55 protein-coding genes, 1 tRNA gene and 1 pseudogene (1 of these 57 only partly in view) are annotated in these 56040 nt (G+C 72.8%); 29 read left to right on the top strand and 28 right to left on the bottom strand.

Annotated elements, in window-relative coordinates:
• Positions 1–79 carry the 3' end of a beta-glucosidase gene (locus IF37_RS0118025; protein WP_030743366.1) on the top strand. It extends 2363 nt beyond the left edge of the window, so 79 of the gene's 2442 nt are visible here — the last part of the coding sequence; the start codon falls outside the window, past its left edge; the stop codon is at positions 77–79.
• Between the two features lie 88 nt (positions 80–167).
• Here IF37_RS0118025 and IF37_RS0118020 read toward each other — a convergent pair whose 3' ends face one another.
• The gene (locus tag IF37_RS0118020; RefSeq protein WP_030743364.1) at positions 168–1154 is read right to left on the bottom strand and encodes an aldose epimerase family protein; all 987 of its coding nucleotides are present in this window, start codon (positions 1152–1154) and stop codon (positions 168–170) included.
• Positions 1155–1169: 15 nt separating this feature from the next.
• A complete protein-coding gene (locus IF37_RS0118015; RefSeq protein WP_030743361.1) occupies positions 1170–2054 on the bottom strand; it encodes an SGNH/GDSL hydrolase family protein in 885 nt (294 codons plus the stop codon).
• A gap of 255 nt (positions 2055–2309) precedes the next feature.
• Between IF37_RS0118015 and IF37_RS0118010 the strand changes: the two genes are divergently transcribed.
• Entirely contained in the window at positions 2310–2804 is a 495-nt protein-coding gene (locus tag IF37_RS0118010; RefSeq protein ID WP_030743359.1) for a DUF3145 domain-containing protein, read from the top strand.
• Between the two features lie 55 nt (positions 2805–2859).
• Here IF37_RS0118010 and fabF read toward each other — a convergent pair whose 3' ends face one another.
• The 5 genes from fabF to IF37_RS0117985 form a co-directional block, all read right to left on the bottom strand.
• Positions 2860–4122: a beta-ketoacyl-ACP synthase II gene (fabF, locus tag IF37_RS0118005; RefSeq protein WP_030743357.1), complete on the bottom strand. Its 1263-nt coding sequence runs from the start codon at positions 4120–4122 to the stop codon at positions 2860–2862.
• A gap of 86 nt (positions 4123–4208) precedes the next feature.
• Positions 4209–4457, bottom strand: coding sequence for an acyl carrier protein (locus tag IF37_RS0118000; RefSeq protein WP_030743355.1), 249 nt, complete (start codon positions 4455–4457; stop codon positions 4209–4211).
• An 80-nt stretch (positions 4458–4537) separates the two neighbouring features.
• The gene (locus tag IF37_RS0117995) at positions 4538–5569 is read right to left on the bottom strand and encodes a ketoacyl-ACP synthase III (protein ID WP_030743353.1); all 1032 of its coding nucleotides are present in this window, start codon (positions 5567–5569) and stop codon (positions 4538–4540) included.
• A 10-nt stretch (positions 5570–5579) separates the two neighbouring features.
• Positions 5580–6506 (bottom strand): ACP S-malonyltransferase, encoded by a 927-nt coding sequence (locus IF37_RS0117990; RefSeq protein WP_030743351.1) that lies wholly within the window; start codon positions 6504–6506, stop codon positions 5580–5582.
• A gap of 89 nt (positions 6507–6595) precedes the next feature.
• On the bottom strand, positions 6596–7801 hold the full coding sequence (locus tag IF37_RS0117985) for a CdaR family transcriptional regulator (protein WP_030743349.1): 1206 nt from the start codon (positions 7799–7801) through the stop codon (positions 6596–6598).
• A 116-nt stretch (positions 7802–7917) separates the two neighbouring features.
• Between IF37_RS0117985 and IF37_RS0117980 the strand changes: the two genes are divergently transcribed.
• Positions 7918–8571, top strand: a complete 654-nt coding sequence (locus IF37_RS0117980) for a pirin family protein (protein ID WP_030743347.1) — start codon at positions 7918–7920, stop codon at positions 8569–8571.
• 39 nt (positions 8572–8610) lie between these two features.
• On the opposite strand, the gene IF37_RS0117975 is transcribed toward IF37_RS0117980, so the two are convergent.
• Complete coding sequence (locus IF37_RS0117975; protein ID WP_030743345.1) at positions 8611–9432, bottom strand: serine hydrolase; 822 nt, start codon at positions 9430–9432, stop codon at positions 8611–8613.
• Positions 9433–9531: 99 nt separating this feature from the next.
• Between IF37_RS0117975 and IF37_RS0117970 the strand changes: the two genes are divergently transcribed.
• Positions 9532–9996: a MerR family transcriptional regulator gene (locus IF37_RS0117970; RefSeq protein ID WP_030743343.1), complete on the top strand. Its 465-nt coding sequence runs from the start codon at positions 9532–9534 to the stop codon at positions 9994–9996.
• Positions 9993–11009, top strand: coding sequence for an aldo/keto reductase (locus tag IF37_RS0117965; RefSeq protein WP_030743341.1), 1017 nt, complete (start codon positions 9993–9995; stop codon positions 11007–11009). The genes IF37_RS0117970 and IF37_RS0117965 overlap by 4 nt, the downstream gene beginning before the upstream one ends.
• Position 11010: 1 nt before the next feature.
• Here the strand turns inward: IF37_RS0117965 and IF37_RS0117960 are convergent, their stop codons facing one another.
• The 3 genes from IF37_RS0117960 to IF37_RS0117950 all read right to left on the bottom strand — a co-directional run bounded on the left by IF37_RS0117960 (position 11011) and on the right by IF37_RS0117950 (position 13931).
• Positions 11011–11859, bottom strand: a complete 849-nt coding sequence (locus tag IF37_RS0117960) for a DUF4429 domain-containing protein (RefSeq protein WP_030743339.1) — start codon at positions 11857–11859, stop codon at positions 11011–11013.
• Between the two features lie 66 nt (positions 11860–11925).
• Complete coding sequence (locus tag IF37_RS0117955; protein ID WP_030743337.1) at positions 11926–13143, bottom strand: alpha/beta hydrolase; 1218 nt, start codon at positions 13141–13143, stop codon at positions 11926–11928.
• Positions 13144–13295: 152 nt separating this feature from the next.
• Positions 13296–13931: a TetR family transcriptional regulator gene (locus IF37_RS0117950; protein ID WP_030743335.1), complete on the bottom strand. Its 636-nt coding sequence runs from the start codon at positions 13929–13931 to the stop codon at positions 13296–13298.
• Between the two features lie 113 nt (positions 13932–14044).
• Between IF37_RS0117950 and IF37_RS0117945 the strand changes: the two genes are divergently transcribed.
• Together IF37_RS0117945 and IF37_RS0117940 are read left to right on the top strand one after the other, a co-directional pair.
• Entirely contained in the window at positions 14045–15664 is a 1620-nt protein-coding gene (locus IF37_RS0117945) for an MFS transporter (RefSeq protein ID WP_030743332.1), read from the top strand.
• A 265-nt stretch (positions 15665–15929) separates the two neighbouring features.
• Complete coding sequence (locus IF37_RS0117940) at positions 15930–16259, top strand: small hydrophobic protein (protein WP_173456889.1); 330 nt, start codon at positions 15930–15932, stop codon at positions 16257–16259.
• 10 nt (positions 16260–16269) lie between these two features.
• On the opposite strand, the gene IF37_RS0117935 is transcribed toward IF37_RS0117940, so the two are convergent.
• Positions 16270–17142 carry a potassium channel family protein gene (locus IF37_RS0117935; protein ID WP_079165787.1) on the bottom strand — a complete coding sequence of 291 codons (873 nt, stop codon included), beginning with the start codon at positions 17140–17142 and terminating at the stop codon, positions 16270–16272.
• A gap of 78 nt (positions 17143–17220) precedes the next feature.
• Entirely contained in the window at positions 17221–19968 is a 2748-nt protein-coding gene (gene aceE, locus IF37_RS0117930; RefSeq protein ID WP_030743325.1) for a pyruvate dehydrogenase (acetyl-transferring), homodimeric type, read from the bottom strand.
• Between the two features lie 404 nt (positions 19969–20372).
• Between aceE and IF37_RS0117925 the strand changes: the two genes are divergently transcribed.
• The 6 genes from IF37_RS0117925 (at position 20373) to IF37_RS0117900 (ending at position 24860) form a co-directional block, all read left to right on the top strand.
• Entirely contained in the window at positions 20373–20810 is a 438-nt protein-coding gene (locus tag IF37_RS0117925; RefSeq protein WP_030743323.1) for a DUF3052 domain-containing protein, read from the top strand.
• A gap of 128 nt (positions 20811–20938) precedes the next feature.
• Positions 20939–21397, top strand: coding sequence for a peroxiredoxin (locus IF37_RS0117920; protein WP_030743320.1), 459 nt, complete (start codon positions 20939–20941; stop codon positions 21395–21397).
• Between the two features lie 141 nt (positions 21398–21538).
• Entirely contained in the window at positions 21539–22114 is a 576-nt protein-coding gene (locus IF37_RS0117915) for a TerD family protein (protein WP_030743318.1), read from the top strand.
• 126 nt (positions 22115–22240) lie between these two features.
• Positions 22241–22819 (top strand): TerD family protein, encoded by a 579-nt coding sequence (locus IF37_RS0117910; protein WP_030743317.1) that lies wholly within the window; start codon positions 22241–22243, stop codon positions 22817–22819.
• 78 nt (positions 22820–22897) lie between these two features.
• Positions 22898–24037 (top strand): DUF475 domain-containing protein, encoded by a 1140-nt coding sequence (locus IF37_RS0117905; RefSeq protein WP_030743315.1) that lies wholly within the window; start codon positions 22898–22900, stop codon positions 24035–24037.
• An 88-nt stretch (positions 24038–24125) separates the two neighbouring features.
• Positions 24126–24860 carry a Tellurium resistance gene (locus tag IF37_RS0117900; protein ID WP_030743313.1) on the top strand — a complete coding sequence of 245 codons (735 nt, stop codon included), beginning with the start codon at positions 24126–24128 and terminating at the stop codon, positions 24858–24860.
• Positions 24861–24870: 10 nt separating this feature from the next.
• On the opposite strand, the gene IF37_RS0117895 is transcribed toward IF37_RS0117900, so the two are convergent.
• Positions 24871–25650, bottom strand: a complete 780-nt coding sequence (locus IF37_RS0117895; protein ID WP_030743311.1) for a TerD family protein — start codon at positions 25648–25650, stop codon at positions 24871–24873.
• A gap of 174 nt (positions 25651–25824) precedes the next feature.
• Between IF37_RS0117895 and IF37_RS0117890 the strand changes: the two genes are divergently transcribed.
• The 3 genes from IF37_RS0117890 to IF37_RS0117880 are packed head-to-tail and all read left to right on the top strand — an operon-like array spanning position 25825 to position 30369.
• Positions 25825–26991 (top strand): HpcH/HpaI aldolase/citrate lyase family protein, encoded by a 1167-nt coding sequence (locus tag IF37_RS0117890; protein ID WP_030743309.1) that lies wholly within the window; start codon positions 25825–25827, stop codon positions 26989–26991.
• Between the two features lie 25 nt (positions 26992–27016).
• Positions 27017–29551 carry a phosphoribosyltransferase gene (locus IF37_RS0117885; RefSeq protein ID WP_030743307.1) on the top strand — a complete coding sequence of 845 codons (2535 nt, stop codon included), beginning with the start codon at positions 27017–27019 and terminating at the stop codon, positions 29549–29551.
• Positions 29551–30369: a hypothetical protein gene (locus tag IF37_RS0117880; protein ID WP_030743305.1), complete on the top strand. Its 819-nt coding sequence runs from the start codon at positions 29551–29553 to the stop codon at positions 30367–30369. Before IF37_RS0117885 ends, IF37_RS0117880 begins: the two co-directional genes overlap by 1 nt.
• Here the strand turns inward: IF37_RS0117880 and IF37_RS0117875 are convergent.
• Complete coding sequence (locus IF37_RS0117875) at positions 30366–30590, bottom strand: zinc ribbon domain-containing protein (protein ID WP_030743303.1); 225 nt, start codon at positions 30588–30590, stop codon at positions 30366–30368. The two genes, IF37_RS0117880 and IF37_RS0117875, sit on opposite strands and share 4 nt — an antisense overlap.
• A gap of 177 nt (positions 30591–30767) precedes the next feature.
• On the opposite strand from IF37_RS0117875, the gene IF37_RS0117870 reads away from it, so the two are divergent.
• From IF37_RS0117870 to IF37_RS0117860, 3 genes are all read left to right on the top strand, one after another.
• Positions 30768–32996: a transglycosylase domain-containing protein gene (locus IF37_RS0117870; RefSeq protein ID WP_367647083.1), complete on the top strand. Its 2229-nt coding sequence runs from the start codon at positions 30768–30770 to the stop codon at positions 32994–32996.
• A 43-nt stretch (positions 32997–33039) separates the two neighbouring features.
• Entirely contained in the window at positions 33040–34338 is a 1299-nt protein-coding gene (locus IF37_RS0117865) for a hypothetical protein (protein ID WP_030743300.1), read from the top strand.
• A gap of 154 nt (positions 34339–34492) precedes the next feature.
• Positions 34493–35632: an amidase domain-containing protein gene (locus IF37_RS0117860; RefSeq protein ID WP_253915797.1), complete on the top strand. Its 1140-nt coding sequence runs from the start codon at positions 34493–34495 to the stop codon at positions 35630–35632.
• Here the strand turns inward: IF37_RS0117860 and IF37_RS0117855 are convergent.
• Together IF37_RS0117855 and IF37_RS0117850 are read right to left on the bottom strand one after the other, a co-directional pair.
• On the bottom strand, positions 35620–36222 hold the full coding sequence (locus IF37_RS0117855; RefSeq protein WP_030743295.1) for a DUF4383 domain-containing protein: 603 nt from the start codon (positions 36220–36222) through the stop codon (positions 35620–35622). The genes IF37_RS0117860 and IF37_RS0117855 overlap by 13 nt on opposite strands.
• 104 nt (positions 36223–36326) lie before the next feature.
• A complete protein-coding gene (locus tag IF37_RS0117850; RefSeq protein WP_030743293.1) occupies positions 36327–37724 on the bottom strand; it encodes a hypothetical protein in 1398 nt (465 codons plus the stop codon).
• Positions 37725–37932: 208 nt separating this feature from the next.
• Between IF37_RS0117850 and IF37_RS0117845 the strand changes: the two genes are divergently transcribed.
• Positions 37933–38004 (top strand) — tRNA-Val (locus IF37_RS0117845).
• 52 nt (positions 38005–38056) lie between these two features.
• Here the strand turns inward: IF37_RS0117845 and IF37_RS0117840 are convergent.
• Positions 38057–38404, bottom strand: coding sequence for a hypothetical protein (locus IF37_RS0117840; protein ID WP_030743291.1), 348 nt, complete (start codon positions 38402–38404; stop codon positions 38057–38059).
• 85 nt (positions 38405–38489) lie between these two features.
• On the bottom strand, positions 38490–39389 hold the full coding sequence (locus IF37_RS0117835; protein ID WP_030743289.1) for a ketopantoate reductase family protein: 900 nt from the start codon (positions 39387–39389) through the stop codon (positions 38490–38492).
• Between the two features lie 93 nt (positions 39390–39482).
• Here IF37_RS0117835 and IF37_RS0117830 point away from each other — a divergent pair, with 93 nt between their 5' ends.
• From IF37_RS0117830 to IF37_RS0117820, 3 genes are all read left to right on the top strand, one after another.
• The gene (locus IF37_RS0117830) at positions 39483–39719 is read left to right on the top strand and encodes a DUF2277 domain-containing protein (protein WP_030743287.1); all 237 of its coding nucleotides are present in this window, start codon (positions 39483–39485) and stop codon (positions 39717–39719) included.
• Positions 39720–40009: 290 nt separating this feature from the next.
• A complete protein-coding gene (locus IF37_RS0117825) occupies positions 40010–40462 on the top strand; it encodes a DoxX family protein (protein WP_030743285.1) in 453 nt (150 codons plus the stop codon).
• A 125-nt stretch (positions 40463–40587) separates the two neighbouring features.
• On the top strand, positions 40588–41214 hold the full coding sequence (locus IF37_RS0117820; RefSeq protein WP_030743283.1) for a DedA family protein: 627 nt from the start codon (positions 40588–40590) through the stop codon (positions 41212–41214).
• Here IF37_RS0117820 and IF37_RS0117815 read toward each other — a convergent pair.
• Complete coding sequence (locus tag IF37_RS0117815; RefSeq protein WP_030743281.1) at positions 41196–41840, bottom strand: HNH endonuclease family protein; 645 nt, start codon at positions 41838–41840, stop codon at positions 41196–41198. The two genes, IF37_RS0117820 and IF37_RS0117815, sit on opposite strands and share 19 nt — an antisense overlap.
• 388 nt (positions 41841–42228) lie before the next feature.
• Between IF37_RS0117815 and IF37_RS0117810 the strand changes: the two genes are divergently transcribed.
• The gene (locus IF37_RS0117810; protein ID WP_030743278.1) at positions 42229–42810 is read left to right on the top strand and encodes a TMEM165/GDT1 family protein; all 582 of its coding nucleotides are present in this window, start codon (positions 42229–42231) and stop codon (positions 42808–42810) included.
• A gap of 203 nt (positions 42811–43013) precedes the next feature.
• Positions 43014–43682, top strand: a complete 669-nt coding sequence (locus IF37_RS0117805; RefSeq protein ID WP_030743276.1) for an HAD-IA family hydrolase — start codon at positions 43014–43016, stop codon at positions 43680–43682.
• Positions 43683–43725: 43 nt separating this feature from the next.
• Here IF37_RS0117805 and IF37_RS45845 read toward each other — a convergent pair whose 3' ends face one another.
• Entirely contained in the window at positions 43726–44283 is a 558-nt protein-coding gene (locus IF37_RS45845) for a peptidoglycan-binding protein (RefSeq protein ID WP_253915796.1), read from the bottom strand.
• Positions 44284–45398: 1115 nt separating this feature from the next.
• On the opposite strand from IF37_RS45845, the gene IF37_RS0117795 reads away from it, so the two are divergent.
• Positions 45399–47441 carry an MDR family MFS transporter gene (locus IF37_RS0117795; RefSeq protein WP_030743272.1) on the top strand — a complete coding sequence of 681 codons (2043 nt, stop codon included), beginning with the start codon at positions 45399–45401 and terminating at the stop codon, positions 47439–47441.
• Here IF37_RS0117795 and IF37_RS0117790 read toward each other — a convergent pair.
• The gene (locus IF37_RS0117790) at positions 47428–47952 is read right to left on the bottom strand and encodes a GNAT family N-acetyltransferase (protein ID WP_030743270.1); all 525 of its coding nucleotides are present in this window, start codon (positions 47950–47952) and stop codon (positions 47428–47430) included. The genes IF37_RS0117795 and IF37_RS0117790 overlap by 14 nt on opposite strands.
• Before the next feature lie 117 nt (positions 47953–48069).
• On the opposite strand from IF37_RS0117790, the gene IF37_RS0117785 reads away from it, so the two are divergent.
• The 3 genes from IF37_RS0117785 to IF37_RS0117775 all read left to right on the top strand — a co-directional run bounded on the left by IF37_RS0117785 (position 48070) and on the right by IF37_RS0117775 (position 50347).
• A complete protein-coding gene (locus IF37_RS0117785; RefSeq protein WP_030743268.1) occupies positions 48070–48750 on the top strand; it encodes a hypothetical protein in 681 nt (226 codons plus the stop codon).
• A gap of 5 nt (positions 48751–48755) precedes the next feature.
• Positions 48756–49763: a hypothetical protein gene (locus tag IF37_RS45840; protein ID WP_253915795.1), complete on the top strand. Its 1008-nt coding sequence runs from the start codon at positions 48756–48758 to the stop codon at positions 49761–49763.
• A gap of 191 nt (positions 49764–49954) precedes the next feature.
• Positions 49955–50347, top strand: a complete 393-nt coding sequence (locus IF37_RS0117775) for an FHA domain-containing protein (RefSeq protein WP_030743264.1) — start codon at positions 49955–49957, stop codon at positions 50345–50347.
• A 26-nt stretch (positions 50348–50373) separates the two neighbouring features.
• On the opposite strand, the gene IF37_RS0117770 is transcribed toward IF37_RS0117775, so the two are convergent.
• From IF37_RS0117770 to IF37_RS0117745, 6 genes and pseudogenes are all read right to left on the bottom strand, one after another.
• Complete coding sequence (locus IF37_RS0117770) at positions 50374–51045, bottom strand: O-methyltransferase (RefSeq protein ID WP_030743262.1); 672 nt, start codon at positions 51043–51045, stop codon at positions 50374–50376.
• A 267-nt stretch (positions 51046–51312) separates the two neighbouring features.
• A complete protein-coding gene (gene proP / locus IF37_RS0117765; protein ID WP_253915798.1) occupies positions 51313–52665 on the bottom strand; it encodes a glycine betaine/L-proline transporter ProP in 1353 nt (450 codons plus the stop codon).
• Between the two features lie 505 nt (positions 52666–53170).
• Positions 53171–53415: pseudogene (locus IF37_RS45835) on the bottom strand (DUF1275 domain-containing protein); the annotation flags it as partial.
• Positions 53416–53619: 204 nt separating this feature from the next.
• On the bottom strand, positions 53620–54033 hold the full coding sequence (locus IF37_RS0117755; protein ID WP_030743259.1) for a transglycosylase SLT domain-containing protein: 414 nt from the start codon (positions 54031–54033) through the stop codon (positions 53620–53622).
• Positions 54034–54367: 334 nt separating this feature from the next.
• On the bottom strand, positions 54368–55192 hold the full coding sequence (locus tag IF37_RS0117750) for an ECF transporter S component (protein ID WP_030743257.1): 825 nt from the start codon (positions 55190–55192) through the stop codon (positions 54368–54370).
• Positions 55189–56040, bottom strand: an 852-nt coding sequence (locus IF37_RS0117745) for an energy-coupling factor ABC transporter ATP-binding protein (RefSeq protein ID WP_030743255.1), incomplete at its 5' end; no start/stop codon positions are given. The genes IF37_RS0117745 and IF37_RS0117750, both read right to left, overlap by 4 nt.

Raw genomic sequence — 56040 nt, 5'->3', positions numbered from 1 at the left:
GTGTGTGAAGGGTTCGTACGAGATCACCGCCGCACGCTCGATCGCCGACCACAGGCTCACCGCGCCGATTAACGTCTGATCCGGGACAGTCCCCGCGCACCAGGGACAAAGTCCCCCGCCAGCAGCCCCGGTCCGGGACCTGACACCCGGACCGGGGCTCGCCCCGCTCAACCCGCGGCCCGGTCCCGCACCCCGAGGCCGTACACCGTCTCGGACCGGAACACCCCGCCGGGCCGCAGCACCGTGCTCGGGAAGTCCGGCCGGTTGGGGGAGTCCGGGAAGTGCTGCGTCTCCAGGGCCACCCCGGCGCCGGGGGCGAACGGCCCGGACAGGTGGTCGCCGGTGTAGAGCTGGAGGCCCGGCTCGGTCGTCGCCACCGTCAGGCTCCGCCCGGAGCCGGGGTCGTACAGCACGGCCACCTCCTCGGCCGCCCCCGTGACCCCCTTGTCCAGCACGAAGTTGTGGTCGTAGCCGGAGCCGGCCGGGCGGGCCGTGCGGAAGTCGAAACGCGTACCCGACACGTCCGCCGGCGCCCCCGCCGGAATGAGGTGCTCGTCCACCGGGGTGTACCGGGAGGCCGCCAGCCGCAGCTCGTGCCCGCCCGCGTCGCCGGAGCCGCGCAGGTTCCAGTACGTGTGACTGGTCAGGTTCACGACCGTCGGCGCGTCGGTGACCGCCTCGTAGACGATCCCCAGCGCCCCCGACGCCGTCAGCGTATACGTCACCGTCACCGCCAGCCGCCCCGGGAACCCCTCCTCGCCGTGCGGGCTCACCCGGCTCAGGCGCAGCCCGTGCGTCACCGGCGTGACCTCCCACACGCGCTTGTCGAAGCCGCGCTCGCCGCCGTGCAGCGAGCCCGGGCCGTCGTTCGGCGCCAGCGCGTACGTCCGGCCGTCCAGCGGGAAGCGGGCGCCCCCGATCCGGTTCGCGTACCGGCCGATCACGGCGCCCAGGTACGGCTCCGGATGCTCCAGATAGCCGTCGAGGTCCCCGAACCCCAGCACCACGTCCGCCGTCCGCCCGTCCCGGTCCGGAACCTCCACCGACTGCACGATCCCGCCGTACGACAGCACCCGCACCCGCACCCCGCCGCGCTCCAGCGTCCAGCGGTGCACCGGGGTGCCGTCGGAAAGTGTGCCGAAAAGTTCGCTCATGTGGGAAACACTAGGTCACGGGTTCCGCGCGGTGATCCTCCGGAACGCGATCTCCGCCAGCCGCGCCTGCCCGTCCGTGCTCGGGTGGAACCAGTCCCAGTGGCTGAGCTGGTCCGTGCCGAAGCGGTAGTCGTACACCGCGTTGCCGTCGAAACGGCAGCGGCGGTCCTCGGCGCAGACCTCCGCCAGCACCTTGTTGTACGCCACCACCCGGGCCTGCACGGCGTCCCGGCGCGCCGTCGCGGTGACGGTCAGATCGTCCGCGTCGGCCAGCATCGACGGGCAGATGCCCAGCTTCCACACCTGCTTGCCCAGCGCGTTCGCGCGGCCCTCGGACCACAGCCGCTTCAGGTTCGGCACGCTCGCCACGTACACCTGGGTCTTCGGCAGCGCCGAGCGCAGCGTGCCCATCGCCGCCTCGAAGTCCGCGCGGAACCGGGCCACCGGGGTCATCGCCGACACCGACGCCCGGCACGCGTCGTTCGCCCCCACCATCACCGTCACCAGCTCCGGGCGATCCGCCACCGCCCGGGTCATCTGCCCCGGCAGATCGGCCATGCGGGCACCGGTCACCGCGTGGTTCCAGCTCCTGCGCGCCGCCCCCGCCGCGCCCAGCAGCCGCACCGCCAGGCTGTCCACCCGGGCGTCGTCCCCCGTCGCCCACGACACCTCTGGGCAGTCCGACAGGACCGTGCACGCGTCGAAGCCCCGGGTGATCGAGTCGCCCACCGCGGCGACCGAGTCCGGGCTGCGGTCCCACACCGGGAGCCGGGCCGCGTGCGCCCGGCCGCCCTCCGGCCGTGGCGCGCTCCCGTCCCCGCCGTCGCACCCCGCGGCCCCCAGCACCACGGCCGCCGCGAAGGCGAGGGCGACCCGCGCACGGTGGCTTCGCTTCCGCATCCCTGCTGTTCCCCTCGCTCGACGGTCGGCCCTTCCCCCCATGACAACGCGCGGGGGTTCCCGGCCCGGCACCCGGGAACGGCACACCCCCGTACAAGCGTCCCCCCGGGTGAATGGCGGTGGTTTCCTGGCACCGGGACCGACGGTACGTCACACTCCTCGCCCCGCCGCACGGTAGCCTCGCCATCAACGCGGCCGTTCCGCCACTGCCGCCCAGCCAGTCCGCAAGATGTCCCGCTCTGCCCGGAGGTTCCGGTGACGACACGTGGAGTTCTGTACGTGCACTCCGCGCCGCGCGCGCTGTGCCCGCACGTCGAGTGGGCCATCGCCGGGGTGCTCGGCACGCGCGTCAGCCTCGACTGGATCCGGCAGCCCGCGGCCCCCGGCACCTGGCGTTCGGAGTTCTCCTGGCAGGGCGAGGCCGGCACCGCCTCGAAACTCGCCTCCGCGCTGCGCGGCTGGCACCTGCTGCGCTTCGAGGTCACCGCCGAGCCCTGCCCCACCGCGGAGGGCGAGCGCTACAGCTGCACCCCCGACCTCGGCATCTTCCACGCCGTCACCGGCATCCACGGCGACATCCTGATCCCCGAGGACCGGCTCCGCGCGGCCCTGCACCGCAGCCAGAAGGGCGAGACCGAGCTGGCGGCGGAACTCTCCCGTCTGCTGGGCAAGCCCTGGGACGACGAACTGGAGCCGTTCCGGTACGCGGGCGAGGGCGCGCCGGTGCGCTGGCTGCACCAGGTGGTCTGAGCCCCGGACACGACGAAGGGCCCCCACCGTCCGGTGAGGGCCCTTCTCCGCGTTCTCAGAGGGTGCGGAACGCCAGGACGACGTTGTGCCCGCCGAAGCCGAACGAGTTGTTCAGCGCGGCGATCCGGCCCTCGGGCAGCGCCCGGGCCTCGCCCCGCACGATGTCCGCGTTGACCTCGGGGTCCAGGTTCTCGATGTTGATCGTGGGCGGAGCCGTGCGGTTCACCAGGGCCAGGATCGACGCGACGCTCTCCACACCGCCGGCGCCACCGAGCAGGTGACCGGTCATCGACTTCGTCGCGGAGATCGCCATGTGGTCGACGTCGTCGCCGAAGACCTTCCGCAGTGCCTTGATCTCGGCCACGTCGCCCTGCGGCGTGGAGGTGGCGTGCGCGTTCACGTGCACGACCTCGGCCGGCTTCAGGTCCGTGTTGTCCAGCAGGTTCTGGAGCGCGTGCGCGATCCCGTTGCCGGACGGCTCCGGCTGCGTGATGTGGTGGGCGTCGGCGGAGATGCCCTGCCCGAGCGCCTCGGCGTAGATCCGGGCACCGCGGGCCTTCGCGTGCTCCTCGGACTCCAGGACGATCACACCGGCGCCCTCACCGAGCACGAAGCCGTCGCGGCCGGCGTCGTAGGGACGCGAGGCGCCCCGCGGGTCGTCGTTGTTCTTGGACATCGCCATCATGTTGCCGAACGCGGCGATGGGCAGCGGGTGGATGGCGGCCTCGGTACCACCGGCCACGACCACGTCCGCACGCCCGGTGCGGATCATCTCGATCGCGTACCCGATGGCCTCCGCGCCCGAGGCGCAGGCCGAGACGGGGGTGTGCACGCCCGCGCGGGCGCCCAGCTCGATCCCGACGTTGGCCGCCGGGGAGTTGGGCATCAGCATCGGCACGGTGTGCGGGGAGACGCGGCGTACGCCCTTCTCCTTGAGAACGTCGTACTGGTCCAGCAGGGTCGTCACGCCGCCGATGCCGGAGGCGATGACCGCACCGAGACGGTCGGGGTTCACGGACGCGTCCTCACCGGCCCTGGCGGTGAAACCGGCGTCCTTCCATGCCTCGGAAGCGGCGATCAGCGCGAACTGCGCGGACCGGTCCAGCTTGCGGGCCTGCGGCCGGGGGATGATCTCGCCCGGCTCCACGGCGATCTGCGCCGCGATCCGGACGGGCAGCTCGGCCGCCCACTCCTGCTCCAGCGGGCTGACACCGGACGTGCCGGCGAGGAGGGCCTCCCAGGTCGAGGCTGCGTCGCCACCCAGCGGTGTGGTTGCGCCGATACCGGTGACGACCACGGTGCGATTGGTCGGGCTCACGGGAATTCTTTCTCCAACGGATGCGGGATTCTACGGCGCCACCGCCGGGTGGCGGGGCCTTGCGGCCTGCGGCCTAGCTGATGGCTTTAGGCCTGGTGCTTGAGGATGTAGTCGGTCGCGTCGCCGACGGTCTTGAGGTTCTTGACGTCCTCGTCCGGGATCTTCACGTCGAAGCGCTCCTCGGCGGCGACGACGACCTCGACCATGGACAGCGAGTCGACGTCCAGGTCGTCGGTGAAGGACTTGTCCGGCTGGACGTCCTCGGTGGGGATCCCGGCGATCTCGTTCACGATCTCGGCGAGACCCGCGACGATCTCTTCCTGAGTGGCGGCCATGTCAGGCGCTCCTTCTTCGATATCCAGACGGTTTGTGGCATTTGTATCCGACCCGGACCGCAAGATCCGGCACGGAGTGCCTAGGGGAGGGTAACGACCGTGGCGGCGTAGGCGAGACCCGCCCCGAATCCGATGACGAGCGCGGTGTCGCCGCTCTTCGCCTCCCCGGTCGCCAGGAGCCGCTCCATCGCGAGCGGGATCGAGGCGGCCGAGGTGTTGCCGGTGGTGCGGATGTCACGGGCGACCATGACGTGCTCCGGCAGCTTCAGTGTCTTCACCATCGAGTCGATGATCCGCACATTGGCCTGGTGCGGGATGAAGACGTCCAGGTCGTCCGGGGTGATCCCGGCCGCGTCCAGCGCCTGCTGGGCGACCTTCGCCATCTCGAACACGGCCCAGCGGAACACCGCCTGGCCCTCCTGCGTGATCGCAGGGAACTTGATGTTGCCCTCGCTGTCGAGGGGCAGGGTGGTGACGTCGCCGACGTGGTACTTGTCCCAGGGGACGGTCTGCTTGATCGTCCCGGACTTGTCGCCCTCGGAACCCCACACGGTCGGGCCGATCGCCGGCTCCTGCGAGGGGCCGACCACGACCGCGCCGGCGCCGTCGCCGAACAGGAACGCGGTCGCGCGGTCCTCCAGGTCGGTCAGGTCGCTCAGCCGCTCCACGCCGATGACGAGCACGTGGTCGGCGGAACCTTCCACCACCATGCCCTTGGCGAGCGTCAGGCCGTAGCCGAAGCCCGCGCAGCCGGCCGAGATGTCGAAGGCCGCGGCCTTGTCGGTGCCGAGCTTGTCGGCGATCTCGGTGGCGACCGCCGGGGTCTGGCTGAAGTGCGAGACGGTGGAGACGACCACCGCGCCGATCTGCTCCGCGTCGATGCCCGCGTCCGCGATGGCCTTGCCGGAGGCCTCGATGGCCATGGCGGCCACGGTCTCGTCGGGGCCCGCCCAGTGCCGGGTCTCGATGCCGGAGCGCGAGCGGATCCACTCGTCGGACGAGTCGATCTTCTCCAGGATCACCTCGTTCGGCACCACCCGGGTCGGCCGGTAGCCGCCGACCCCCAGGATGCGGGCATACGGGGCACCCTTGCTGGGCTTGATCTTCGCCATGTACGGCTCCTTAGGCACCGGCGTGCTCTGCGATGAGAGCGCGGGCCGCGTCGAGGTCGTCGGGGGTCTTCAGGGCCAGCGTCGCGACGCCCGGCAGGGCCCGCTTGGCCAGACCGGTCAGGGTGCCGCCCGGGCACACCTCGAGGAGCGCGGTGACGCCCAGCTCGCGGAAGGTCTCCATGCACAGGTCCCAGCGGACCGGGTTGGCGACCTGGCCGACCAGCCGCTGAAGCACCTCGGCGCCGGACGCGACGGTCCGTCCGTCCTTGTTGGAGACGTAGGTGACCTTCGGGTCGGCCGGCGACAGCTCGGCCGCCGCCTTCTCCAGGGTCTCCACGGCCGGGGCCATGTGGTGGGTGTGGAAGGCGCCGGCCACCTTCAGCGCGACGACCTTGCGGACGCCCTCGGGCTTGTCCTCGTTCAGCGCGGCCAGCTGCTCCAGCGTGCCCGCGGCGACGATCTGGCCGGCGCCGTTGATGTTCGCCGGGGTCAGGCCCAGCCTCTCCAGGTGCGCGACGGAGACCTCCGGGTCGCCGCCGAGCAGGGCGGCCATGCCGGTCCGGGTCACCGCGGCGGCGTCGGCCATCGCCAGACCCCGCTTGCGGACCAGACCGAGGGCGGCCGTGTCGTCCAGGACACCGGCGAAGGCGGCGGCGGTGATCTCACCGACGCTGTGCCCCGCGACCGCGCCCGGGCCGATCCCGGAGATGTCACCGAGTGCCGCGGCCGACAGGAGCCCGGCCGCGACCAGCAGCGGCTGGGCCACCGCGGTGTCACGGATGGCGTCGGCGTCGGCCTGGGTGCCGTAGTGCACCAGGTCCAGTCCGATGGCGTCCGACCACGCGGCGACGCGGTCGGCGGCACCGGGCAGATCGAGCCAGGGGGTCAGGAAGCCGGGCGTCTGGGCGCCCTGGCCGGGAGCGACGAGTACGAGCACTCTCACACTCTCTCTTGGGGACGGCCACGGCCGCCCGTGGGGACAGGGACGAAGAACACGAAGGGCTTTTGTGGGCCCCCGACAAAACCCTATGTCTGGGGTTCACCATCGGCCAGACGCCCCAGGATGAGCGCGATCCGTAGTGTGAACGCGGATCTTACATCCGAGGGCGACCATCCGGTGACGTCTGTCACACGTCGGAGCCGGTAGCGCACGGTGTTCGGGTGAACGAAGAGCATCCTCGCCGCGCCTTCCAGACTGCTGGCCTGCTCCAGGTACACACTCAGGGTTTCCAGCAGCGCGGAGCCCGCCTCCTCCAGCGGTCTGTAGATCTCCTCCACCAGTTGCTCGCGGGCGCCGGGATCGCCCGCCATGGCCCGCTCCGGCAGCAGATCGTCCGCCAGCACCGGCCGCGGCGCGTCCGGCCAGGCGGAACACGCCTTCAGCCCCGCGGCGGCGGCCTGCGCGGACCGGGTGCCGGCCAGCAGGTCGGGGACGACCGGACCGGCGACGACCGGACCGGCGGCGAACGGCCCGATCAGCGACCGGGCCACGGCGAGCGGGTTGTCGCTGCCGCCCGCGATGACCACGAGCCGGTCCCCGAGCACCCCGGTCAGCACCTGGAGCTTCGCGTGCCGGGCGGCCCGCCGGATGGCCTCCACGGTCAGCTCGCTGTCCCCGTCGGGCGCGGTCCCGAGCACGACGCACACGTGCTCGGGCGAGTTCCAGCCGAGCGCGGCGGCCCGGCTGACCGCCCCCTCGTCGGCCTCCCCGCTCAGCACGGCGTTCACCACCAGCGACTCCAGCCGCGCGTCCCAGGCACCCCGTGCCTCGGCGGCCTGGGCGTAGACCTGGGCGGTGGCGAAGGCGATCTCCCGGGCGTACACCAGCAGCGCCTCGCGCAGCACGCTCTCGTCACCCGGGGCCGCCACCTCGTCGATGGCGGACTCCATGACCTCGATCGTGGTGCGCACCATCTCCACGGTCTGCCGCAACGTGATGGCCCGGGTCAGCTCGCGCGGCGCGGTCCCGAAGACGTCCGTGGAGATCGCCTGGGGCGCGTCCGGGCGCCGGAACCACTCGGTGAAGGCGGCGATGCCCGCCTGGGCGACCAGCCCGATCCAGGAACGGTTCTCCGGCGGCATGGCCCGGTACCACGGCAGGGTCTCGTCCATGCGCGCGATGGCCTGCGCGGCGAGGGAGCCGGAGGACTTCTCCAGCCGCTTCAGGGTCGCGGAGTGCGGGTGGACGACGCGGGGCGGGGGACCGCCGTGGTGGGATTCGGGTTCGGGCACGGGGACAAGACTGCCTTATCGGGCCGGGCGGGTGTTCCGCCGGGGTTGCGTCCGCGGTCCGGGGCGGCGGGCGCGGCCGCACCGGGGTGCCCGGCGGGGCTACCGTGGGGTCCGTGATCGACGTACGGCGCGCCGGCGAGCGCTACCAGGGAGGGGACCCGGAGGCCGGGATCGACACCCGGCACGCCTTCTCCTTCGGGCCCCACTACGACCCGGAGAACCTGCGCTTCGGCGCGCTGATCGCCTGCAACGAGGAACGGCTCGCACCGGGCGCCGGGTTCGACGAGCACCCGCACAGCCATACCGAGATCGTCACCTGGGTGGTCCAGGGCGAGCTGACCCACCGCGACTCCACCGGCCATGAGACGCGGGTGCGGCCCGGGGACGTCCAGCACCTCAGCGCGGCGGCGGGCGTCCGGCACGTGGAACGCAACGCCGGCACCGGTCCGCTGACCTTCGTCCAGATGTGGCTGGCGCCCCGGACACCGGGCGGCACGCCCTCGTACGCCCTGGTCCCCGGCCTCGCCGACGCCACCGCCTACCCGGTCCCGCGGGCGGGCGCCGCGCTGCGCGTATGGCGCCCGGGACCCGGGGAGCGGACCGGGCTGCCGGCCGCCGCGTACGTGTACGCGCACGTGGTGCGGGGCGAGGTGCTGCTGGCCGGCCAGGCGCTGGGGCCGGGCGACGCGGCGCGGATCAGCCCCGGCCGGTCGCTGGAGGCGGTGGGGGTGACCGCCGCGGAACTGCTGCTGTGGGAGATGGCGCCGTAGCCGCGGCCGGACGGCGGGGCACCCCCGCGCCGCGCCCCCTCAGCCGCGCAGCTCCCCGAGGACCCCGTCGGTGAACGCCGGCCACGCCTCGATCGCCCACGGCCCGAACGCCCGGTCGGTCAGGGCGACTCCGGCCGCCCCGGCGTCCGGGTCGATCCACAGGAACGTGCCGGACTGGCCGAAGTGCCCGAACGTACGCGGCGAGGACGAGGAACCCGTCCAGTGCGGGGACTTCCCGTCCCGGATCTCGAAGCCCAGGCCCCAGTCGTTCGGGTTCTGGTGCCCGTACCCCGGCAGCACCCCCTTCGTCCCCGGGTACTGCACCGTCATCGCCGCCGCCACCGTGCGCGGGTCCAGCAGCCGGGGCGCCTGCACCTCCGCCGCGAACCGCAGCAGGTCCGTCACCGTGGAGACCCCGTCCTTGGCCGGGGAGCCCTCCAGCGACGTCGCCGTCATGCCCAGCGGCTCCAGCACGGCCTGCCGCAGGTACTCCGCGAACGGGATGTCCGCGGCCTTGGCGATGTGGTCCCCGAGCTGCTCGAAACCGGCGTTGGAGTACAGCCGCCGCTCCCCGGGCGCGGCCGTCACCCGGTGCTCGTCGAAGGCCAGCCCGGAGGTGTGGGCGAGGAGGTGACGGACCGTCGCACCGGGCGGCCCGGCGGGCTCGTCCAGCTCGATCGCGCCCTCCTCGTACGCCACGAGCGCCGCGTACGCCGCCAGCGGCTTGGTGACGGAGGCCAGCGGGAAGCGGTGCCCGACGGGACCGTGCGTCCCGAGGACGGTCCCGTCGGCTCGTACGACACCCGTCGCCGCGGTGGGCACGGGCCAGTTCTCGATCAGCGTCAGGCTCTGCAACGACATGCGACCGAGCCTATGCGGCTCACAGCGGCGACCGCATCGACGGGTCTCCTCACCGGAGCCGCTTGCCTGGAGTGCACTCCAAGGTCATAGCGTGGAGGCATGACGGTGATGCAGACCACGCCAACGGCCACCGAGGACGCCACCCCCGCCGACATCTGCTCCGCCCCTCCCCGGCGTCCCCCCCGCCCCGACGGCCAGGACCGCTACACGATCAGCGAGGTCGCCGCGTTCACCGGTCTCACCGCGCACACCCTGCGCTGGTACGAGCGGATCGGGCTGATGCCGCACGTCGACCGCTCGCACACCGGCCAGCGCCGCTACAGCAACCGCGATCTGGACTGGCTGGACTTCGTGACCAAGCTCCGGCTGACCGGCATGCCGGTGGCGGACATGGTCCGGTACGCGGAACTGGTCAGGGAGGGCGATACCACCTACGCGGAGCGGCGGGACCTGCTGGAGTCGACCCGCCGGGACGTCCTGGACCGGATCGCCGAACTGCGCGACACGCTCGCCGTACTCGACCGGAAGATCAGCTTTTACGCGATGGAGGGAACCACTCGATGACCGACGACAGGATCGCGACGGTACGGCTCGGCGAAGGCGGCCCCGAGGTCGGCGTACAGGGCCTCGGCTGCATGGGCATGAGCTTCGCGTACGGCCCCACGGACGCCGGCCAGGCACGCGCCGCGCTGGACCGCGCGCTGGAGCTGGGCGTGACCCTGTTCGACACGGCGGACGCCTACGGCGACGGGGAGAACGAGCGGTTCCTGGCCCCGTTCTTCGCGGCGCACCGGGACGAGGTGGTCGTCGCCACCAAGTTCGCCCTGTCGATCCCGCCGGACGACCCGACCAAGCGGATCATCCGCAACGACCCGCCGTACATCCGCGCGGCGGCCGAGGCCAGCCTGAAGCGGCTCGGCGTCGAGGCCATCGACCTCTACTACATGCACCGCCGCGATGTGAACGTGCCCATCGAGGAGACCGTCGGCGCGATGGCGGAGCTGGTCCGCGCGGGCAAGGTCAAGCACCTCGGGCTGAGCGAGGTCACCGCGGACGAGCTGCGCGCCGCGCACGCTGTGCACCCGATCGCGGCCGTGCAGTCGGAGTGGTCCCTGTTCAGCCGGGACATCGAGGCAAGGGTCGTACCGGCCGCCCGTGACCTGGGCGTGGCCCTGGTGCCGTACTCGCCGCTCGGCCGCGGCTTCCTCACCGGCGCCTTCACCGACGCCGAGCGGGAACTCACGGCCGACGACTTCCGGCGCGGGCACCCGCGCTTCACCGGCGCCAACGCGGCCGCCAACGCGGCGCTGCTGGAGCCGGTCCGCGCCATCGCCGAGGCGCACGGCGCGACCCCGGGCCAGATCGCCCTGGCCTGGGCGCAGCAGCGGGCGGTGGTCGACGGCCTGACGGTGGTCCCCATCCCGGGCACCCGCAAGCCGGGCCGGGTGGCGGAGAACGTCGCCGCGACACGCATCACCCTGACGGACGCGGAGCTGGCCCTCCTGGAGCCGATCGCGGCGCGGGTGGCGGGCGACCGCTACCCGGACATGCGCTTCGCCTCCGCCGGCCGGGAGTAGCTCACAGCTCCGCCAGCAGCTCGGCCTTCTTGCCGGCGAACTCCTCGTCGGTGACCAGCCCGGCCTGGTGCAGCTCCCCGAGGTGCCGGATCCGCTCGGCGATGTCGGCGGGGTCGCGCCGGGCCGGGGCCGGCACCGCGGGCACCGGCCCCCGGCTGCGCACGGCCGCCAGCACCGCCGCGGCGAACGGCAGCGACTCGTGCACCGGGCCGTACCCCAGCCCGAACACCACCGCCGCCGGGTCCTGGTCGGGCTGTAGGGCCGCCCCCGGGACGGCCGAGCGCGTGAGCAGCCGCAGGTGTCCCTCGAAGATCTCCGGCGAGCGCCACTCCACACCGCTCAGCCCGGTCACCGGGAAGCTCTGGTCGCCGGCCTTCCACTTCGCCGACGACGCCCCCGTCCAGGACCAGCGGAACTGCACCGACGTCCCGTCGAAGGACGCCTTCCCGTCGTACGCCTTGAACTGGAGCGGTGCCTCCGGCGGCGCCACCAGGTGCCGGTCGGCGGGCCCCGACTCGGTCAGCAGGCCCTTCAGTTCGTCCGCGTAGTACTCGGCGAGGGTCTCCCGCTCGGCCGGCAGCACCAGCCGGTACGGGTCGGAGCCCTCCTTCAGCTGCCCGTCGGCAGCCTCCATCAGCGGATCGGCGCCGGGACGCGGCCGCAGTCGCAGGACGACCGTGCCGCGCTTGCCCGGGGCGAGGGTCACGCCCTCCACCGCGGAGAGCGGGACCCGGCGTTCGCCGAGCGCCTGGAACAGCTTCGGTGTTCGAATCCCCCGTTCGTAGCGGATGAGCACGGAGTCGGACTCGAACTCCCAGACGGCATGAAAACCCGCCAGTACGTCACCCATGCGGCTCATCGTATGCGGCACGTGCTCCTCCGTCGCCACCCGCGCAGACCGCACTTCCTGCTGTCTCTACGCGCGTCCGGCCGTCGTCGTGCCGGACAGACCGGACCGGCACGCATCGTCCTCCCGGGCGCAGGTCACCTCGTCGTACGCGCCCACGCCGATGGCGGCGAGGTTGCGCAGGCTGTCCGTGCCCGGCTGGAAGTAACCGCTGTGGCCCTGGGCGTCCCGGGCCGACAGCACCCGCGCCCCGAACCCGGAGGAGACCGGGTCGGCGCCATGGCCGAGCCCGCCCAGCTCCAGGTAGGGCACGTCCTGCACCCAGTCGCTGGCGTCCCGCATCGCCCACACCCGGGCCGTCGTGCCCAGGCGGGCGGCCTTGGGCACGCGCATGCCGGGGCTCGCGGCCACCGCTATGTCGGTGACCCGGCGGGGCATGCCGCGCGCGGCGACCCCGCAGAGCACCGAGCCGTAGCTGTGACAGAACATCGACACCGGGGCCCGGCCGGGCAGCGCGCGCAGCAGCGCGTTCAGCCGCAGGGAGCCCTCGGCGGCGCGCAGCCCGGTGGCCGCGTCCACCCCGAGCCCGTCCGGCGAGGTGTAGTCGGCCCAGGCGATCACGGCCGTACGGGTCGCGGGGCTCGCCGCGCGCTCGGCCGCGTACAGCGCCTTTGCCATGCCGACCGGGGCGCTGTAGGGGCGGTTGGTCCGCTGGAAGGTGAGCAGGTCGGTGTCGACGCCGGGGACGACGACCGAGATCCGCCGCGCCGTGGTGAGGCTGCCGAACACCTCGGCGACCCGGCCCGAGCCCTCGGGGTCGAAGGCCAGGACGCGCCGGCCGGGGTTCAGCAGCGACTCGTAGCGGTGCATCCGGCGGCCCGCTTCCTGCTGGCCCGCCGTGCTCAGCCGGCTGTCGTGCATCCGTTTCCGCTCCGCCTCGCGGGCCTGTCCGAGCGCGATGTGGTTGGCCCGGTAGCGCAGCGCGGCGGGGGCGCCGTTCATGTTGCCGACGGCGAGCGGGTAGCGGTGGGCGAGGCGATCGCGGTCGTGCGGGGTGAGCGAGGTGAAGAAGCGGCCGAGGCGGGCCGGCGCCGCGTCGGGGTCGGGCAGGCGCAGGCCGTGCAGGTGACCGTTGCGCCATTCGGCCAGCGAGGACTGGAGCGCCGACGGCTCCCGGTGGGTGCGCAGGGCGGTCCAGCCGGTGGTGGCGAGCATCACGAACACCACGGCCAGTGCGAGCAGCGCGCGCCAGACGTTGAGTTGCGGGGAGGTGTCGAAGGAAGTCACTGGGAGGACACACTAGGAGAACGGGCGGGTCTCGGGGTAACCGAGTGGCAGGGATCACGTTTCGGGTGGACGGCGGTCTTCGGGCCGGTGATCTCCGGGTGCCGTGCGGGACTCCGTTCCCGCGCCGCGCCCGCGACGTGCCGGACGGGGTGTCAACGGGCTCGGGCGGTGCGCCAGTTCCCCGTGAGCGCCGAACCCACCTGATCGAGGTACGACGCGGTGAGCGTCCGGATCGCTTCCGGACCCGCGTCCTCGCGGGTGCACCAGTAGCGTTCGGTGACCCGCATCACCCCGCCGAACACGGCCACGGCCAGCCGGGGCCGCGGGTCGGCGTCCACGTCGACGCCCTCTCGCTCGGCCAGCACCCGCGCCAGGGCGTCCTCCGTCTGCGCCGACCGGCGCAGATGGGCGGCGAGCAGCGCGGGGGTGGTCTCGATCGTGCGGTACATGCGCAGGTGCGTCTCGACCGGGACCACCGACTCGACGGTCTCGCGTATCGCGTCCCAGCCCTCCAGGAACGCCTGCCGCAGGGCCCGCATCGGCGCCTCGTGCGGCGGGCGCGCGCGTACGGCCGCGACGAAGGCCGCCTCCGTCATCTCCTGCACCGCGAAGGCCGCGTCCTCCTTGCCCGCGAAGTAGCGGAAGAAGGTGCGCTGGGAAACGTCGACGGCCTCGGCGATCTCGTCGACGGTCGTCCGCTCGTACCCCTGAGTGGTGAACAGCTCGAGGGCGGCCCGCAGCAGCGATTCCCGTGTACGCCGCTTCTTGCGCTCGCGCAGCGTCTCCATGGTCCCTTTCCCGTGAACGTCCGACCGGCCCCCGACCAGGTCCCCAAGTCGTGTCAGTAACCGACTTGTGAATTGGTTTGTCAACTGTCAGCGGCTGTCATTAACCTGAGTTTATGACTAGTCAGACCGCCATCGACGCCTCGGGACCGGGGGACAAGGCCCCGGCGGCCCCGTCGGGGCCGCAGCCGGCCCCCGGCCTGCGCGGCCATCCGTGGCTCACCCTCATCACCGTCGCCGTAGGGGTCATGATGGTGGCCCTCGACGGCACCATCGTGGCCATCGCGAACCCGGCCATCGGCCGGGACCTGCACGCGAGCTGGGCCCAGCTCCAGTGGATCACCAACGCCTACTTCCTGGCGCTCGCGGTCTCCCTGATCACCGCCGGCAAGCTGGGCGACCGCTTCGGCCACCGGCAGACCTTCCTGATCGGCGTCACCGGCTTCGCCGCCGCCTCCGGCGCGATCGGCCTGTCCGACAGCATCGCCGCGGTCGTCACCTTCCGCGTCTTCCAGGGCCTGTTCGGCGCGCTGCTGATGCCGGCCGCGCTCGGCCTGCTGCGGGCCACCTTCCCGGCCGAGAAGCTCAACATGGCGATCGGCATCTGGGGCATGGTGATCGGCGCGTCCACCGCGGGCGGCCCGATCCTCGGCGGTGTCCTCGTCGAGCACGTCAACTGGCAGTCGGTGTTCTTCATCAACGTGCCGGTCGGTGTGCTCGCCCTGGTCCTGGGCTCGCTGATCCTGCTCGACCACCGGGCCGAGAACGCCCCGCGCTCCTTCGACCTGCTCGGCATCGCCTTGCTCTCGGGCGCGATGTTCTGCCTGGTCTGGGCGCTGATCAAGGCCCCGGCCTGGGGCTGGGGCGACGGCAAGACGTGGCTGTTCATCATCGCCTCGGTCGCCGGCTTCGCCCTGTTCTCCTTCTGGGAGACGAGGGTGAAGGAGCCGCTGATCCCGCTGACGCTGTTCCGCTCGGTCGCCCTGTCCGCGGGCGTCGTGCTCATGGTCCTGATGGCCATCGCGTTCATGGGCGGTCTGTTCTTCGTCACCTTCTACCTCCAGAACGTGCACGGCATGAGCCCGATCGACGCGGGCCTGCACCTGCTGCCGCTGACCGGCATGATGATCGTGGGCTCCCCGCTGGCCGGCGCGATGATCACCAAGCTCGGCCCGCGCATCCCGCTGGCGGGCGGCATGGCCGTCACCGCGATCGCCATGTACGGCATGTCCACGCTGAAGGAGAACACCGGCAGCGGGCTGATGTCCGTCTGGTTCGCCCTCCTCGGCCTCGGCCTCGCGCCGGTCATGGTCGGTGCCACCGAGGTCATCGTCGGCAACGCGCCGATGGAGCTGTCCGGTGTCGCGGGCGGTCTCCAGCAGGCGGCGATGCAGATCGGCGGCAGCCTCGGCACGGCCGTGCTGGGCGCGGTGATGGCCTCCCGGGTCGACCACACCCTCGCCGGCAACTGGGCGGACGCCGGACTGCCGAAGCTGCCCCCGCAGCAGCTGCACCTGGCGGCCGAGGCCGTCCAGCAGGGCGTGGCCCCGGTGGCCAAGGGCACCCCGGCGCCGGTCGTCGAGAAGATCACCGCGGTGGCCCACCACACGTTCATCAGCGGCATGAGCCTCGCGTCCCTGGTGGCGGCGGGCGTGGCGGCGGTCGCCGTCCTCGTCGCGCTGCTCACCAAGCGGGGCGCGAACGCCGAGGCGGGCGCGGGCGTGGGCCACATCTGACCCCGCGTCGGCCGCCGCTCCTCCCGGCCGGCCCGCGCCGTTACCCGGCCCCCTGGGCGGGGTTCCCCTATCCGGGTGACTGTGCTAAAGATCCCTGGCTCCGGACGCGCGCCGCAGGTAACAGTGGGTCAAGTCCTCCGCAGGACATGGGAGGAGCCCGGGACGCGGCGCGCTGTCGGAGGGGGACAGCGCGCGCGGGCCTGCCCCGACGGAACCGGGGTACCCGCACCCCGAAGCCGAACTGTCGATATGCCCCAGGGAGTTGATGATGGCGGGCTTCGGGCACGGAACACGCGGGTACCCCCGGTCGCACGGCCGGACGTGGCAACGAGGGGGATTCCCCCGCGCGGGCGCAGGGCCGGACCGCGCGACACTCGGGATCATCGGCGCGATCTGCGCGGTGGCGGGCTTCTTCGCCCTGGGCGTCGTCCTCGGTCCCGTCGCGATGTTCTGCGGCTGGCAGGCGATGGGCCGCAGCTGGTCGGGCGAACGCGAGGTACCGGCACTGGTGGCCCTGATCCTGGGTGCCATCGACACCCTGCTGGCCGTCATCGCCCTGGCGGGCGCCGCCACCTGGGGCCACGGGCTCCTCTAGAGAGCAGGACCTAGGACGGGACCGCGGACGGGTCCTGGTCGACGGCATCCCGACCCGGCGCCTCGCCGTCGGGGCGGGGCGGTCCGCCGGTGGCCGCGCCGCCGGGAGCCGGCCGCCCGGTCGCCTGAGCCCCTCCGCCGTCCGCCGCCGCCCCGGCGGCGCCCTCGGCCAGCCGCGCCACCTCCGTCCGCAGGCGCCGGACCTCCTCGGTCAGGGCGGCGATCGCCTCCGTCTGCCGCCGCTCCTCCACGTCGTCCCGCTCGAACCGCGAGATGAACCAGGCGGCGATGTTCGCGGTGACCACACCCAGCAACGCGATCCCGGACAGCATCAGCCCGACCGCGATCATCCGCCCGAGTCCGGTCGTCGGCGCGTGGTCCCCGTACCCCACGGTCGTCATCGTGGTGAACGACCACCACACCGCGTCACCCAGGGTCCGGATGTTCCCGTGCGGCGCCTCCCGCTCCACCGACAGCACCGCCAGCGAGCCGAACATCAGCAAGCCGATCACGGCCCCGACGACATAGGTGGTCAGCCGGATCTGCGGCGCCATCCGGGCGCGCCGGCCCACGAGCAGCAGCGTCGACACCAGCCGCAGCAGCCGCAGCGGTTGCAGGGCCGGCAGGACGACCGCGCACAGGTCCGGCCAGTGCCGCCGGACGAACTCCCCTCGCCGCGGGGCGAGGGCCAGCCGGACCAGGTAGTCGAGGGCGAACGCCCCCCACACCACCCACTCCACCGCCGTGCACGCGGCCGTCAGGGAGAGGCCGGCGGAGGCGTCCACGATCGGCACGGCGTAGGCGACGGCGAAGGCCACCGCGAGCGCCAGCAGCGGCCGTTGGGTGTGCCGTTCCCACCGCACCTGTGCCGACAGCGGTTCCATGCCCCCATCGTAAAGAGAACGTAAGGGTGGTGGAGGATCGGACTCCACCACCCTTGGGCCGCTCCGGCGCCGCGACCGCTACGCGTCGCCGCCCGCCGGGCCCGGGTCCGCCGCCGAGACGTCCAGCAGCTGGTAGCGGTCGATGGCCTGCTTCAGCGCGGACCGGTCGACCTTGCCCTCGCGCGCCAGCTCGGTCAGCACCGCGACCACGATCGACTGGGCGTCGATGTGGAAGAACCGGCGCGCGGCGCCCCGGGTGTCGGCGAAGCCGAAGCCGTCCGCGCCGAGGGACTGGTAGCTGCCCGGCACCCAGCGCGCGATCTGGTCCGGAACCGATCGCATCCAGTCGGACACGGCCACGAACGGACCTTCCGCGCCGCTGAGCTTCCGGGTCACGAACGGCACCCGCTGCTCCTCCTCCGGATGCAGCAGGTTGTGCCGCTCGCACTCCACGGCCTCGCGGCGCAGTTCGTTCCAGGAGGTCGCGGACCACACGTCCGCCCTGACGTTCCACTCCTCGGCGAGGATCCGCTGGGCCTCAAGCGCCCACGGCACCGCCACGCCGGACGCCATGATCTGCGCCGGGACACCCTCGCCGGTGCCCTCGCTCAGCCGGTGGACGCCCCGGACGATGCCCTCGACGTCCACGTTCGGCGGCTCGGCCGGGTGCCGGATGGGCTCGTTGTAGACGGTGAGGTAGTAGAAGACGTCCTCGCCGTGCGGGTGCTCCTCCGAACTGCCGTACATCCGGCGCAGACCGTCCTGCACGATGTGCGCGATCTCATAGGCGTACGCCGGGTCGTACGCGACGCACGCGGGGTTGGTGGAGGCCAGCAGCTGGGAGTGGCCGTCCGCGTGCTGCAACCCCTCGCCGGTCAGGGTCGTACGACCGGCGGTCGCACCCAGAACGAATCCGCGCGCCAGCTGGTCGGCCATCTGCCAGAACTGGTCACCCGTGCGCTGGAAACCGAACATCGAGTAGAAGACGTAGACCGGGATCAGCGGCTCGCCGTGCGTGGCGTACGCCGAGCCCGCCGCGATCAGCGAGGCCGTGCAGCCCGCCTCGGAGATGCCGTCGTGCAGCATCTGGCCGGTCGGCGACTCCTTGTAGGCGAGCAGCAGATCCCGGTCCACCGCCTCGTACTGCTGGCCGAGCGGGTTGTAGATCTTCGCGCTCGGGAAGAAGGAGTCCATGCCGAACGTGCGGTACTCGTCCGGCGCGATCAGCACGAACCGCTTGCCGATCTCCTTGTCCCGCATGAGGTCCTTCAGCAGGCGCACAAAGGCCATGGTCGTCGCGATGGACTGCTGGCCCGTGCCCTTCTTCACGGTCGCGTACACCTTGTCGTCCGGCAGGGCGAGCGGCTGCGAGCGGACCACGCGCGTCGGGACGTATCCGCCGAGCCCCTTGCGCCGGTCGTGCATGTACTGGATCTCCGCGGAGTCGCGGCCCGGGTGGTAGTACGGCGGCGCGCCGGACTCCAGCTCCTTGTCGGAGATCGGCAGGTGCAGGCGGTCCCGGAAGCGCTTGAGGTCGTCGACCGTCAGCTTCTTCATCTGGTGCGTGGCGTTGCGGCCCTCGAAGTTCGGGCCCAGCGTCCAGCCCTTGATCGTCTTGGCCAGGATGACCGTCGGCTGGCCCTTGTGCTCCGTGGCCGCCTTGAACGCCGCGTAGATCTTGCGGTGGTCGTGACCGCCGCGGCCCAGGTGCAGGATCTGGTCGTCGGTCATGTTCTCGACCATCGCGCGCAGCCGCTGGTCGTCGCCGAAGAAGTGCTCACGGATGTAGGCGCCGGACTCGGTGGCGTACGTCTGGAACTGGCCGTCCGGGGTCGTGTTCATCCGGTCGACCAGGATGCCGTCCCGGTCCTGCGCGAGCAGCGGGTCCCAGCTGCGGTCCCAGATGAGCTTGATCACGTTCCAGCCGGCGCCCCGGAAGACCGACTCCAGCTCCTGGATGACCTTGCCGTTGCCGCGTACCGGGCCGTCCAGCCGCTGGAGGTTGCAGTTGACCACGAAGGTCAGGTTGTCCAGGCCCTCGCGGGCGGCCAGGGTGAGCTGGCCGAGCGACTCCGGCTCGTCCATCTCGCCGTCGCCGAGGAACGCCCACACGTGCGACCGGGAGGTGTCGGCGATGCCGCGCGCCGCCATGTAGCGGTTCATCCGCGCCTGGTAGATCGCGCCGAGCGCGCCGAGGCCCATGGAGACCGTCGGGAACTCCCAGAAGTCCGGCATCGAGCGCGGGTGCGGGTAGCTGGACAGGCCGTCCGGGTACTTCGACTTCTCCTGGCGGAAGCCGTCCAGCTGCTCGGCGGTGAGCCGGTCGAGCAGGTACGCGCGCGCGTAGATGCCGGGGGAGGCGTGGCCCTGGAAGAAGACCTGGTCGCCGCCGTCGCCCTCGTCCTTGCCGCGGAAGAAGTGGTTGAAGCCGACGTCGTACAGCGAGGCGGAGGAGGCGAAGGTGGCGATGTGGCCGCCGACACCGATGCCCGGGCGCTGGGCGCGCGAGACCATCACGGCCGCGTTCCAGCGGGTCGCGTTGAGGATCCTGCGCTCGATCTCCTCGTTGCCCGGGAAGAACGGCTCGCTCTTGGTGGGGATCGTGTTGACGTAGTCCGTGCTGCGCATCTCGGGCACGGCCACGCGCCTCTCGCGGGCCCGCTCGATCAGGCGCAGCATGAGATAGCGGGCCCGTTCCCGGCCGCGCTCGTCCACGGCGGCGTCCAGGGAGTCGAGCCACTCCTGGGTCTCTTCGGGATCGAAGTCAGGAACCTGACTCGGAAGGCCGCCAATGATGATCGGATTGCGATCGGATCCGGAAGCCACGCTGTTCCTTACCTGTCAGAGGGCCAGTTCTTCTTGCACCTGCCTACACCGTTCCCCATCGTGTACCTGGGGAAGGCGTACGTCATCCCCACCGCGTCCCGCCGGTGCCCCCGGTCAAAACGCAACGATACGCCCGGGGTGTGACGTGCTTGGCAAAGTTGTTCGAGCAACGTAAGCCCGGATGATTCCGAACCGGGCAAACCGGGCACATCGGAGTGATGTGGGCCGGGCAAAAGCGAGATACGGTGCCAGGAGTTGCGGCGACACGGCCTGGATCGTCACCGTTTCGGCGGTCCCGACGGCCGGGTACTTGCGCGATCCGCCCCGCCCGTGTGGACTACGGCCAATGCTTCGCGCACGCGCGTGGCTGAGATATTCACCAAGACATGATCAGGAGGCAACCCGTGAGCGCGACCGCGGACCACGCGGAGGAGCGGACGAACCCTGCCGGCAGGCTGGGGTTCCAGCCCGGGCAGGTGGTCCAGGAGATCGGCTACGACGACGACGTCGATCAGGAGCTCCGCGAGGCCATCGAGGAAGTCGTCGAAGGCGACCTGATGGACGAGGACTACGACGACGTGGCCGACGCCGTTGTGCTGTGGTTCCGTGACGACGACGGCGACCTGACGGATGCGCTGGTGGATGCCACCACGTACATCGAGGAGGGCGGCGCGATCCTGCTCCTGACGCCGAAGACCGGCCGTTCGGGGTACGTGGAACCGAGCGACATCCAGGACGCCGCCACGACGGCCGGCCTGACGGCGTCGAAGAGCGTCAGCGTCGGCAAGGACTGGAGCGGAAGCCGGCTGGCGACGCCGAAGGCGGCCAAGTCCAAGAAGTGACCCCTTCGCCACCTGGGACGGGCCGGGAACACCCGGCCCGTCCGTGACCCCCGGTGACCGCTGCGTAGGCTGGGGGCCAGCGTTTGCTGTGCCCTCATCCGAACAGCCCACCGAAGGGATGCACGACGATGGCGATCCAGGTCGGCGACAAGGCGCCCGATTTCGAGCTCAAGGACAACCACGGCCGGACCGTGAGGCTCTCCGGCTTCCGCGGCGAGAAGAACGTGGTCCTGCTCTTCTACCCCTTCGCCTTCACCGGCGTGTGCACCGGCGAGCTGTGCGAGCTGCGCGACAACCTGCCGAAGTTCGCGGACCGCGACACCCAGCTGCTCGCCGTCTCCAACGACTCCATCCACACGCTGCGCGTCTTCGCCGAGCAGGAGGGCCTGGAGTACCCCCTGCTGAGCGACTTCTGGCCGCACGGCAACGTCTCGCGCGCCTACGGCGTCTTCGACGAGGACAAGGGCTGCGCCGTCCGGGGCACCTTCATCATCGACAAGGAGGGCGTCGTGCGCTGGACCGTGGTCAACGGCCTGCCGGACGCCCGTGACCTGAACGACTACGTGAAGGCGCTCGACACCCTGTGAGCCGGCCGCGGGCCGACACCGGTGACGTTTCGGCGCCAGGGTCTGCGAGGCGCGGGAACCCGTCACTAGGATCGGCACGTTGATCCCATATATCCGAAGCACGACGGGGCTCCCCGCCCCTGGACACCACATGGAGGACCCGTGGGAGTCAGCCTCAGCAAGGGCGGCAACGTATCGCTGACGAAGGAGGCCCCGGGCCTGACCGCCGTCATCGTCGGCCTGGGGTGGGACGTGCGCACCACGACCGGCACCGACTTCGACCTCGACGCCAGCGCGCTGCTGCTGAACAACTCCGGCAAGGTCGCGAGCGACCAGCACTTCGTCTTCTTCAACAACCTCAAGAGCCCCGACGGCTCGGTCGAGCACACCGGTGACAACCTCACCGGTGAGGGCGAGGGCGACGACGAGCAGATCAAGGTGAACCTGGCCGGCGTCCCGACCGACATCGAGAAGATCGTGTTCCCGGTGTCGATCTACGACGCGGAGAACCGCCAGCAGTCCTTCGGCCAGGTCCGCAACGCCTTCATCCGCGTCGTGAACCAGGCCAACCAGCAGGAGATCGCCCGGTACGACCTCAGCGAGGACGCCTCCACCGAGACCGCCATGGTCTTCGGCGAGCTGTACCGGCACGGCGCGGAGTGGAAGTTCCGCGCCATCGGCCAGGGCTACGCCTCGGGCCTGCGCGGCATCGCGCAGGACTTCGGCGTCAACGTCTGACCGGCGTCAGGCACCAGGGGCCGTGCGGCCCGCCGCACGGCCCCCCAGTCCGGCGCCGCACCGTTCGGGAGCGGCGCCGGACGCGCGGGACCACCAGGGAAGCACCACCAGGGGAGGACCAGCACCATGGGCGTCACGCTCGCCAAGGGGGGAAACGTCTCCCTCTCCAAGGCCGCACCCAACCTCACCAACGTCATGATCGGGCTCGGCTGGGACGCGCGTTCCACCACCGGTGCCCCCTTCGACCTGGACGCCAGCGCGCTGCTGTGCGGCACCGGCAACCGGGTGCTGGGCGACGACTGGTTCGTCTTCTACAACCAGCTCAAGAGCCCCGACGGCTCGGTCGAGCACACCGGCGACAACCTCACCGGCGAGGGCGAGGGCGACGACGAGTCGGTCCTGGTGGACCTCGGCAGGGTTCCGGCCCACTGCGAGAAGATCGTCTTCCCGGTCTCCATCCACCTGGCGGACGAGCGCGGCCAGACCTTCGGCCAGGTCTCCAACGCCTTCATCCGGGTCGTCAACCAGGCCGACGGCCAGGAACTGGCGCGCTACGACCTGAGCGAGGACGCCTCCACCGAGACCGCGATGATCTTCGGTGAGCTGTATCGCCACCAGGGCGAGTGGAAGTTCCGTGCGGTCGGTCAGGGGTACGCGTCGGGGCTGCGGGGCATCGCTCTAGACTTCGGAGTCAACGTTTCGTAAAGCCGCGTACGGCGCGGGGGAGACTTCCTCCCGGATCTCGTGTCCGGGAGGGACCCCCAACAGATGATGGGGTAGCCAGTGCTTCTGAAAACCTTCGGCTGGTCGTTCGCGGTCACCGCGCTCGGTCTGGTCGCGGCGGCGTTCTACGGGGGGTGGACCGCCTTCGGTGTCGTGGCGATCCTGGCCATCCTGGAAATCTCGCTGTCCTTCGACAACGCGGTGGTCAACGCCGGAATCCTGAAGAAGATGAACGCCTTCTGGCAGAAGATCTTCCTCACGGTCGGCGTCCTCATCGCCGTCTTCGGCATGCGGCTGGTCTTCCCCGTCGTCATCGTCGCGATCAGCGCCAAGATGGGCCCGATCGAGGCCGTCAACCTCGCGTTCAACAACAAGGACCGCTACCAGCAGCTGGTCACCGACGCCCACCCGGCGATCGCCGCCTTCGGTGGCATGTTCCTGCTGATGATCTTCCTCGACTTCGTCTTCGAGGACCGGGACGTCCAGTGGCTGCGCTGGATCGAGCGGCCCCTGGCCAAGCTCGGCAAGGTCGACATGCTGTCGGTCTGCGTCTCCCTGATCGTCCTGCTGATCGCGTCCTTCACCTTCGCCGCCCACGCCCACCAGCACGGCGGCGCCCACGCCGACAAGGCCCAGACGGTCCTGATCGCCGGCATCGCGGGCCTGATCACCTACCTGGTCGTCGGCGGTCTCTCCGGCTACTTCGAGGACAAACTGGAGGACGAGGAGGAGCGCGAGCACGAGGAGGAGGAAGAGGCCGCCCGCACCGGCAGGAAGAAGCCGGCGGTCGTCCTGGCCGGCCAGGCCGCGTTCTTCATGTTCCTCTACCTGGAGGTCCTGGACGCGTCGTTCTCCTTCGACGGCGTGATCGGCGCCTTCGCCATCACCAACGACATCGTCCTGATGGCCCTCGGCCTCGGCATCGGCGCGATGTACGTCCGGTCGCTGACCGTGTACCTGGTCCGCCAGGGCACCCTCGACGACTACGTCTACCTGGAGCACGGCGCCCACTACGCCATCGGCGCCCTCGCCGTGCTCCTCCTGGTCACCATCCAGTACCAGATCAACGAGGTGATCACCGGTCTGGTCGGTGTCGTGCTGATCGCCTCGTCCTTCTTCTCCTCCGTCCGCCGCAACCGCGCGCTGGCCGCGGCCGGCGCGGGCTCCGGCGAGAAGACCGAAGTCTCGTCCGGGGTGTGACACCCCGGACGGTGAGGAACGCTCTGAGCGGGGCGGCCGGCATGGCCGGCCGCCCCGTCGGCGTCAGAACGGGTACCTGGGGGCGGGAATGGGTTTCTTCGACGGACTGCTGGGCGGACGCGCCGCCGACTTCGACGCGGGCAGCGCGTCCGGCGACGCCATAGAGCTGACCAGGCGGCACCCCACGGTGTCCCTGACCAAGCAGGGGGCCGCCACCGGCAACCTGCGCGTCAACCTCACCTGGCGGATGCGCACCTCCGACTTCGGGGCCGAGCGCACCAGCCTGCTGCGGCACCCCCTCAGGGCGCTGAAGCCGCCGGAGGTGCTCGGCCACGGCCAGAGCATGGTCAACGTGGACCTCGACCTCGGCTGCCTGTACGAGCTGGCCGACGGCACCAAGGGGGTCGTACAGCCGCTCGGCGGCTACCTCGGGGACGTCAACGCCCCGCCGTACATCAAACTCAGCGGTGACGACCGGTTCGGCTCGGGGTCCGGCGAGACGATGTACGTCAACCTCGACCACCGGGAAGCCATCAAGCGGCTGCTGGTCTTCGTCTACATCTACGACCAGACCCCCGCCTTCGACCGCACGCACGCGATCGTCACCCTCTACCCCGGCAACGGCCCCCGCATCGAGATCGGCCTGGACGAGCGCCACCCCCAGGCCCGCTCCTGCGCCGTGGTCCTGATCGAGAACGTCAAGGACGAACTGATCGTCCGCCGCGAGGTGAAGTTCGTCTACGGCTTCCAGGGCGAGCTGGACCGCCTGTACGGCTGGGGACTCCAGTGGGGCAGGGGCTACAAGGCGAAGGCGGACAGATGACCGCCCGCGGCTACCGCCCGATGAACTGCGGCCCCTGCGGCGGCAGCCGGAAGTCCGGGTCCGCCCCCACGGTCACCGGCACCGGCACCGGCGCGGGCGCCTGCGCAGGCTGAGCCTGCGGGTACCCGTACGCCGGCTGCCCGGAGGTCTGCTGCGGATACCCGTACGCGGGCTGCGGCACCGGCAGCGCGGACGTCGGCTGCTCCGGCGGCAAGGGCTGGGACGCCGGCGGCTCCTCCTCCGCCTCCGACTCGTCCACCGAGATGCCGAAGTCCGTGGCGAGCCCCTTCAGCCCGTTCGAGTAGCCCTCGCCCAGCGCCCGGAACTTCCAGCCCTCCCCGCGCCGGTACAGCTCGCCGCAGATCAGCGCCGTCTCCGCGCCGGTCTCCGGGGTGATGTCGAACCGGGCCAGCGGCTCCCCGCCGCCGGCCGCCGCGTCGTGCAGCAGGATGCACAGCGCCGGCACCCGGTCGAAGGGGACCCCGTCCGCGGAGGCGACCAGCAGGACCCGGCCGATGCCCGGCTCGACGCCGGACAGGTCCGCCTGGATCGTGTCGGTCAGCCCCTCGGCGAGCTGCTTCTTGCCGAGCCGCCACACCGCCCCGGAGGGGTGCCGGGGCTGGTTGTAGAAGACGAAGTCCTCGTCCGAGCGCACACGGCCGTCGGCGCCCAGCAGCAGCGCCGACACATCCACGTCGGGGACCTCGGGCCCCGGTGTCCAGCGCAGCACGGCGCGCACCGTGGTGGCGTCCAGCGGGACGTTCGACCCCTTCAGCATCGCGTGCGTCATGCGGTCATCCTGCCTTCTCGGTCCTGGTCACGACAACGCGGGGCCGTGCCGCCGACATGGACGGGTTACCGGAAATTCATGCCCGCCGGGAACTGGCGACATGGATCCCTACGTACTATTACCGGCCACCCTTTACCGAACCCAGAGGCTCGGCTCGCATCCTGAGGGAGTCCTATGCGTCATTTCGGGCACATCGCCCCCGAGGTGCGACAGCACCTCTTCCATCAGGAGCCGTGCGCGTTCACCGCCGACTCCCCGGCCCGGCTGCTCTCCGCGGCCCTGGGCGCCACGCTGTACAGCCCGGCCACCCGGCCACGGCTCGCCGACGACGTCCTCAGACAGGCGGCGAACGGCGTGGTCTCGATGGTGCTGTGCCTGGAGGACTCCATCGACGACGCGGACGTCGTCGCGGGGGAGGAGAACCTCGTCAGGCAGTTCGCCGACCTCGCCGCCCGGCCCGGAGCGGAGCCGCCCCTGCTGTTCGTCCGGGTGCGCGCCGCCGAGCAGATCCCGGACCTGGTCCGCCGCCTCGGCCCGGCCGTACGGCTGCTGTCCGGGTTCGTGCTGCCCAAGTTCACCGAGGAGCGCGGCACCCCCTTCCTGGAGGCCCTGACCGCGGCGGAGCAGGCCGCCGGCCGCCGGCTCTTCGCCATGCCGGTCCTGGAGTCCCCCGAGCTGCTCTACCGGGAGTCGCGCGTGGAGACCCTGGAGGGCATATCCCGCGCGGTCGACAAGTACCGCGACCGGGTGCTGGCCCTCCGCCTCGGCGTGACCGACTTCTGCTCCTCCTACGGGCTGCGCCGCGCCCCCGACATGACCGCCTACGACGTCCAGGTCGTGGCCTCCGTGATCGCCGACGTCGTGAACATGCTCGGCCGTGCCGACGGCACCGGCTTCACCGTCACCGGCCCGGTCTGGGAGTACTTCCGCGTCTCCGAACGCATGTTCAAGCCGCAGCTCCGGCAGAGCCCCTTCCTCGAGGTGCAGGCCACCGAACTGCGCGAGAAGCTCCTCGCCCACGCCATGGACGGACTGCTGCGGGAGATCTCCCTCGACCAGGCCAACGGCCTGCTCGGCAAGACCTGCATCCACCCCTCCCACGTGCTGCCCGTGCACGCGCTCTCCGTGGTCAGCCACGAGGAGTTCAGTGACGCGCAGGACATCCTGCGGCCGGAACGCGGCGGCGGGGGTGTACTGCGGTCGGCCTACACGAACAAGATGAACGAGGTGAAGCCGCACCGCGCCTGGGCCGAGCGGACCCTGCTGCGCGCCGAGGTCTTCGGCGTCGCCAACGAGGACGTCGGCTTCGTGGAACTGCTCGCCGCCGGCATACCCGGCTGATCCTTCCCCTTCACCCAAGGAACGCATGAACAACGCAGTGAACGACGGGGTCTGGTCCGGCAGCTGGGTCGCCGAGCGGCTCGGAGTCGGACTCGTGGGCGACGACGGGCTGCCGGCCCTGCTCGGGCTCGCGCTGCGCCGCAACCCCAAGCGGGCCCACCTGCTGGTCTCGAACGTCCTCGGCAAGCACGTCCCGCAGTCGCCGGCCGTGGTCCACGACCACGGCGTCCGCCTGGGCCGGCGCGTCCGGGACCTGCTCGGCGAGGCGGAGGCGGCCGGTGCGGTCGTCCTCGGCTACGCGGAGACCGCGACCGGGCTCGGCCACTGCGTGGCCGACGGCCTGGGCGGGGCGCCGTACCTGCACTCCACGCGCCGCCCGGTGCCCGGCCTCGCCCCCGCGGGCGGCTTCGAGGAGGCGCACTCCCACGCCACGTCGCACCTGCTGCTGCCCGAGGACCCCGGACTGCTGGCCGGTGACGGGCCGCTGGTCCTGGTCGACGACGAGTTCTCGACCGGCAACACCGTGCTGAACACCATCCGTGACCTGCACCGGCGGTACCCGCGGCGGCGGTACGTGGTGGTCGCGCTGGTCGACATGCGGGCGCCCGGGGACACCGAGCGCCTGCGGCGGTTCGCGGCGGACATCGGGGCCCGGGTCGACGTGGTCGCCACGGCGTCCGGCACCGTGCGCCTGCCTCCGGACGTGCTGGAGAAGGGCCAGGAGCTGGTCGCGCGGTACACGTCCGCGGCCGGCGGCGACACCGGCGCGGACGGCCCCGCCCACCCGGCACGGCCGTCCGCCGGACCGGACGCCCCCCATGGGCGGCCGGGACGCGTCACCCGGGTCGACCTGCACTGGCCTCCCGGCCTCCCCGACGGCGGCCGGCACGGCTTCACCCCCGCCCACCGGGCCCGTCTGGAGGCGGCGCTGCCCGCTCTGGCCGGCCGGATCCGGGACGCCCTGCCCGCCGGCGCCCGCCGCGTGCTCGTGCTCGGCTCCGAGGAGCTGATGTACGCGCCGCTGCGGCTCGCCCGCGAGCTGGAGGGGACCACGGACGCCGAGGTGCGGTTCTCCACCACCACCCGGTCGCCCGTCCTCGCGGTCGACGACCCCGGGTACGCCATCCGCACCCGGCTGGTCTTCCCCGCCCACGACGACCCGGCCGACGGGCCCGGCGAGCGGTACGCCTACAACGTGGCCGGCGGCGGGTTCGACGCCGTCGTCGCCGTGGTCGACTCCGCCGGCGACACCCCGGCCCTGCACGCGCCCGGCGGCCTGCTCGCCGCGCTCGCCGCGCACACCCCGCACGTCCTGCTCGCGGTCGTCCCCTCGTACGCTCCCGCGCCCCCGCGCGCTCCCGAAAGGCCGGCCATGCTGCCCGAGCCCCTCCGCGGCCCCGCGTTCTCCTCGTACCCGCCGGACGAGGTGGGCTGGCTGCTCCAGGACCTCTCCGACGTCACCCTGGAGGCGCCGACCGAGGAGCGGGAGGAGGCCATCCAGCACGGCGGGGCGCACTACGCCGAGTCGCTGCCGGTGGAGTACCAGCCGAGCGCGCGGTACCAGGAGCTGTTCCACGCGGCCCTCGAGGAGTCGGCGGCCCGGCTCGCCCAGGCCGTCGGCGTGGTGACCGAGACCGTCCTCGCCGAGCGCACCCGGCCCGCCCCGGACGCGGCGGCCCCGGCGTCCCGCCCGGTGCTGGTCTCGCTGGCCCGCGCCGGTACCCCGGTCGGCATCCTGATGCGCCGCTGGGCACGGTTCCGGCACGGCCTGGACCTGCCGCACTACGCCGTGTCGATCGTGCGCGGCCGGGGTATCGACGCCACCGCGCTGCGCTGGCTCGCCGCCCACCACGACCCCCGGGACGTGGTGTTCGTCGACGGCTGGACCGGCAAGGGCGCCATCACCCGCGAGCTCGCCCAGGCGGTGGCCCGGTTCGAGGCGGAGGAGGGCATCACCGGGTTCGACCCGGAGATCGCCGTACTCGCCGACCCCGGTTCCTGCGTGCGCACCTACGGCACCCGCGAGGACTTCCTCATCCCCTCCGCCTGCCTCAACTCGACGGTCTCCGGGCTGATCTCGCGCACCGTGCTGCGCGCGGACCTGGTCGGCCCGGACGACTTCCACGGCGCCAAGTTCTACCGCGAACTGGCCGGCGCCGACGTCTCGGTGGCCTTCCTGGACGCCGTCTGCGCCCGCTTCGACGAGGTCGCCGGCACGGTCGAGGTGGCCGTCAAGGAACTGCTCGCCGAGGACCGCGCCCCGACCTGGGAGGGCTGGCGGGCGGTGGAGCGGATCAGCGAGGAGTACGGCATCCACGACGTGAACCTGGTCAAGCCCGGCGTCGGCGAGACCACCCGGGTGCTGCTGCGCCGGGTGCCGTGGAAGATCCTCGCGCGGGCCGGGGCCGGCGCCGACCTGGACCACGTCCGCCTGCTCGCGGAGCAGCGCGGGGTGCCGGTCGAGGAGGTCGCCGACCTGCCGTACACCTGCGTCGGACTGATCCACCCCCGGTACACCCGGGGCGCCACCGGCGCGGACGGCAAGGCGGTGAACGTCTGATGCCGGTGCTGGTGGCGAGCGACCTCGACCGTACGCTCATCTACTCCGCGGCGGCCCTCGCGCTGACCATGCCGGACGCGCGGGCACCCCGGCTGCTGTGCGTGGAGGTGCACGAGGCCAGGCCGCTGTCCTACATGACGGAGACCGCGGCCGGGCTGCTGACCGACCTCGGGGACGCGGCCGTCTTCGTGCCGACCACGACCCGGACGCGCAAGCAGTACCAGCGCATCAACCTGCCCGGCCCGCCCCCGGCGTACGCGATCTGCGCCAACGGCGGCCACCTGCTGGTCGACGGGGTCACCGACGCCGGCTGGCACGCGCGGGTGCAGGCGCGGCTCGCCGACGAGTGCGCCCCGCTGGACGAGGTCCGCGAGCACCTGCTGAGGGCCGCCGACCCGGTGTGGGTGCGCAAGCACCGGGTCGCCGAGGACCTCTTCGCCTACCTGGTGGTCGAGCGCGAACTGCTGCCCGGGGACTGGGTGAAGGAGCTGGCGGTGTGGGCGGAGGACCGGGGCTGGACGGTGTCCCTCCAGGGCCGCAAGGTCTACGCCGTGCCGAAGCCGCTCACCAAGGGCGCGGCGGTGCGGGAGGTCGCCCGCCGCACCGGCGCGGAGCTGACGCTGGCCGCGGGGGACTCCCTGCTCGACGCCGATCTGCTGCTGGCCGCGGACCGCGGCTGGCGCCCCGGCCACGGGGAGCTGGCCGACACCGGCTGGAGCGCGCCGGGGATCGACGCGCTGCCGGAGCGGGGCGTGCTGGCCGGGGAACGCCTCCTCAGGGAGTTCCTGAGAGCGGCGCGTCACCCCGGACGCGACTAACCGCAGCAGCCCCCGCCGCAGCAGCCCCCGCCCCCGCCCCCGCCGCCCCGCGGGGCCGGCGGGGTGCTGTTCGACACACCGCCCACGGCCACCGCGGACAGCAGCTTCACCGTGTCGTCGTGGCCCGCGGGGCAGTTGGCCGGGGCGGCGGACTCCGCCATCGGACGGTTGACTTCGAAGGTGTCGCCGCAGCTCCGGCAGCGGTACTCGTAGCGAGGCATGGGCCCAGATTAGCCGTCGCGGGTGTGCCGGGGGGAGGTCAATGTTTCATGAGTGTTGGCTTCTTCCCGGCATTCGGGCGGAGCAATCGAAAATGTTGCTGATAATTTGTGAACGCCGTTGCGAGGATGCTCAGCTCACCCGCGCGAGCAAGACCGAGTGCGGAGGGAGACGCAGGCGTGACCGATGCGTCGCAGGGGGAGGACGGCCCCATGGGGGGTGGCCGCGGCGAGGAGCCGGCGGACGCCGACGAGACCCTGCACCTGAGAGTCGACGCTCTCAGGGCGGACGAGACCATGCAGTTGCGCCTGCCCGCGCCACCGGAGCCGGTCGCGCCGGACGGCGGCCGGGCCGAGCGCCGGCGGAGCGCGCGCTCCGCCGGGCGTGAGCGGTCCCGGGGCACGGCCGCGACCGCGGCCACGGCCGGCCGCGTGCTGGGCCAACTGGCCCCGTACGCACGCCGCCTGGCCCCCTACGCGCGCCGTCTGAAGCCCGTCTACCCGCGCCCCGGCCGCACCGGCTGGCGCCGCTGGATGCCGTCCTGGCGCCAGTGGATCGGCGCCGTCCTGACCTCCTGCGGCCTGCTCGGGGCGTTCCTCGTCACCGCGTACGCGGTGACGGACATCCCGAGCAACCTGAACTCGTACGCGACCCAGCAGGACAACGTCTACTTCTGGTCCGACGGCACGCCGATGGCGCGCACCGGCTGGGTGCAGCGACAGGCGATGCCGCTGAAGGACATACCCAAGGACGTACGCTGGGCCGTGCTCGCGGCGGAGAACGAGAGTTTCTACTCGGACCCGGGCATATCCGCCAAAGGCATCACCCGGGCGGTCTTCCGCACCCTGGGGCAGGGGGACACCGAGGGCGGATCGACGATTACCCAGCAGTACGTGAAAAACGTCTACCTGACCCAGAACCAGACGGTCAGCCGCAAATTCACCGAGGCGATGATCTCCCTCAAGCTCGACAACAGGATGAGCAAGGACCAGATCCTGGAGGGCTACCTCAACACCAGCTGGTTCGGCCGCGGCAGCTACGGCATCCAGCGCGCCGCCCAGGCCTACTACGGCAAGGACGTCGGCGAGCTCAACGTCTCCGAGGCGGCCATGCTCGCCTCGCTGCTCAAGGGCGCCGGCCTCTACGACCCCACGCTCGGCAAGGCCAACCACGCCCGGGCCGTGGAGCGCTGGTCCTGGATCCTGGACCGCATGGTCAAGATCGGCAAGCTGACGCCGCGGGAGCGGGCCGAGTACGGCAGCTTCCCCGAGCCGCTGAAGAGCAACCCGCTGTATAACACCGGCGCCCAGAGCGACTACCTGGTGGAGCTGGCGTCGCAGTACGCCAAGAAGGCCGGGCACCTGACGGACAAGCAGTTCGACCTGGGCGGCTACCAGATCTACACGACCTTCGACCGCAAGCGGGAGCGGGCGCTCACCGACGCCGTCACCAAGGCCCGCGCGAAGGCCCGGGCGGACACCCCGGAGGCGGCCGAGAACGGCCACTACGGTGCCGCCTCGGCGGCCGCGGACGGCAGGGTCCTCGCCGTCTACGGCGGCCCGGACCACCGCAAGCAGGGCTACAACGAGTCCAACGCCACCACCGTCCCGGCCGGCACCGCGTTCACCCCGTTCGTCTACGCCGCCGGCCTCGAGCACGGGGTGCACAAGACGCGCGGCGGGCCCGCCACCCCCGTCACCCCGGACAGCGTCTACGACGGCGACGACGGCGTGCCCGTCACCACGCCCGAGGGGCCGTACTGGGACCGCAGCGGCAAGAAGGTCGCCGCGCACAACGCCGGCCGCAAGTCGTACGGGGACATCACCCTGCGCGAGGCGCTCGCCAAGTCGGTGGACACGCCGTTCATGCAGCTCGGCATGGACGCCGGCCTGGACAAGGTGCGCCAGACCGCCGAGGCGTCCGGGCTGCTCCCCTCCAGCATGGGCCCCCAGGTGCCCGCCCTGTCGCTGGGCACCTCCACGCCCAGCGCGATCCGGATGGCCGGCGGCTACGCCACCTTCGCCGCCGGCGGCACGCACACCGAGCCGTACTCGGTGCGCCGGATCACCCGCAACGGCTCCCCGATCGCCCTGGCCACCCCGCACCCCCGGCGCGCGGTCGGCGCCAAGGTGGCCGAGGAGGTCACCCAGGCGCTCACCGACTCCTTCCGCACCGCCCACCCGGAGGCGGCGGCCGGCCGGGCCGGGGTGTCCGGGAAGGCCGGCACCACCGACAAGGACACCGCCGCCTGGTACGTCGGCACGGCCGACTCCGTCTCCACCGCGATCGTCGTCTACCGGATCGACCTGGCCGAGTCCCTGGAGCCGCTGCCGCTCAAGGGGCTGGCCGGTACCCCCGCCCACAGCGTCCCGTATGCCCTCTGGTCGGCCGCGACGGGTCTCGGCTGAGCCGTGACCCGTCTCCCCCTCCCTCCCGCAGAATGAGCCGCGCATGCCCCGCAAAGTGTCGTCGTCAGGCCGCCGTCGAGCCCCCCGTCGCCGCAGTGTGCCCCGCGCCACCCGGCCACAGGTCCTGACGCTGGCCGCGTTCCTCGTCGTCGCCTCGCTGGTGGCCGGGTTCCTGGCGCTGTCCGGCACGGACGGCGGCGGCAGCACCCCGGCCGCCTCGGCCGACGGGAAGTCCAGCGCCGCGCCGAGGACCGGCCAGAGCCCGCAGTGGGACGGCAGGACCAGGATCCTCGGCGACGGCTCCACCTCCTACACCGGTCCGCAGCAGGGGCAGTTGGCGGCGAAGCCGCTCAAGCCGGGGGAGAAGCCCCCCCAGTTCGTGGTGTTCTCCTGGGACGGCGCGCTGGAGGGCAGCGACCACCTGTTCTCGCACTACCGGGAGCTGGCCAAGGAGTACGACGCCCACATGACCTTCTTCCTCACCGGCATCTATCTGCTGCCGAAGAGCAAGAAGGCGCAGTACCACGGCCCGATGCACTCCCCGGGCGACGCCGCGATCGACTACGCCACCGACGACCACATCCGCACCACGGTGGAGCAGCTGGGCAAGGCGTACCAGGACGGCAACGAGATCGGCACCCACTTCAACGGGCACTTCTGCGGCGCCAAGGGCGGCGGCGACTGGAGCGTGCGGGAGTGGAAGAGCGAGATCGACCAGTTCTTCTCCTTCGTGGAGCACTGGAAGACCAACACCGGCTTCAAGGACGTGCCCCCGCTGCCCTTCGACTTCAAGAAGGAGGTCGCCGGCGGCCGGGCGCCCTGTCTGGAGGGCCAGCCGAACCTGCTGAAGGCCATCAAGGACTACGGCTGGCGCTACGACGCCAGTTCGCCCGGCGACTTCCAGATATGGCCGTCGAAGAAGAACGGCATATGGGACTTCCCGCTCCAGATGCTGCCGTACGAGAGCGGCAAGTACCAGGGCCTGTCCATGGACTTCAACTTCCTCTACAACCAGTCCGAGGGCGAGACCCAGGGCGACCCCGCCAAGTTCCCCGAGTGGGAGCAGCAGACCGTCGACTCGTACATGGCCGGCTTCAACCGGGTGTACTACGGCAGCCGCGCACCGCTGTTCATCGGCAACCACTTCGAGGACTGGAACGGCGGCATCTACATGAAGTCCATCGACCAGGTGGTCAAGAACGTCTGCACCAAGAAGGGCGTCAAGTGCGTGTCCTTCAGGGAGCTGGCCGACTGGCTCGACGCGCAGAAGCCGCAGACCCTGGCCGCCCTGCGCAGCCTCGACCCGGCCCAGTCGCCGGACTGGTCGGCGGTCGTCAAGTAACAGGTCAGTAAGGCCGGTTCCACTTGTGCAACCCCCTTCACAATCGGCGCACCGGTCGTGCGAAGATGCCCATCGCCCGGTAGGTGTACCGGCGTAGAGGGGAACATCATTGAGATCTAGAAGACTGAGCCGTGGGCGGCGTCGTACGGCCATAGTGACCGCCGCGGCCGCCTCGGTGGTCGCCGGCGTGGCCCTGGTGCCCAACTGGAGCGCGGGTGCGGCGGTGACCGACGACCCGACGGTGGACGCGGCCACCAAGGCGACCTTCCAGAAGCTGGCCGACGCGGTCTTCACCGACCGCACCCAGGCCCTGGTGCAGGGCGCGGGGAAGGCCGAGACCCGGCACACGTCCGGCTTCTCCGGCTCCGTGCGCCTGTCCGGCGGGCAGACGCGGGAGCAGAAGTCGGCGCTGGACGAGCTGCGCGACCGCCGTGGCCGCCTGGCCGGCCTGGGCGAGAAGTACCGCGCGGGCAGCACCAAGGTCACGCTGGACGCCACCCGGGTCAAGGGCCGGCACGCCAAGGTGGCCGTCACCGAGGACACCACGCTGACCTACGCCGCCGGGACCACGGCGGGCGGTCCGCGGTCCACCGGCTTCCAGGCCCACCACGAGCTGTCCTTCACGGCCGACCGGCAGGGCAACTGGCAGCTCACCGGCATCAAGGACACCGATCAGGGCTACCTCGCGGTGAACCAGGTCGCCAAGCCCGACGTCTCCGGCGCCAAGACCGCCGCCGAGGACGACGGCCCGCCGTCGGCGGCCCGCGCGGCCACCACCCGGCCCGCACCGGCCGCCCCGAAGAACTTCTCGGCGACCGGCTACGACTACAAGGCCATGGTCGCGTACGCGCAGAAGTACTGGAACAAGTACAACCCGGACTACCCTGACTACAGCGGTCACGGGTCCGGCGGCGACTGCACCAACTTCGTCAGCCAGGCGCTGAAGGCCGGCGGCTGGAAGCACGTACCGGGTTACACGTACGACTTCCACAAGTGGTTCGGCAACAACGAGATCCAGTCCGACTCGTTCGTCGGCGTCAACGAGTTCTCCTGGTTCGCCCTGTCCTCCAAGCGCGTCACCAGCCTGGCCAACGTCTACCAGCTGGACCTCGGCGACGTGCTCCAGATGGACTTCAACCGGGACGGGTCCAAGGACCACTCGATGATCGTCACCAGCCGTGACAGCCGGGGCGTGCCGTACGTGAGCTACCACTCGACCAACACCTACAACAGGTCGGTGGCCAGCCTCGTCGCCTCGTACCCGAACGCCGCGTACTACGCCTACAGGACCTGACCCGGGTCCGGCTGCCGCGGGCCCCGCCGCCGCTCCCGCCCTTCCCGCCCCTCGGACCGCGTCCGCTGTTCCCGCGGGGAGGGCTCCGGGTGGCGGGCCCGCCAGTACGGGTTGTCGTACGGCAGGGTGTGGCCGACCCGGCCGTACATGCCGAAGGTCATCAGCAGCAGGCCCACGATGAAGCTGAAGAACACGTTCTGGATGCGGAACGCCAGGAAGTTGTTGGGCGTGTCCAGCAGCCCGAGGAACAGGAAGCCGTTCAGCAGGAACAGTACGCCGAGGACCATGTTCAGGGTCGACGCGAAGTTCCCGCCGATCACCATGCCGACCAGCAGCAGCGCGCCGATGCAGACCGACAGCACACTGAGCGTTCCGTTGGTGTTCAGGCCCGCGACCGCGTTCCGGCCGGTGTCGAAGAAGCCGATGTGGTTGATCAGGCCGAGGATGCCGAAGACGACGAGGAACGTGCCGATCAGGCCCGCGCCGATCCGGTAGATCCGGTTCAGCCGGTGGTCGACGGGCAGGTGGTCGTCCAGCCGGGCCCCCCGCCGCTCACCGGTCTTCCTGACGTGCACTGCGTGTGCGGCCATGTTCCGCCTCCTCGGGCGCTAGCGGAGGCCATCCGTCCATCAAATATCCGCCTGCCCCGCCCCACCGGCAACACGCGCGCCCCCGACGGGCCCCGGGCCCGCCGTCAGGAGTGCCCCGCGCCGCGCTCCTCGCGGATCCGCGCCACCACCCGCGCCACCGCCTGCCGCACCTCCTCCGTCTCGGTGAGGAAGTGCCAGTAGTCCGGGTGCCGTCCCTCCAGCGTGCCGATCGCCCGCTCCAGCCGGGCCACCGCGTCGTCCAGCGGCCCGGCGTCCCGCGGATCGGGGGTCGTACGGCCCGCCATGGCCAGCCGCTGGGCGTCCCGGATCGCGAACCGGGTCCGCTCGATCTCCGCCTGCGGGTCCTTCTGCACGGCGTTCAGCCGGGCCAGCCGGTCACCGGCGGCCGAGACGGCCTCGTCGGTGGTGTTCAGCAGCGCCCGGGCGGTCGACAGCAGCGAGGTGGCGTCCGGCCACCGCTGGGCGTCCCGCGCCGCCTGCGCCTCGCGCAGCTTCAGCTCGGCCTGCCGCACGCTGCGAGCCGCCTGTCCGGGCACCTGCTGGAGGTCCTGCCAGCAGGCGGCGGCGAACCGGCGCCGCAGCTCGCTCAGTACCGGCTGCACCTGTTCGGCCCGCGTGGTCAGCGCCTGTGCCCTGGTCCGCAGGGACACCAGCCGGTGGTCGAGCTCGGCCGCCAGCTCCGGCAGCCGCTCCGCCTCGGCCCGGATCGCCCCGGCCTCCCGCTGCACCCGTTCGGCCCGCTCCAGCGTCGCCCGCACCCCGTGCTGTCCGGCACCCTGGTTCAGCCGGGTCAGCTCCGGGGAGAGGGCCGCCAGCCGCGCGGCCGGCCCGTCGGCCCGCAGGCCGCGCTCGCGTACGGCGTCCAGGGCGTCGCTCGCGGCCAGCAGCGACTGCCGGGCCCGCTCCACGGCGGGTGCCAGCCGGGCCAGCCGGGTCTCCGCGTCGTCCAGCAGCGGGCCGAGCGAGCCGGCGAACCGGTCCAGTTCCGCGCGGACCCGGTCGAGTTCGCCCTTGGCCGTGGTCAGCTCGGCGCGCGCCCGGGCGGCCGTAGCGGCCTCCAGGTCGTCCCGGTCCAGGTCGTGGGCGTCCACGGCCTCGATGTACTGCCGGCTGACCTCGTCGATGCGCCGCCCGAGCGCCTCGAAGCCGGAGACGGCACGCCGGGCGGCGGGGGAGTCGTCCACCGCCGCGATGGTCTCGACCGAGATCCGCAGGTCCCGCTGGGCGGTGTCGAGTTCGTAGAACGCCGTCGCGGCGGCGTCCTTCGCGGCCTGTGCCTCGGCCCGGTGGGTCTCCGCCCGCCCGCCGAACCAGCGCCGGGTGCCCCCGCCGGCGAACGCGGCGGCCAGCGCGGGCGCGGCCAGCAGCGGCAGGGCCAGCAGGGTGAGGGTGTCCCACAGGGGCGGGCGGCCGGGCCGGGCCCGGGTGCCGTACGGCGGCGGGTACGGCGGTGTCGCTGGCGTGCCCGGTGTCGCCGTCACATCCCTCTCCCGTGTGGTGCTTCGCCCTGGGTGGTGCCATTCTCCCACCCGTGGAGGACGAACACACGGGTCGGTCGGTTCGCGTGCGCACCGTGACGTCCCGGCCGCGCCCGGACCGGTACCCCGGCAACGGCCCCGCGTCGGAAGCGGCCGGGGAGGACGGTTTGCCGTGCGGCCCGCCGGGCAATGTAGGCTGTCGGCCTGTCCCGGGTGCGTAGCTCAGGGGTAGAGCGCCTGCCTTACAAGCAGGATGTCGGCGGTTCGAAACCGTCCGCGCCCACCGGTCCGGCCCCTCGGAGACTCTCCGAGGGGCCGGTTCTGTTCCGCGTGCCCTACTCCCCCCGCTCTTCCGCCGTCCCCACGGGGGCGTGCTTCAGCCGGGAGCGGGCCTCCACCCGGTCGCCCGCCGCGACCTCGGCCCAGAAACGGTGCGTGCTGACGAACACCGCCAGCTCGTGCTCGCGCCGCCGCAGCTTCTCCACCTCGGCCTGCTCGTCCTCGGTCCAGCCGGGGGACGCGGGTCGCTCCACCTTGCGCCAGCCGGTGTCGTCGGTGAAGCCGTCCATCGGCTCCACCGACCAGGGCAGCCGCTTGAGCAGGGCCGACAGCTCGGCCCGGACCTGATGCAGCTCCTCCTGGCCGGCGAGGAGGTCACTGGGGAAGTCATAGGTCGTAGCCACATGACAATGCTACGCCTGTTCGATTTTCGATGGCGAGGCCGGCCGCGCGGTTCCGGCCGGGTTCAGCCGCACGGGCGACCGGGGCTCAGTGCCCCGCCGCGCGCAGCTCCCCCACCAGCCGTGCGGTCACCGGCACCGGTACGCCGTGCCGCCCGGCCGCGCGCAGCAACGCCCCGCCGATCGCGTCGAGTTCCAGCGGGCGCCCCGCCTCCGCGTCGCGCTGCATGGACGACTTGGCGGTGGGCGGGAAGGCGTCGTACCGGGCGAGGGCCCCGTCCGGGTCGGCGCGGGCCCCGCAGGCGCGGCTGACCGCCGTGGTCTCGGCCACCAGCGCCTCCAGCTCGGCCCGGTGCCGGGTGCGGGCCTCGCCGAGCGGGATTCCGTACCGGGTGGTGAGCAGGGCGAACGGCGCCAGGAACGCCATCTTGGCCCACAGGGCCGCCGTCTCGTCCCCGACCACCCGGGCGGTCGCGCCCGCGGCCGTGAGCCGGTCGGCCAGCGCGTCGAGACGAGGGCGCGGTACCGCGTTCCCGGCCAGGTCGATCTCCGCGAACGGGCTGCCGTGTTCGATCACGCCGGGGGCGGTCCGGGTGGACTCCACGCGGATCACCGCCGGGGCGACCCGGTCGGGGCGGTACCGGGCGCGCAGGGCCGCGGGGTGTTCGACGCCGTTCAGCAGCGGTACGACCAGGGCGTCGCCGAGGGCGGCGGGCGGGACCCGGGTGAGGGCGGCGTCCAGCGCGGTGTGCTTCACGGTGACCAGGCAGGCGTCCACCGGTTCGCGCAGCTCGGTGTCCGCGTCGACGGGGGCGGTGAAGGTGCCGAACCGCGGGCTGCGGACCGTGATACCGGTACGGCGCAGCGTGCCGGCCGTGTCCTCGCGGGCCAGGCAGATCACGCGGTGGCCGGAGCGGGACAGCAGAGCGGCGAGCAGGCCGCCGGTGCCGCCCGGGCCGAGGACGGCCACGGTGGGCGGATGCGTCATGGAGTCGTTCCCTTCGACGGTCGGCCCCGGGGGTCGGTGGCCGCCTTCGCGCCGATCATCGCAGGGGACGGTGGCGCGCGGGAGACTGAGGGCATGTGCCGGAGCATCAGAACACTGCGTCCGCCCGCGCTCCCCGGCGAGGCCACGGACGAGGACATCCACGCGGCCGCGTTGCAGTACGTCCGCAAGGTCTCGGGCTTCCGGGCCCCCGCCGCCCACAACCGCGACGCCTTCGAGCAGGCGGTCTCCGCCGTGTCCCGGGCGACGGCCGAGCTGCTGGCCGCGCTGGAGGTCAGGGGCCGCGCGGACGCGAGGCGGAGCGCTCCGTAGCGGGCGACGGCGCGAGTGGGCCGCGGGCGCGGGCGGGGGGAGTGGGGGAGTGCGGGGGTGTGGGGAAGTGCGGGGCGGTCGTGCGGCGCGAAACGGGCGAACGCTTGGACCGGTAGGGCAGTTCGGGGTGGTGCCGGTGGGGCGCGGCGGGCGGTGTATGGCCGAATGTTGAACTTGCAAGCATTCATTAGGTGTGCCTAACGTATGGCTCGATTCGGTACCTCCGCCCCCACGACCGGCCTCCTCAGTCCCCGGCCGGCCCGACAGACACCGAACAGGAGTCCTTGCCCATGTCCGCACGCCTCAACTCCGCTCAGCCCTACGCCATAGGGATCTTCCGCATCGTCACCGGCCTGCTCTTCACCGTGCACGGCGCCGCCTCCCTGTTCGGTGTCCTCGGCGGCGCGGCCGGCACCGGCGGCACGATCCCGGCCGGCACCTGGCCCGGCTGGTACGCGGCCGTCATCCAGCTGGTCGCCGGCGCCCTGGTGCTGGTCGGCCTCGGCACCCGCGGGGCCGCGCTGATCGCCTCCGGCTCCATGGCGTTCGCCTACTTCGACGTCCACCAGCAGGCCGCACTGTGGCCCATCCAGAACGGCGGCGAGCTGTCGGTGCTGTTCTGCTGGGCGTTCCTGCTGTTCGTCTTCACCGGTTCCGGGGCCTTCGGCCTGGACCGGCTCCTCGGCCGGCGGACGGCGGCGGACAGCGGCAGCGCTGCCGAACAGACCCCGGTGGCGGCCTGAGGCGCATCCGGCTCCACCAGGGCCGTGAACGCTCCGTGATCGGCCCGCGAACCCCCCGCGAACCTCCTGTCACACCCCCCGCGTACGCTGTATAGCCGTCAAACGGGGGAGTGACCGGAGTCGTGGTGTTCGAGAGCGTGGGGTCGCTGGCGGCCGGGCCATGGATCTATGCCGTGGTGGCCGTGTCGGTGCTGCTCGACGTGTTCCTGCCGGTCCTGCCCAGCGGGGTGCTCGTCATCACGGCCGGCACGGCGGCGGCGGCCGGTTCCGGCGCGGCGGGCCAGGTCCCGCACGAGGTGCCGGACCTCCTGGCCCTGATCCTGTCCGCGGCGACCGCCTCGGTCCTCGGCGACCTGGTCGCATACCGGCTGGCCTGGCGCGGCGGGGAGCGGCTGGACCGGGCGATAGCCCGCTCCCGGCGGCTGACCACCGCGCAGGAGCGCCTCGGTGACGCCCTGGCCCGGGGCGGCGGCGCGCTGGTCGTCCTCGCCCGCTTCGCCCCCGCCGGCCGTTCGGTGGTCTCCTTCTGCGCGGGCGCCGCGCACCGCCGCGCCCGCGACTTCCTGCCCTGGTCCGCCCTGGCCGGCCTGTCCTGGGCCGCCTACAGCGTGGCCCTCGGCTACTACGGCGCCCAGTGGCTGGGCGCGACCTGGCTGGCCACGGGCGTCTCGGTGGCCGCGCTGTTCGCCGCCGGCGCGGCGGCGGGCTTCCTGATGCGCCGCCGGCCGGTCGCTCAGCAGCCGGCCAGGTAGCCGGTCAGCGCGCTCTTCTCGGCGGAGTCCACCGACAGGTCGTAGTAGTACTTCACCTGCACCCAGGCCCGCACGTACGTGCACAGGTAGGCCGAGCGCGACGGCACCCAGGTGGCCGGGTCCTGGTCGCCCTTCGCCTGGTTCACGTTGTCGGTGACGGCGATCAGCTGCGGGCGGGTGAGGTCGTTGGCGAAGGCCTGCCGCTGCGCGGTCGTCCACTTGCCCGCGCCGGAGTCCCACGCCTCGGCCAGCGGCACGAGGTGGTCGATGTCGAGGTCGGACGCGGCGGTCCAGGTGGCGCCGTCGTAGGGGGAGTACCAGCTGCCGCTGGTGGCGGCGCAGGAGGAGTCGGTGACGACGTTCGAGCCGTCCCGCTTCAGGACCGTCTCGCGGGTGTTGCAGGTGCCGCTGATGGTGATCCAGTGCGGGAAGAGGTCGCGGCTGTAGCCGGTGCGGTTCTCCGTGGCCACGGTGAGCTGGGAGAGGTAGCCGCGGGCGGTCGCGGCGCTGACGGGGGTGGGCAGGGCGGCGGAGGCGCTCGGCGAGTTGAGCATGGCCAAGGAGGCGATCAGACCGGTGAGGACGGCGAGGACACCCGTGCGTCGACGCGCGTAGATTTTCGACATGCGTGAACTCCCTTGGGAGGTGGGGGTGTTGGAGTGCGAGCGAGGGAATGCTCGCTGTGCGGTGTGGCCGTGGGGTGAGCGCTCGGTGAGAAGCTAATGGCGTGTTCATGTCATGACAAGGTTGACTGCGGAACTTTCACATCCCGTACGATGGGGAGCGCAGAAGGGGAGTAGCTCTTCGCCGGACCGTCGACATACTGCTCAGCGAGCCTGAGCCGGCGCCCGGAGGCGGACCACCGACTCTCGTCGGGATCCGCCAGCGAGACCTTCGGCAAAGCAGTGCACGCCCGCGCCCTGACGGCACGGGCGCCGAGTGTGCTGCCGTGCCGAGGTGTCAGCGCATGACGTATCGCACTCTCGGCGGGGCAGCCCGACCGATTGAGGGACCTTGATCAGCATCACCGTGACGGCGCTCGTCTTCGGCGTCATCTTCCTCGCCGAACTGCCGGACAAGACCGCGCTCGCCGGTCTCGTCCTCGGCACCCGCTACCGCGCCTCGTACGTCTTCGCGGGCGTCGCCGCCGCCTTCCTGCTGCACGTCGTGCTCGCCGTGGCGGCGGGCAGCGTGCTCACCCTGCTGCCGCAGCAGATCGTGCACGCCGTCACCGGCGTCCTCTTCCTCGGCGGGGCCGCGATGCTGCTGCTGAAGAAGGACGAGGAGGACGAGGAGATCAAGAAGCCCGCCGACCAGTCCTTCTGGAAGGTCGCCGGCACCGGCTTCATGCTCATCCTGGTCGCCGAGTTCGGTGACCTCACCCAGATCATGACGGCCAACCTCGCCGCCCGCTACGACGACCCGGTCTCCGTCGGCCTCGGCGCGGTGCTCGGCCTGTGGGCCGTCGCCGGACTCGGCATCGTCGGCGGAAAGGCCCTGATGAAGCGGGTGCCGCTGCGGCTGATCACGCAGATCGCGGCGCTGCTGATGCTGGGGCTCGGCGTGTGGAGCCTGTGGGAGGCGGTGGCCGGCTGAGCCGCCGCGCGGGCCGGCGGCCCGCCCGCGGGGCCGAACACCGGGTGAACACTCGCCGGGGGCGGTGGCGGAACCGGGGTCCGGTTTTGTACCGTGGAGAAACAAAGTGGCTCCCGCTCGTTCTCCCTGACCGGCGGGCGGGGCCGCCTTGTCCCTCCCGCCGTCCCACCCGATGCGGGACCCTTCCGTTCCTGGAGCTTCCGATGTCGGCCACCACCACGCCCGCCGTCCTGACCGCCCGCGCCCTCCTGCTCGACATGGACGGCACCCTCGTCGACTCGGACGCCGTGGTCGAACGCATCTGGCGGCGCTGGGCCGAGCGGCAGGGACTGGACGGCGACGAGGTGGTGAGGGTCGTGCACGGCCGCCAGGGCCACGCCTCGATGGCCGTGCTCCTGCCCGGCCGGCCGAGGGAGGAGAACCTCGCCGACAACGCCCGCATGCTCGCCGAGGAGACCGCCGACACCGACGGCGTGATCGAGATCCCCGGCGCGGGGGCGTTCCTCGCCGCCCTGGCGGGGCTGCCGCACGCCCTGGTGACCTCCGCCGACACCGGCCTGGCCACGGCCCGCATGCACGCCGCCGGGCTGGCGCTGCCGGCGGTCCGGGTGACCGCCGAGTCGGTGGGCGCGAGCAAGCCCGACCCCGAGGGCTTCCTCAAGGGCGCCGCCGAGCTGGGCGTCGCCCCCGCCGACTGTGTCGTCTTCGAGGACTCCGGCGCGGGTATCGCGGCGGGGCGCGCCGCGGGCATGAGGGTGGTCGGCGTCGGCCCCCGAGCCGTCCGCCACGAGCCGGACGTGGCCGTGCCGGACCTGACGCGGGTACGGGTCGAGGCGGCGGCCGACGGCACGATCCGGCTGCACATCGGCTGACCGGACGGACCACGGGGCGCCGGCCGGGAAACCGCCGGCCGCCTCAGGGGTCCGTCGTCTCGGCCTCCAGGCTCTTCCGCGTCGCCGGGCCGTACGCGCCGGGCGGGTCGCCCGTCACTCCCCGGGCCAGCTGGTAGGCGCGCACGGCGTCCTCCACATGGCGGGTGTAGACGCCGTCGATCCGGTCGCCGTAGAGATTCAGCTGGCGCAGCCGCCGCTGGAGTCCGCTGACCTCCGGACCGGTGTCGCCGCGCCGCAGCACGGGTGCGGGGGCGGTCGCCGTGCCGCCCGGGGTGCCGGACGGCGTCGGGGACGGGCTAGGCGAGGCGGCGGGCGAGGTGCCGCCGGAGACCGTGGGGGTCGGGGACGGTGACACGCTATGGGCCGACGGGTCCGGGCGGGCCGGCGCGGAGGGCGGCGGGGGCGGTGAGCCGGGGGCGACGGCCGGCGGTGCCGGCACGGTCGCCCGGACCGGCGCCCTGGATGTCACGTCCGGCACGCTCTCCCGCACCACCGGGGCCGTGTGCTCCCGGGTCGGCGCGTGGTAGGAGAGGAGCAGCGCGGAACCGGCCGCCGCGACGATCGCCACGGTGACGCCCACGGCGGCCGGCAGCACGGTACGGCGGGTGCCGCGGCCCCGCGATTCCCCTGCCCCGGTCGAGTCCCCCGGCGCCGCGCCGAGCTCCGGCTGTGCGCGCCGGGCGTCTGCTCCGATCGCGTTTCCCGGCGCCGCGCCGGGTTCTGGCCACGAGTGCGGGGTGCCTGCTCCGGCCGCGTCCCCCGATGCTGTGCCGGGCTCTGGTCGTGAGCGATGGGCGTCTACTCTGGCCGCGTTCCCCGGTGCTGTGCCGGGTTTCGGCCACGAGTTCTCGTCGCCTGCCCTGGCCGCGTCTCCGGGTGCCTCGCCGGGACCCGGCTGTGAGCGCTGGGCGTCTGCTCCGGCCGCGTCCCCCGGTACAGGGCCGGGCCCCGACCCTGAGCGCTGGGTGCCTGCCCCGGCCGCGTCTCCCGGTGTTGTGCCGGGCCCCGGCCGCGAGCCGTCGACGCCTGCCCTGGCTGTGTCTCCCGGCGCCGCGCCGGGCCTCGACCACGAGTCCTCGACGTCCGCCCCGGCCCACACCTCCCCGGAGGGGTCGCCCGCGGCTGCGCGCGGCGCCTCCGACGTCGCACTCGGCATCGCGGACGCGACCTCCCGCGCCCCCGCCTGTGCGGCCCCACCCGGCACCCCCGCGGAAGCGGTCCCTGCCTGCGCGGCCTGACGCGGCACTCCGGGGGAAGCCGCCCCTGCCTGTGCGGCCCCACCCGGCACCCCCGCGGAAGCGGTCCCCGTCTGCGGGGTCCCACCCGGCGCCCCCGGAGAAGCCGCCCCCGCCCCCGGCATCGCGTCCGGTGCCGGGGGTTCCGTGGGGGAGACGTACGGGCGTATGCGCAGGGGGTCGAAGTCCTCCGCTGCCGCCGCCTCGGAGGTGCGGGTTGCCCGCAGAGCGCGGGACGCCCGTTCCGTGCAGTCGCAGGACGGCGTGTTGTCCGGCCCCCTCGGCGCCCCGCACTCCGGGCACGTGGATCGCTGCCTCCCACCAGTCACGCGTTCGGCCCCTCCCCTCGGGAGCTTCAGAGGATAGGCGGATTCCCTCCCCGACCGCAGGGGCTCGACAGGCCATGAACGGAGACACCGATGACGATGGAGGAGGCGCACCCGAGCCCCGGGAGGTCTCCATGACCCTGGACACGCACGGCACGGCACAGGACGCCCGGGGCGGCGAGCGCGTGCCGGGCGGTGTACTCGTCCCGATCGGCGCCCTGCTGCTCGGGCTGCTGCTCGCCGCCCTCGACCAGACCATCGTGGCGACCGCGCTGCCGACGATCGTGAGCGACCTCGGCGGACTCGAACACCTCTCCTGGGTCGTCACCGCCTATCTGCTGGCGTCGACCGCCGCTACCCCGCTGTGGGGCAAACTCGGCGACCAGTACGGCCGCAAGCGGCTGTTCCAGGCCGCCGTCGTGATCTTCCTGATCGGTTCGGCGCTGTGCGGCATGGCCCGGGACATGCCCCAGCTCATCGCCTTCCGGGCGCTCCAGGGACTGGGCGGCGGCGGACTGATGGTGCTGTCCATGGCGATCGTCGGGGACCTCGTGCCGCCGCGCGAACGCGGCCGGTACCAGGGGCTGTTCGGGGCCGTGTTCGGCGCCGCCAGCGTGCTCGGGCCGCTGCTCGGCGGGCTGCTCACCGAGCAGCTGAGCTGGCGCTGGGTGTTCTACGTCAACCTGCCCGTCGGCGTGGTCGCCCTGGCCGTCATCGCCGTGGCGCTGCGCATCCCGCGCCGCGGCGCCCACCACGTCATCGACTACGCGGGCACGTTCCTGATCGCCGCCTTCGCCACCTGCCTGGTGCTGGTGGCCTCGCTCGGCGGCACCACCTGGCCCTGGGGCTCGGGTCAGGTCGCCGGCCTCGCCGTGCTGGGCGTACTGCTCGCCCTGGCGTTCGTCGCCGTGGAGCGCCGGGCCGCCGAGCCCGTGCTGCCGCTGCGGCTGTTCCGCGTCCGGACCTTCACCCTCGCCTCCCTCATCAGCTTCGTCGTCGGCTTCGCCATGTTCGGCGCGATGACCTATCTGCCGACCTTCCTCCAGGTCGTGCACGGCATCTCGCCGACCCTGTCCGGCGTGCACATGCTGCCCATGGTGGTCGGCCTGCTGCTGTCGTCCACGGTCTCCGGGCAGATCGTCAGCCGCACCGGCCGCTGGAAGGTCTTCCCGGTCACCGGCACCGCCGTCACCACCCTCGGCCTGCTCCTGCTGCACCGGCTCGACGAACACAGCTCCACCGCCGTGATGAGCCTCTGCTTCTTCGTCTTCGGCCTGGGACTCGGCCTGGTCATGCAGGTCCTGGTGCTGATCGTGCAGAACGCCGTGTCGTACGAGGACCTGGGCGTCGCCACCTCCGGCGCCACCTTCTTCCGCTCCATCGGCGCCTCCTTCGGCGTGGCCGTCTTCGGCACGGTCTTCGCGAGCCGCCTCGGCGACGAGCTGGCCGACGCCTTCCGCGGCGTACGCCTGCCGCCCGGCACCGGCACCGGCACGCTGACGGCGGACCCGCGGGGCATCGCCGCCCTGCCGCCCGCGCTGCGCCCCCCGGCCCTGCACGCCTACGCGTCCGCCATCACCGACGTCTTCCTCTACGCCGCGCCCGTCGCCCTGCTCGGCTTCCTGCTGGCCTGGTTCCTGAAGGAGGACCGGCTGCGCGGCTCGGTCACCGCGCCGGACGCCTCCGAGACCATCCCGCCCAACCCGGTCCAGCGCTCCTCCTACGACGAGTGCTGCCGGGCCCTGTCCGTGCTGGGCACCCGGGAGGGCCGCCGCGAGGTCTACCGGAAGATCATCGAACGGGCCGGGTACGACCTGCTGCCCGCCGCCGGCTGGCTGCTGCTGCGCGTCCGCCGCTACGGCTCGGTCGAACCGGGGGTGCTGGCCGAGCGCAGCACGGTCCCGCTCCAGACGGTCATGGCCGCCGCCCGCCAGGTCGAGGAACGCCGGCTCGCCGAGCGGCGGGGCCTGGACCTCGTCCTGACCGACAGCGGCCGTGAGGTCGCCGAACGGCTCGCCACGGCCCGTGAGGAGTCCCTGGCCGAACTGCTCGGCGACTGGTGGCGGCCCGGCCGCTCCGCCGACCTCACCCGGCTGGTGCGCGAACTCACCGGCGAACTGTGCGGGGCGGAGCGGGAGCGCCCGTACGACGGCGGCCCGGTGGTCAGGGCCGGCTGACGGACCGCACCGGGCCCAGCTCCTTGCGGAACCAGTGCTCGGCGTACGGGTCGGTGTTGTGCGGGCCGGTCTCGGTGTAGCCGAGGCGGGCGTACAGGGCGCGGGCCTCGACCAGGTCCGCGCGGGTGTCGAGGACGATCCGCCGGGCGCCCAGCCCGCGGGCGGCCAGTTCCGCGGCGGCCACCAGCAGCGGGGCCCCGCCGGTGCCGCGCAGGCCGGGCAGCACGAACACCCGGGTCAGCTCGGCGGTGTCCGCGTCCAGCAGCCGTACGCCCGCCGAGCCGCCCGGCGTGCCGTCGTACCGCCCTACGGCCAGCTGTCCGGTGGGCGGCCGGAGTTCGGCACCGGTCACGGCCGCGATCCGCCGCTCCAGCTCGTCCGGGTCGGTGCGGCGCCCTTCGTGCAGCAGGTACCAGCGGTCGCTGACCTCCGTGTAGTACGCCCGCCACAGCGCGGCGGCGGCCGGCGAGTCGTACGGCTCCGGAGCGATCGTCCATGTCATGCCGGCCATTGTCCGAAGGCACCCCGTGGGCTCGGCAACCGGTTTCCGGCGCCCGTTTGTGGGCCGGGTTCCGGGTCACCCGAAGGGAGAACCGGCCGGCGGGGCCGGTCCGAGCGGAAGGCAACCATGTCCACAGGGCTGATCATTCTGTTGATCGTGATCGCGGCGGTCGTGGTCCTCGGCGCGGCCGCCCTGATCGTGCGGGGCCGGGGACGGAGCGGCGGACCCGGCCTGAAGCGGCGCTTCGGGCCCGAGTACGAGCGGACCGTGGCCCTGCACGACGGGGACACCAAGGCCGCCGAGCGAGAGCTGGCCGAGCGGGTCGAACGCCACGGCGACCTGCGGGAACGGCCGCTGGACGGCGCCGAGCGGCAGCGGTACGCGGACCGCTGGACGGCCGTGCAGGAGCACTTCGTCGACTCGCCGCGGGAGGCGGTGGCCGAGGCCGACGCGCTGATCGCGGAAGTCGCCGCGATCCGCGGCTACCCCGACGGCGGCCGCTACGAGGAGCAGCTCGCCGCGCTGTCCGTGCACCACGCCGAGCACGTCGACGGCTACCGGCAGGTGCACCGGGTGGCCCGCGCGGGCACCGACGGCGGTACCGGCACGGCCGGTACCGGAACGGAGGAACTGCGTGCGGCGCTGCTCGGCGCCCGCGCCCTCTTCGACGACCTGACCAGCGCCGAGAGCGGCCGGCACCGGGCTCCCGCCGGTACGGACCGCACCCCGGCCACCGGGGGAGCGCACTCCCACGCCCGTTCGCACGTGCCGTGGGCGCCGCACCGGAGCCGACCGAAGGAGAGCTGAGGGGCATGGCGGACAGGATGAGCGACGACTCGGACGACCGGCGCCCCGCACCGCGGCCGGGCGACGACGAACGGTTCACCTCGCGGGACGAGTGGGCGCCCGGGGACGCGGCACCGGGGCACCGGGAGCCGGGCGAACCCCGGCCCGGGGAGCGGCTGCCCGGCGAGCCGGCTCCGGCCGGGCCCGGCGGGCGGCTGCCCGGATCGGCCGGCCCCGGCCGGGAGGGACTGACCGGTGACGACCGCACCCCGGAGGACACCCCCGCGCCCCCTCCGGGACCGGCGGGAATGCCCGCGTCGCCGGGCGGCGGCACGGGCGCGGGCGCGGGACAGCGGCCCGGTACGGAACGGCTGCGGCCCGGCACGGAAGACCTGGGGCCCGGCACCGACGAGGGGTTCACCGCGAGCCACCGGACGGAGCGGGCCGCGATCTCGGAGGAGGACCGCATGCCCGAGAACGGCCTGGGAGCGCCGTCCCCCGGCGCGTCCGCCGCACGCGAGTCCACCACGACCGACGCCCCCTCCCGGGACACCTGGCCGGCGGCCCCCGGCACGCCCGGCTCCGGCGGTTCGACGGCGTCCGACGGCGCCCCCGGCGCGGGCGCCGCTCACACGCCCGGCGCGACCGTGGCCTCGGGCGGTGAACCGCTCGCGGGCGGTGCGCGGACGTCCGGCGGCACCGCGGCCACCGGCACCACCGGTGGCTCCTCCGCCTCCGGGGGTGCCGCCGCGCCCCTGCTGGCGCGGGAGGAGGCCGAGCGGTGGGAGGGCCGGATACGGGAGGTGGTCGGGGGGTTCGTGGACGAGCCCCGGGCGGCCGTGGAGCAGGCCGACCGGGCGCTGGAGGAGATCGCCGCGCGGTTCAGCGAGGCGGTGACGCGTCGGCGCCGTACCCTGCGGGCGTCCTGGGAGGGCGCCGAGGACCGCGGTCCCGCCGCCGGGACCGACACCGAGCAGCTCCGGCTCGCCCTGCGCGACTACCGTGAGCTGGCCGGACGGCTGCTGCACGGCTGACCCCGGCCCTCCGCCCCGTACCCCGCTCCCGACGGCGGCAGCTTCGCGCTGCCGCCGTTCCCGTACGGGCCGGGCTGGCTCCCGCCCGGTCGTGGAGCCGTTGTGCCGGACGGGACGCCGCCGGGCGTTCTATCATGCGGCGGCGGTACGGCGATCCGCCCGCCGCCCAGGACGTCTCAGGGGGAACGCTCGTGCTCGAACTCACCATGGCCGCCGTCTCCGCGGCGGACGCGGGCGCCACGGCCGGCATGACGATGGCCGAGGCGCCCAGCGAGCCCGGCGCGGCACTGCGGGTGGGCCGTGACGCGGCGCTGTGCCGGCTGGCCACCCCCGAGGACTGGCTGTTCGTCTCCCGCGTCCACCTGGAGTTCGTCTGCGCCCAGGACGGCACCTGGCGGCTGACCTGGCTGCGCGGCTCACAGCCGGACCCGGCGTCCGAGGTCCGGCTCGGCCACGGGCCGCACGTGCGGCCCGTCGGCTACGGCGAGACGGTGCCGCTGCCGCGCGGCGGTTCCGGCGAGGTCGTCATCCAGGACCGCACCGAGCGGCGCAGCGTCAACGTCGGCTTCCACCACGAGGTGTGAGACGGGACCCGCGCCGCCCGGCGGGCTCAGCCCAGCACCCGGGCCAGCGCGAAGCCGTCGTGGCCCTTGTTCCCGACCGTCTGGATCGCCGTACCGCTCAGCCGCGGATGCGCGGCGATCAGTTCGATCGCGGCACGGGTGCCGATCACGTCCGGCTCGGTGCTGCCCGCGTCGGCCACCCGGCCACCGCGCACCACGTTGTCCACGACGATCAGGCTGCCCGCCCGGGTGAGCCGCAGCGCCCACTCCACGTAGTGCTCGTTGTTGGCCTTGTCCGCGTCGATGAAGACCAGGTCGAAGGGGGCCGGGTTCTCGTCGGCGAGCTTGGGCAGCGACTCCAGCGCCGGGCCCACCCGCACCTCCACGACCCGGTCCAGGCCGGCCCGGCTGATGTTCCGGGTGGCGACGTCGGCGTGTTTGGCGCTGTACTCCAGCGAGATCAGCCTGCCGTCCTCGGGCAGGGCCCGCGCCAGCCAGATGGTGCTGTACCCGCCGAGCGTGCCGATCTCCAGTACGTGCCGGGCGCCCTGCGTCTGGGCGAGCAGCTGGAGGAACTTGCCCTGCGCGGCGGTGACCGCGATGGGCGGCAGCCCGGCCGCCTCACTCTCCCGCAAGGCCGCGCGCAGCGCCTCGTCGTCCGGTGAGAGCCGGCTGATGAAGTAGTCGTCGACGTCGTCCCAGAGCTGCGACCCGCTCATAGCGCTTGCTGCCTTTCCCGAGTGCCGAGTGTCTGCCGGAGGCTGTTCCGCCCTGCCCGCTGTCGATGATCCCAGCCGATCGGCGCGGGTGGGGAGACCCGCGTCGGCACGGTCACCGGCCGCCGCGCGCCCCGTACGACGGGCCGGGCGCGGACGACGGCGGGTGCCCGGACACGGGTCACGGGGCTGTGGGGGGAACCGATACGCGTATCGGTTCCCCCCACAGCCCCGTGACAAGGGCGTCCTTCGGCCTTCGGCCGGGGGCGTCTACCGGCCTTCGACCGAGGGGGCGGAGCCCGGCAGCGGACGGCCGGCCGACTCCGACATCCGCCACACGGCGAACCCGCCCACGACGGCCGCGGCCATCATGTAGTACGCGGGCATCATCATGTTGCCCGTCGCCCCGATCAGCGCGGTCACGACCAGCGGGGTCGTCCCGCCGAACAGCGACACGGAGACGTTGAAGCCGATCGACAGGGAGCCGTACCGGACCCGGGTCGGGAAGAGGGCCGGCAGCGCGGCCGGCATGGCCGCCGTGAAGCAGACCAGCAGCATGCCCAGCGCGCCCATGCCCAGCGCGACGGCGACCAGGCTGCCCTCGCGGATCAGCAGCAGCGCCGGGACGGACAGGAGCAGGAAGCCCGCACAGCCCGCCGCGATCACCGGACGGCGGCCGACCCGGTCGGTCAGCGCGCCGGCGAACGGCTGGACGATCATCATCAGGGCCATCACCCCGAGCACGACCAGCAGACCGTGCGTCTCGTCGTACTTCAGCTCGCTGGTGAGGTAGCTCGGCATGTACGACAGCAGCATGTAGTCGGTGACGTTGAAGACCAGCACCAGGCCCATGCAGATCAGCAGGGCCTTCCACTGGCCCGCGACCATCTCGCGCAGCGGCACCTTGGGCCGGGCGGCCTCCGCCTTCTCGACCTCCGCCGCGAACGCCGGGGTCTCCTCCAGCCGCATTCGCAGGTAGAGGCCGATGATGCCCATCGGGCCCGCGACCAGGAACGGGATGCGCCAGCCCCAGGAGAGCAGGTCGTGCGAGGAGAGCAGGGCGGTCATCAGGGTGACCAGACCCGCGCCGCCGATGTACCCGGCGAGGGTGCCGAACTCCAGCCAGCTGCCGAAGAAGCCGCGCTTCTTGTCCGGCGCGTACTCGGCGATGAAGGTGGACGCGCCCGCGTACTCGCCGCCGGTGGAGAAGCCCTGCACGAGGCGGGCGGCCAGCAGCAGGAGCGGCGCTCCGACGCCGATCGTCGCGTAGGAGGGGATCAGACCGATCGCGAACGTGCCCGCCGCCATCATGATCATGGTGAGGGCGAGGACCTTCTGGCGGCCCACCCGGTCGCCCAGCGGGCCGAAGACCAGGCCGCCGAGCGGGCGGACCAGGAAGGCCGCCGCGAAGGCGCCGAACGTCGACAGCAGCTGCGCGGTCGGGTTGCCGGACGGGAAGAAGACCTTGCCCAGGGTGACCGCGATGTAGCTGTAGACACCGAAGTCGAACCACTCCATCGCGTTGCCGAGCGCCGCCGCCTTCACGGCGCGCTTGACGAGCGCGGGGTCGGTCACGGTGACCTCGCGGGACTTGGCGGCCCGGCGGGTCTTCTGATGCGGGATGACGGCAGTGACAGTCGCCAAAACGGGGCTCGCCTACCTTTCGACGGGGACAGGGACGGGCCCGGGACGGCGGCAATGACGTGCGGCGGGCCGAAAAACGACCATAGGGGGACCTCTGCCCCTTACGTGCCGTATGCACTTATGCGCTCTGCGCAGCTAAAGTGCGGATACGCAGGTACGTCTGCCCGTTCGCGCCGGGGTATGCGTGCGGGTCGATGTGATCCTTGTCGCGCTCCCGGCGTGCAACCACGGGCGTGCAGAGGGTCCCTTTTCGGACAAAAGCCGCGAACGGCGGAGCCGTGCATCGGCCCGCGTGTCCGGCCCGCGTGTCCGGCCCGTGCGTCCGGCCCGCGTGTCCGGCCCGTGCCGGGCGGCGCCGCCCGGCGCCGCCCGCTGCCGGGTGCCCGTCGCCGTCCGGTGGCCCCGCCCTGGCGCCGGGCGCCGGTCAGTGCCCGGTGTCCCCGCCTCGGCGCCGGATGCCGGTCACAGCCGCTGGAGGGTCGTGTCGGGTCGCCACCCGGCCGCCGGTCACCGCGCCCAGCGGGAAGCGGCACAGGGACGTGGCCGTGTGCGGCACGGGGAAGCCGGGGATGACCATGTCGCCGGTCATGTCGGCGGTGCGGACGCGGTCCAGGCCCGGATGGCCGACGGCGTCGATCAGGCCTCTGACCGCCGTCAGGCCAGCGGTACGGCCACCAGCCGCAGCCCGCGCGCCTCCGGGTCCCGCAGCGGCGGTGTCGGCGTCGTCATCGTCCCTCCGGGGCAGCGGTACCTTTCGGTGCGGCCTGCCGCCGTGGTGCCAAAAAGGCGGCGCCGGGCACGCGGGACCCGGCGGTGAGGCGGCCCGCCCGGCGCGACGGCGCCGCCCGCCCGGACATGCGCGCGCACCCCCGCCGGGTGCGGCGAGGGTGCGGATGCGGGGGGAGAGGGGCGGCCCGGGGTACCGGGGCCGGCTCAGTACCAGCCGTTGGCCTGCCAGAAGCTCCAGGCCTTGGCCGGGCTGCCGTAGCGGGAGTTCATGTAGTCCAGACCCCACTTGATCTGGGTGGCCGGGTTGGTCTTCCAGTCGGCGCCGGCGGCGGACATCTTCGAACCCGGCAGCGCCTGGACCAGGCCGTAGGCGCCGGAGGAGCTGTTGGTGGCGCTGGGGTTCCAGCCGCTCTCGTGCTCGACGATCTTGCTGAAGGCGCTGAACTGCGCGGCGTCCGGGATCATCTGGTGCGCGATCGCCTGCGCGGAGGAGCCCGAGGTGGTGGCGGCCTGGGCGGGCGCGGCCGTCAGGGCCATACCGGCGGTGGCGGCGGCCAGGGCGACGGTGGTGAGGGCCTTCTTCGGGGAGGCGATGCGGCGGATGAAGGAGACGGACACGTAAGAACCTCTTGCGTCGGGGACGGGGGATCGCCCGCAGGGGACGGACCACGCGCGGTGGCCGCATGCGTCGGCGCCGCGGCCCGGGTGGGCTCGTGGCGCCTGGCGACGTCGTCCAGAGAAACAGGCCCGGAACCCGTCCGCAATGACCCCCTTTACTAGTTGTGGCCGGATCAGCGAGGAAGGCTCGTTATGTGGCGTGCGTCTCAATGTGCAGGTCAAAGGGGGTGCATGGCGGGGTAAAAGGGGCAAAAGGGTCTACGATTCCGGGTCGTAGGTGACGTGCGTCATGTGGGGCGCTTCACCGACTCGCTCACCGCCCGCGCGCGCCGCCTCACCGTGCGTGACCGTCGAACGTGACCGCGGTCTCGAAAGCGGCCCGCCGGGTGGCCCGGCGCAGGGCCCGCAGCACCGCCGGGCCGAGGACCAGGGTCAGCACCACCGTGCAGACGGCCCGGCCCAGGTCCCAGCCGACCGAGGTGGCCAGGCAGTACGCGACGAAACGGGCCAGGTTGGCGGCGACCGGGTCCCCGGCCGCGAAGGAGATGTCCGAGGCCGCCGCCCCCAGGAAGGGCCACCCGGCCAGGTTCATGACCGTGCCGTAGGCGAACGCCGCGAGGAAGCCGTAGCCGGCGAGCATCAGCAGCTCGCCCCGGCCGCGCAGCCGCACCGGCCCCGGGAGCAGCCCGGCGCCCATCGTGAACCAGCCCATCGCCAGCATCTGGAACGGCAGCCACGGCCCGACCCCGCCGGTGAGCAGCGCGGACGCGAACATCGTCACCGAGCCCAGCGCGAACCCGAAGCCCGGGCCGAGCACCCGCCCGCTGAGCACCATCAGGAAGAACATCGGCTCCAGCCCCGCCGTGCCCGCGCCGATCGGCCGCAGCGCCGCGCCCGTCGCGGCCAGCACGCCCAGCATCGCCACGGCCTTCGGGCCGAGGTCCGACTCCGAGATCGTCGCCGCGACCACCGCCACCAGCAGCACCAGCAGGCCCGCGAAGAGCCAGGGCGCGTCCTGGGCGTGGGCGCCGAGGCGCGAGTCCGGCGGGGCGAGGAAGGGCCAGCCGACGGCGACCACGCCGACCGCGCTGGTCAGCGCCAGCGCGGCGAGCGCGCGCGGACCGAGCCGGACGGCGCGCACCCGGGGGGCGGGGCTCATGCCAGCGCCTCCCGCACCTCGGACACCGTCAGCCACCGCTGCGGCGCCAGGATCTTCGTCACCTGGGGCGCGAAGGACGGCGAGGACACCACGATCTCGGCCGTCGGACCGTCGGCGATCACCTCGCCCTCGGCGAGCAGCACCACCCGGTGGGCCAGCTCGGCGGCCAGCTCCACGTCGTGCGTGGCGAGCACGATCGCGTGCCCCTCGGCCGCCAGCCCGCGCAACACCGCGACCAGGCGGGCCTTGGCCGCGTAGTCCAGGCCGCGCGTCGGCTCGTCCAGCAGCAACAGGGGAGGGCGGGCGGTGAGCACCACGGCCAGCGCGAGCGCCAGGCGCTGTCCCTCGGACAGGTCCCTGGGGTGGGTGTCGTCCGTGATGCCCGGCAGCAGCCCGGACACCAGGGACCGGCAGGTGCCCGGGGCGGCGCCCGCGTCCTCGTCGGCCGAGACGCACTCGGCGGCGACCGTGTCCGCGTACAGCAGGTCGCGGGGGTCCTGGGGGACCAGACCGACCTGGCGCACGAGGTCGCGGGGCGCCGTGCGGTGCGGGACGGCCCCGCCGACCGTGACGGTTCCGGAGCCGGGGGGCACCAGCCCGACGAGCGAGCCGAGCAGGGTGGACTTCCCGGCACCGTTCCGGCCCATCAGCGCGATCGTCTCTCCGGCGGTGACGGTCAGGTCCACGTCCCGCAGGGCCTGGACGCGGTCGCGGCGGACGGAGAGGGAGCGGACGACGGCCGGCGGGACCCGTCCGGCCCCCGGGGCGGGGGCGGCGGAGCGGCGCCGGAAGAGGGAGCGGCGGCCGGGGCCGTCCGGGGCCGGGCGCCGCTCCCCGGCGGCGGGGAC

This window comes from Streptomyces sp. NRRL S-31, assembly GCF_000718775.1.
Classification (GTDB): domain Bacteria; phylum Actinomycetota; class Actinomycetes; order Streptomycetales; family Streptomycetaceae; genus Streptomyces.
Note: the sequence above shows the minus strand (reverse complement) of the source record. Positions and strands in the feature narration are given on the sequence as shown.

Excerpts from the sequence above, each read along its gene's own strand:
- IF37_RS0118020 (WP_030743364.1), bottom strand. The coding sequence starts at position 1,154 with ATGAGCGAACTTTTCGGCACACTTTCCGACGGCACCCCGGTGCACCGC.
- IF37_RS0118015 (WP_030743361.1), bottom strand. The coding sequence starts at position 2,054 with ATGCGGAAGCGAAGCCACCGTGCGCGGGTCGCCCTCGCCTTCGCGGCG.
- IF37_RS0118000 (WP_030743355.1), bottom strand. The coding sequence starts at position 4,457 with ATGGCCGCCACTCAGGAAGAGATCGTCGCGGGTCTCGCCGAGATCGTG.
- IF37_RS0117995 (WP_030743353.1), bottom strand. The coding sequence starts at position 5,569 with ATGGCGAAGATCAAGCCCAGCAAGGGTGCCCCGTATGCCCGCATCCTG.
- IF37_RS0117975 (WP_030743345.1), bottom strand. The coding sequence starts at position 9,432 with ATGTCGTTGCAGAGCCTGACGCTGATCGAGAACTGGCCCGTGCCCACC.
- IF37_RS0117970 (WP_030743343.1), top strand. The coding sequence starts at position 9,532 with ATGACGGTGATGCAGACCACGCCAACGGCCACCGAGGACGCCACCCCC.
- IF37_RS0117965 (WP_030743341.1), top strand. The coding sequence starts at position 9,993 with ATGACCGACGACAGGATCGCGACGGTACGGCTCGGCGAAGGCGGCCCC.
- IF37_RS0117960 (WP_030743339.1), bottom strand. The coding sequence starts at position 11,859 with ATGGGTGACGTACTGGCGGGTTTTCATGCCGTCTGGGAGTTCGAGTCC.
- IF37_RS0117950 (WP_030743335.1), bottom strand. The coding sequence starts at position 13,931 with ATGGAGACGCTGCGCGAGCGCAAGAAGCGGCGTACACGGGAATCGCTG.
- IF37_RS0117945 (WP_030743332.1), top strand. The coding sequence starts at position 14,045 with ATGACTAGTCAGACCGCCATCGACGCCTCGGGACCGGGGGACAAGGCC.
- IF37_RS0117940 (WP_173456889.1), top strand. The coding sequence starts at position 15,930 with ATGATGGCGGGCTTCGGGCACGGAACACGCGGGTACCCCCGGTCGCAC.
- IF37_RS0117935 (WP_079165787.1), bottom strand. The coding sequence starts at position 17,142 with ATGGAACCGCTGTCGGCACAGGTGCGGTGGGAACGGCACACCCAACGG.
- IF37_RS0117920 (WP_030743320.1), top strand. The coding sequence starts at position 20,939 with ATGGCGATCCAGGTCGGCGACAAGGCGCCCGATTTCGAGCTCAAGGAC.
- IF37_RS0117910 (WP_030743317.1), top strand. The coding sequence starts at position 22,241 with ATGGGCGTCACGCTCGCCAAGGGGGGAAACGTCTCCCTCTCCAAGGCC.
- IF37_RS0117900 (WP_030743313.1), top strand. The coding sequence starts at position 24,126 with ATGGGTTTCTTCGACGGACTGCTGGGCGGACGCGCCGCCGACTTCGAC.
- IF37_RS0117895 (WP_030743311.1), bottom strand. The coding sequence starts at position 25,650 with ATGACGCACGCGATGCTGAAGGGGTCGAACGTCCCGCTGGACGCCACC.
- IF37_RS0117890 (WP_030743309.1), top strand. The coding sequence starts at position 25,825 with ATGCGTCATTTCGGGCACATCGCCCCCGAGGTGCGACAGCACCTCTTC.
- IF37_RS0117885 (WP_030743307.1), top strand. The coding sequence starts at position 27,017 with ATGAACAACGCAGTGAACGACGGGGTCTGGTCCGGCAGCTGGGTCGCC.
- IF37_RS0117880 (WP_030743305.1), top strand. The coding sequence starts at position 29,551 with ATGCCGGTGCTGGTGGCGAGCGACCTCGACCGTACGCTCATCTACTCC.
- IF37_RS0117875 (WP_030743303.1), bottom strand. The coding sequence starts at position 30,590 with ATGCCTCGCTACGAGTACCGCTGCCGGAGCTGCGGCGACACCTTCGAA.
- IF37_RS0117865 (WP_030743300.1), top strand. The coding sequence starts at position 33,040 with ATGCCCCGCAAAGTGTCGTCGTCAGGCCGCCGTCGAGCCCCCCGTCGC.
- IF37_RS0117855 (WP_030743295.1), bottom strand. The coding sequence starts at position 36,222 with ATGGCCGCACACGCAGTGCACGTCAGGAAGACCGGTGAGCGGCGGGGG.
- IF37_RS0117835 (WP_030743289.1), bottom strand. The coding sequence starts at position 39,389 with ATGACGCATCCGCCCACCGTGGCCGTCCTCGGCCCGGGCGGCACCGGC.
- IF37_RS0117830 (WP_030743287.1), top strand. The coding sequence starts at position 39,483 with ATGTGCCGGAGCATCAGAACACTGCGTCCGCCCGCGCTCCCCGGCGAG.
- IF37_RS0117825 (WP_030743285.1), top strand. The coding sequence starts at position 40,010 with ATGTCCGCACGCCTCAACTCCGCTCAGCCCTACGCCATAGGGATCTTC.
- IF37_RS0117815 (WP_030743281.1), bottom strand. The coding sequence starts at position 41,840 with ATGTCGAAAATCTACGCGCGTCGACGCACGGGTGTCCTCGCCGTCCTC.
- IF37_RS0117805 (WP_030743276.1), top strand. The coding sequence starts at position 43,014 with ATGTCGGCCACCACCACGCCCGCCGTCCTGACCGCCCGCGCCCTCCTG.
- IF37_RS0117795 (WP_030743272.1), top strand. The coding sequence starts at position 45,399 with ATGACCCTGGACACGCACGGCACGGCACAGGACGCCCGGGGCGGCGAG.
- IF37_RS0117790 (WP_030743270.1), bottom strand. The coding sequence starts at position 47,952 with ATGGCCGGCATGACATGGACGATCGCTCCGGAGCCGTACGACTCGCCG.
- IF37_RS0117785 (WP_030743268.1), top strand. The coding sequence starts at position 48,070 with ATGTCCACAGGGCTGATCATTCTGTTGATCGTGATCGCGGCGGTCGTG.
- IF37_RS45840 (WP_253915795.1), top strand. The coding sequence starts at position 48,756 with ATGGCGGACAGGATGAGCGACGACTCGGACGACCGGCGCCCCGCACCG.
- IF37_RS0117770 (WP_030743262.1), bottom strand. The coding sequence starts at position 51,045 with ATGAGCGGGTCGCAGCTCTGGGACGACGTCGACGACTACTTCATCAGC.
- IF37_RS0117750 (WP_030743257.1), bottom strand. The coding sequence starts at position 55,192 with ATGAGCCCCGCCCCCCGGGTGCGCGCCGTCCGGCTCGGTCCGCGCGCG.